This is a genomic window from Leptolyngbya sp. KIOST-1, from assembly GCF_000763385.1.
GTDB lineage: Bacteria > Cyanobacteriota > Cyanobacteriia > Phormidesmidales > Phormidesmidaceae > Nodosilinea.
This window is the reverse complement of sequence record NZ_JQFA01000002.1, coordinates 1,660,977-1,718,647: the sequence shown is the minus strand read 5'-3', so window position 1 is coordinate 1,718,647 and position 57,671 is coordinate 1,660,977. Positions and strand designations below refer to the sequence as shown.

Here is a 57,671-nt window from a genome sequence, read left to right as displayed (position 1 = left end):
TATATGTTAAAGTCCCATCTTTTCTCAAGCCTTCAAATGCTGTCTTATAAACACCTGTCAACTTCTCATCATCACACACAAGTGTAACGTGAAAGCCCTTAAATACCTTAGTAAAGTCCTTATGACTTTCTTCAGCCAAAAAGCTTGTCATCTGCTCTACATATTTATTCAATCTCTCCATTTCAGGATTTTCAAATTTATGTTTTGGGCGTTTTATTTCTATGATTTGAATAACGTTCTCTTCATTTGAAAGCACAAAGTCTGCCCTTTTGTTAGGATCTGTAAAATCCTTAAGTTGAATATCCTCGCCTGTATTTTCTACATAATACTTCTGGAACTCTTGTTTTAATGTTGTAAAAGATTGATTCTGCGTAATTGGAGACCACTGAGGATCTATAAGCCAAGGAGCTTGCTCAATAAGATCTTGAAAGGCGGCTTCAAGCGTTTGCTTATCATCCTTTAGAGTCTCTACTCTATTAATAACTCTGACCCGGTCATCAGCAATTCGACCAAAAGATGAAAGCTCAGCAATTCGAGCAATTTTTAAGATTTCTGCGACGACAGCGATAGGGGTTCCCTCAGTATCATCCGCAGCTTCACGTAGCTTGCGATCCAAAGTTACATGAGGGCCGAAGGTTAAACTAAGTTGAACAATTTCTTCTGTCCTAGCAGGATCAGAAACTTCATCCTCACGCATTTTTTGGCCAATTAGTTGAGCAAAATCCATTGCTTCTTCACGTATTTTATTTTGCTCTTCTCTGGGAAATGCTTGCTGAATTCTCTCTTCAATGTTTGAATTCTCCTTAAATAATTCCCATGTCTTTTTCTTGACTGGGTTACGAGACATATTGCCAACTTTTTTGAGTAATGCCAGCCCCCACTGCTCAAATTCTTGACCTAACTCATGAGACCAAAGAATATCTCTTCGGTCAGTTTGAATTAGATCTTCTTCTTGTTCATCTAGCCAATCTGCATGAATCTCACCTACCAAATAAGAACGAATACTATACTCACCTGAGAAACTTGCGCCTCTATTAAATACAGTGGTTTGTGCTGCGATTTTCCCACGGCAATATATGCGGATACCTGCCATTAAATCATCTTTGTATGGATCCTTAGAATATGCTGCCCAACCAGTAATGGGATAAAACTCTCCGTTAAGCTCAAATCCTGCCTTAAGATCTGAAAAAATATTTCCATCAAACCTATAAGCATTTCTATCTTCACTAAACGTTATCTTTGTATCTGGCATTGTAATGATATCAAACGCTCCTACCTCTCTACAGTAATCGGCATCGTCTTCAGTTTTAGTTGAATCAAAAAGTATAATTTTCCAGTCTTGTGAAGAAATTCCGAATCTTTGAGACAGTTGTCTTTCGAGTATGTTTATGTCAGGAACTTCTCTTTTATAAAATTTACTCAATTTTATTAATGTTCCAGTTTTTAAGCTTACAGTCCCATCTAGTTCACCAACTTCTGGCTCGTAATTGGAATCGGTCTCTTGCAAGATTTCACTTCGATCAAGAATTAGGTGAGCAGTCAAATATCCTTGAACTTCTTGTCCATTCTCATCCTCACCCTTCACCATTTCTCCGCCAGAGGTTAAGATTTCTATTCTTTCACAAATTCCGAAAGGCGCTAATTTCCCTACCCCCTTTCTTCCCATAACTTTTCGCTTAAATTCTCTGGATTCATCTCCTCTTTTGCTGTCAGTTCGTCTATCTGCTCCAACGCAGAGATAAAAGTTATTTACTTCCTCCGGTGTCATCCCGATTCCGTTATCATAGATCTCAATTGTATAGCCTTTATCTATTAACTGATTGTTAGGTTTTGTCGCAAGAAATTCTCCCATTGGTGCAGTGATTTCAACTTCGGTTGCGTCTGCGTCATAGCTATTGGATACTAGCTCAGCAATCACCGCAGAGACTCTATCGTAAAGTTTCACGCCTAACTTATCTACTGTCAGGCGCGAAATCGTCATAGTATATTTCGCTGGTTCGTTAACACTATCTTGCTGTTGCTGAGCCATAAGGATTAGTCTTTAGAGCTTTTACTGTAATAAAATACCCAATATTCTACAAGCTCTTAGCTTTCCAAAATCCAAGAATTGCAGGCTTTTTGACAACTTTACAGGTTCAAGCCATTTCAATGGCTTGACTGATAATCGTTCTAGTGAGACTGAGTATCTATGCTTTGTTAGGCATGTTGTTGGAACGAACATACCTAACAACGAGATTCAATGCTGCCTAAATTGCCTGTCACCAGCGCATTAGAACGCTCATCACCTCCCCCTGCCCTGGGGTAATTAAAACCCCAAACTCTAAAGTCACCACGATTGGTTGGCCCCAATTCGTTCGCTTAACAAGCTCCGACGCAATCGTCTAACCCCTCAATCGCTTCTGCATTGTCTCCAGCTTCCTCAAATCCGCTGCCCGCTTCCGGCGCTGGTAGCGCTCCTTTGCCACCCCATTCACCGCCTGCATCGCCTTTGGGTGCTCCGCCAGGTAGAGGTACGCCGCCTCAAACCACACCTCTTTGGTGATCTTCTCATCCATACAGAGGTGGCGCAGGGCCTTATCAATCTCTTCCTCCAACCGGGTCGTTGTCCGCACTAGCTGCGGTAACTCCGCCTCATCATCTTGGCTAACAGACATACTGACGTCAACACTCGTAGACTCGCTAGAGTCACTATATCCCGACCCATTGCCCTCAACTGTCACCTGTTGAGGAGACTTCACAGGTAACTCTGCCCCCAACCCATCGGCACGGGGCGGTACACTCGGGCGCTGCCGCTGCATCAACCGTTCCAGCGCATCCTCAGCCATTCCCTTGCCCCTGCTCTAACGCCTCAATCACCCTGCATAACGGATATTCCAACTCCCCGTACCCAATCTCTGACAGCCGCTGTCCCTGCCGAATCGCTTGCTTATAGCGCTCACTCTCCACAATTGACGGCAGCACCGGGATTGAGCCTGCCACCTGCTGCATAGCCGCTATGGCCTCTCGACTATCCGTCGCCTGAGATCGACCAAACCATTTGTCGCGAAACGGCAGCACCCCCAGCACCTGGCCCTTAAACGCCCGTATGCGCCCCAATTCCTCCAGCAGTTCCAGGCTACACAGCAGCGAATTTACTCCCTTGGTCGAGGCCTCCGCTGGAATAAGCACCCATTCCGAGGCCCCCACCACCGATAAGCAAATCTGGGTGCGCTGGGGCGGCGAGTCAATGATGCAAACATCAAACAGATCCCCCACTGCTTCCAGGGCATGGCGCAAAGCCATGGCTCCCATCCCGATGGTGGCCAAGTATTCCTGGGCCTTATGCAGCCCCTCATCAGCTGGGATCAAAAACAGATTGGCCGCTGCCAGCGGATAGATCCCATCGGCTGTTTCCACCTGGCCCTTCAGCACCTCCAGCAGGGTGGGTTCATTTGCCTGAACATCATGGCCTAGATAAAAGGTGAGATTCGCTTGCGGGTCAGCATCCACCATCAGCACCTTCTGGCCCCGGTTCGCCAGGAGCCGTCCCAGCAGCAGCGAGACCGACGTTTTCCCTTGCCCCCCAGAGAGCGACAAACAACTTACCGTCTTCATAGCTGTGTTTCACTCCTCGTATAACGCCCAGCTCCTGATCACCTCTACAAGGCTCGCCTTACCCAAACCCCTGCCGCATTTAAGATGGTGAATTTAGAGACATCAAGACGTATTGACGTCAATAAGCTTGTTTTGTGTCTGTAAATCAGTTGTTGTGTCATTTTGTCAGTTAAACCTTAACTATTGAGTTGAAAACATCTGTGGCAAAAGGGAACCTAATAACATGCCGTTGCGTCGCTTTCAAAAATTTTTTATAGATCAATTTCGACTGTAACCATAGAGTTCTTGTGCGCCGTAAATTGCGTTAATAATTGACGGCAGAAATTCCGGCAAATGGGAATTATGTATAACCTAATTATAAAAAATATCTTCTTGCTTAAGTATCAGTAGAGATTGCTCAATAGCTTGATTAACATGACGCAAGATTACAGAATCAGCCACGATATCTACCATCTTGTATAGGCTTTAGGCGTGACTATGGGCTATCTGAGTCTAAGTCCACAATTTAGATTGACATTTCCCCACCACCAGAAAATATTGCTATATTGATCGAAAAATTACGCAATTCAAGTGACATAGGTCACTCATTGGTGAGCACGCGAGTCATGTCATCTGACTGATTTCAGGAGACTTCAATCATCAGTCAGACTCAATTCATTTGAGCCATGAAAACTCTCTACATTTTTCCGTTGGTGGAACGACTGGTAGGTCGAATGAATCCGCTTCCAGACCTGCCGCTACTCGCCGTAGCGTTCCTATGTCTCGCTCTAGATGTCCTCATCCATGGCCCCGCCTTACTCGTGGTGCTGGTAATGGCAGGGTTGACAGGCCTTGCCTGGAGGTGGGACATAATACCCTCCCGTTCCCTATCCAGACGGGCATCTAAGGCCCAGGGCTTTAGGCGAAAGGCTGGGCGGCTCCTGGGTTTAGGGCTGCTCTGGCTGATCACCCTGCTGGCCTATCCCGCCCAAGCCCAATTCTTTGGTGGGGCTGAAACCTGGATGACTACCAACTTTGGCACCGCTGCGGGCGACGCCATTCCCCTGGTCTTCAACGTGCTGCGGGGCCTGTTTCTGCTCTATGTCGGCATCTCGCTGGTGCGGGTGATCAACAGCGCTCGCAACGACGAGGATTGGCAAACTATTGCCCGCACACCGCTAATTATCATCATTGCCGTCACCGCTGGCGATGTTCTAACGACGCTGATCACCGGCTAGTTGTCGCTGTGCGGCCATTCAGATCGAGGGTGCAGCTCTACACCGTCCTTTCAGCACCAGTAGCGGCTTATGGCATCTCAATTTCGTCCCGTTAACACCATCCTGGGAGCGCAACCCCGGTTAGGCCCCATTCCAGCCGACCAGATCATTCCCTGGTTCTGCATCACGGGGGCCTCCTATCTGTTAGGCCGAGGGTTCAGCCTCAGCTGGATTTCGATTGGATTCATTGCCGCCTGGGGCATGTCTACCTGGTGGATTCTCACCGGGGGGCAGAGCTGGAAGTTCACCGCAAAATTTGTGCCGACTCCCACCTGGAGTCGCGGCTATGCCCGATATCTGAGGTTTATTCACGATGAAACAGACCATCGGCAAACACCGACTCAAGCTCGGCAACCAGTTCGTCAGCACGTTGACGCCCTTTGAAGATGCGCTCAACCTCGCCGCTATGCTGCGAATTGAACTGCGGGGGCGGCAGGTTGGAGCCTACGTTCTCACGAAGGGCAAGAACCGGGAGCACCTCTGCTTTGTGTTTGGCTTCGACTGCCGGGGCATCCACAATACATTGACCGACGATCAGGTCAAGACGGTCTTTGACCAGCTGGAATCGGGGCTGAAGGATTTGCCCAACGGCGAGCGGCTGACGATTCATCTGGGGTCGTTTTCGGCAGACTGCGATCGCCAACAGGCCTTAGCCCAACTCACCCAGATCGCCTCCAACCAAGCTCTAAAGTTCCTGCTCACCGCTGAACGCGCCCGAGTCCAACAACTCACTCAGCAGGGCCTGCGCAAACCCAAGTTCCTGCGGCTGTACGTCACCTACACCGTCCAGAGCGGTACCGAAGGAGCCCAGGACATCATCGAGAAGGTGATCAGCAGAGGCGAAACCTTGTGGAAGTCGTTCACAGGTGAGCTGCGCCAGGCCAAAAACCAGCGCCTGCAAACGGTGATCACCAAGGCCTTTACCGACGGCTTTTTGCTCTGGGAGCAGGTGCTCTCAACCAAGATGGGTCTCTCGGTCAAACCTCTTGGCGAATCGGATCTGTGGGCACTGCTGTGGAACCGCTTTAACGCCAGTAACCCCATCAACATTCCCCAACTAATCATCCTGGATTCTGATGGCCTACACGAGCAGGTCAACTCCGACATTCACAGCACCACACTGCTGACGCGAGCCGGGGTGCCCACCGCCGGGAAAACCTGGGTCAAGGTCAAGGGCCAGTATGCAGCCCCGCTAACGTTCCTCGAAAAGCCTGGGGGTTGGGCCAGTGAATCGGCCCAGCTCCGCTACCTGTGGGAGATCCTCTCCCGCGAGACGGTGGCCGATACCGAAATCTTCTGCCAGCTGACGCGGGCCAACGAAACCCTGGTGAAAACCACCGTGCAGCGGATGCTGAAGCAGTCAAACCTGACGGCCACTTTGGCTGAAGACAGTCACTCGGTAGATGTGGCCGCTGAGTTGAAGATGAAGCGCTCGATTGAGGCCCAGGAGGAACTCTTCGAGGGTGCCCTACCCATTCACACGGCTGTTGTATTTCTGGTGCATCGACCGGATCTGGAGCAGCTAGATGAAGCTTGTCGCTATATCCAAAGCTGCTTTCGCCGCCCGGCCTGGGTAGAGCGCGAGCAAGACTACGCCTGGAAAGTGTGGCTTCAGACGCTGCCGATTGTTTGGGAAGCGCTGATGGCGACCCCCTTTGGACGGCGGCAGCTCTACCTGACTGGCGAAGCACCGGGGCTAATGCCGCTGGTGGTGACCCAGCCCTGCGATAGGAGTGGCTTTGAGCTGATTGCTGAAGAAGGGGGGCAACCCATCCATCTGGATTTGTTCAACCAGCACCAGAATCTGGGCCTGTTTGCCACCACCCGAGCCGGGAAATCTGTCCTGGTCTCTGGCATCCTCACCCAGGCGCTGGCCCACCGCTTCCCAGTAGTCGCGCTCGACTTTCCCAAGCCCGATGGCTCCTCGACCTTCACCGATTACACCCAACTGGTGGGGGGGGCCTACTTCGACATCTCCCGCGAGTCTAACAACCTGTTCGAGCTGCCTGACCTGCGTCACCTGCCGGGTGACGAGCGCAAAGAACGCCTCGACGACTTTCAGTCATTCCTGGAGTCGGCGCTGCTGACCATGATTGTGGGTTCGGGAGCGAATAGCTCGGTGATGACCCAGACCATTCGCTCGATTCTAGTGCTGGCCCTCAATGCTTTCTTCGCCGATGCCCCGATTCAGCGGCGCTATCTGGAAGCGATGGAAGGTCGCTTAGGCTCAGCGGCCTGGAGCAGTATGCCGACCCTAGCTGACTTTCTCGACTTCTGCACCCCAGAAAAGCTGGATCTGAACCAGGTGGGCGGCAACATCGCGAAGGCTCTGGACATGATCGATCTACGGCTCAGGTTTTGGCTCTCCAGCCGGGTGGGGCGGGCGATCTCGGCTCCCTCCAGCTTTCCGACCGATGCTCAACTGCTGGTATTTGCCCTGCGCAATCTATCCAACGAAGAAGATGCCGCTGTGCTTGCCCTTTCTGCCTATGCCGCTGCCCTGCGGCGAGCCCTAGAAGCCCCAGCGTCTATCTTCTTCATCGATGAAGCCCCCATCCTGTTTGAGTTTGACGAAATTGGAGCCCTGATTGGCCGACTCTGCGCCAACGGAGCCAAGGCCGGGATTCGGGTGATTATCTCGGCTCAAGATCCCGATACCGTCCATAAATCGCCCGCCAGCGCCAAGATCTTTCAAAACCTGACCACTCGCCTGATTGGTCGCATTCAGCCCATGGCGGTAGACAGCTTTGAGCGCATTCTCAAATATCCCAAGTCTGTCATCAGCCGCAATGCCAGCGAGAGCTTCTTTCCTAAACGGGAGGGCATCTACAGCCAGTGGTTATTGGACAACAACGGCCTCTATACCTACTGCCGCTACTATCCCGCCTTTGCTCAGCTCGCCGCCGTGGCCAATAACCCCGATGAGCAGACGACCCGAGACTTAGTGCTGCGCCATGCCCCCGATACCTTCACCGGCCTGGCAGAATTCGCCCGGCTACTGGTGCTCTCGATTCAATCCGGTGAACCCCTCTCCGTGATTACAGAGCGCTGGTTTGCCGAGCGCAATCCCCATCCTGAAGTTCCCCTGTCTTCTTTCAACTCCCTACCCACTGGAGGTCATTCATGAACCCGCGCCTTCGCGTTGCCCTACTTCCCATCCTGGCCACTACCCTGCTGGTGGCACCCATCAAACCTGCCGCCGCCTCCCAGGTCGATACCGCCTTTACTGATATCTTCAGCATTTTCCGCCAGGCCTTCGAGACCAGCAAAACCTATATCGAGCAAACCCTCTCTGGCCTGCTCACGCCGCTGCCCGGCGATCTGGAGGGTGTGATTCAAAACGTCCTGGGCGATCTGGGCCTGGTTGACCCCAACCGGGTACGTTCCGAAATCTCGACGGAACTGGCGACCATCTTGGAGGGCGATTTAGCCCAGTCCGACAGCATCTATGCGGGGCTTGAAACCGCCAATGAAGTTGACCGGCAGCTCACTCGCGCCCAAGTCGATGCGGTGCTGGGCCAGAGCGGGCAAGCCGCCACCCGCGACAAAATCACCTGGATTGAGGACACCATCGGCCAGGTGCAGCAGCACGCCGACTCGGCTCAGACCGCTGTGTCCACCCAGGCGGCGATCAAGCAGATGGCCCAGCAAAATGCGCGTCAGTCAGAAATTCTCGGGGCCGTGCAGTCAGAACTGCTGCAATCTCGCCAGGATGCCCAGTTGACCAACCTCAACCTGGCCAACATGTCTCAGAACCTGGATCAAGAGGCCCGTGCCCGCCGCCTGCAAGAGCTGGGCAATGCCCTCGACACCCTGCAAATTAGCGCCCAGGCCCGTTTGTTCTAGACGTCTGTTTGTCATGACGTCAATTTAGATGTGAACCCCCATGCTGCTGGATTGGCCCATCTCACCGATCGCCCAATTACCCCGCGATACCGCCGACATCATTGAGGGCGGCGCTGTCGCGTCTGAAGCGGTGGCTGAAAGCTGGAACCAGCTCTGGGAGAGCGTGCTTCAGGGGGGCCTTTACTTTGCCCTGGCTCGGGTCGGGGTCTTGTTCGCTGTCGCGACTTTGCTCCTCTTTATGACCCAGTGGACGCGGCAGATGGTGGAAGGGGAAAGCAGCCGCGCCTACGCCGACTTCATCTGGCCGCTGCTGGTGATTGTGCTGCTCTCTAACAACGGCGATCGCCTGGCGGCCATCACCCTGGACATCCGCAACTACATTAACCAAGTCAACCAGGATGTCTTGTCCTACACGGCTGCTGATATCCGCCTGCAAGAGGCCTATCAGGCGGCGGTTCTAGAAGGCTCGGTGGAGCAGACCATCATTCAGCGCCGCAACCAGTGCTATGAGTTGCAAAACCCCGAAGAACGGGCGAATTGCATTGAGCTGGCGGCGATTGAAGCCCACGAGTTTATCGAAGACTACCGCGCTAGAACCGGCAATCCCAATGCCCTATCCCGTGCATTGGAGGCGGCTCAGGCCGGGGACAATCCCCTCGACTCGGGCCTGCGGTTTGGAGGAGCGCTAATGGGTTCGGGCTTTCAGACCGTGACCCGAGGTCTGTTGATGGCGCTGCATATTGCCTTTCAGTGGCTGATTGAAGCTTCCTTGTTGCTGACCGCCACCCTGGGGCCGCTCGCCGTGGGCGGATCGTTGCTGCCGGTGGGGGCCAAACCACTATTCGCCTGGCTGACGGGGTTCTTCTCTTTGGCGATCGCCAAACTCAGCTTCAACATCCTTTCGGGCCTGGTCTCCCTGGCGGTACTCAATGCCGGGGATTCCCATCCCCTGATTGCCCCCTTCTTTCTCGGTCTGCTGGCTCCCATTCTCTCTCTGGCCCTGGCGTCGGGCGGTGGCATGACGGTTTTTGGAGCCCTCACCAGTACCGCTGGGGTGATCGCAGGGACGGGGGCCATGGGTGGCATTGCCCGTGCCCCTGGCTACTCGGCCCGACGTCGGGCCTACCGCGTCCGTCGCTGACCTCACTCACAAGGACATGTCCCATGGTGCAGTTGATTGAGAAACGCAACACAAACTACCTACCCCTGTTTGTCTTGGGCAGCGTGGGGTTGCAGCTGGTAATGCTGGTGGTTTTGTTTCTTCAGGCCGGTGCCCTGAGCCGCATCAGCCGCCAGGATGCCCCCACCCTGGTGCAAATGCAGGACGGGCAGGCGATTCGAGTCGGCACTATGGGCTCTCGGGAGCGCACTCCAGAAACCATTCGGCGCTTCGTCAATGACACTCTGGTGCTGATGTTCAACTGGAGCGGCAGCCTGCCTGCCACCACGGCAGAAGAGGCCAGCCAGCCCAGGGCCGACCCTGGCCTACCGATTGAGGTGGAACGCGGCAGACGCAATATTGCCACCGCCAGTTGGCAAGCCAGCTTTGCTTTTTCTGAAGACTTCCGCCAGGACTTTTTGAAGCGGGTAGCCGAACTGACCCCACCGGGAGTCTTCACCGGCACGAGTCAGGTGGTGATGGTAATCAACCATGTCGGCAGCCCTGAGGTGGTTGGGGAGGGCCGCTGGAAGGTGGCGGTGGTGGCTCATCTCTATGTCTTTAACGATGCCAATGCCCTGGGCCAGGCGATTCCCTTTAATCGGGAGGTGTTTGTCGAGGCCGTCACCGCGCCAGCCGTGCCCGATGGCGAAACTCCGCTGGAGCAGGCTATCTACAGCATTCGCCAAACTGGCCTGCAAATCTACGCCATCCGTGAACTTGAACGGGAGGACTTGTAGTGACAACACCCAATAATCTGTGGGATGACCAAGAGATGGCCGACCTGGTCGGTCTCCACCTACCAGAACCTGTCGCCACCGAAGCACAGGATGCTTATCCAGTTTCACCCGCCACCCCTCTGGACCCAGAACCCCTTCTGGATGCTGAGGATATTGATGGGCAGGCCTTAAGCGATCCAAAGCCCAAGCTATCCCTGGCGGCTAACCCCTTTACCAAGCTGGGCGTTGTCGCAGCTGGAACCGGTCTGGTGATTGGCGTCTTAGCCGTCTTCACTAGCGGGGTAATGAAGAACGACTCTCCACCGGCTGAAGAGGTGCAAGCCGATTTTCCAGAGCCTATGGTTGAGGAAACTGAGCTGAGTGCTACTGATGACCGGGGCCAGCTGCTCACCGATTTAGCGATGGGGCGTCAGCAGGCTGAACTGGAAGCTCTAGCCGATGAAGAGCCTACGGCTCAACCGGAAGCGCCAACCGCCAGAGAAGGCCCAGAGTTTTCTCCCACACCTCCACCCCCGGCACGGCCTCCCCAACCTGTAGCGGCGCGACCCACGCCAGCACCAACACTGCCTCGACCAGCCCCCGTCTCCCCTGCGGTTTCAGCCCGTCCCGTCGTTTCCCAATCTGCGGATCAACCCGCCGTCGATCCAACGGAACGATGGCTAGCACTGTCCCATTTGGGGAGCTACGGACAGGGCAGTCCCTTACCGCAGGAAACCTCTGCACCGCTAGTCACGGAGGCTCCAGCGCCAGTGGCTCAAGTTAGCACCCTACCCTCACCCCGTGACATTAACCATGCCGAAGAGGCAGCCATTCTCCAGGGCCAGCCGGTGGCCTTGCCCCCGACATCGCCCCTGCTGCTGACCGGCACCCAAGCCCCCGCTGTGTTGGAAACACCTTTGATCTGGTCAGCAGGGGCTGCAGAAACAGACAGCCCTCAGTTCGTGGTGCAGCTGACCGAGCCTCTGCTGAGCGCCAGTGGAGAGATCGGCTTACCAGCAGAAACACCGCTAGTGGTACAGGTGACATCGGTAGCGGACAGCGGCCTGGTGCAGCTCGCGGTGGTCTCGTTCATTCAGGCCGGTCAAGAGATCCCGCTGTCCGCTGGAGCCGTTCAACTGCGAGGGGTAGAGGGCACTCCCCTGATCGCTCAGAAGTACGACGACCCAGGGATGGATATCGCTCGCATGGATGCCACGATGGCGGCCATGGCCGGGTTATCTCGGGCGGCAGGGTTGGTGAATCGACCCAAAACATCCTCGGTTATCACCTCTGTTGGAGGTAGCGCGATCACCCAGGACACCGGAGAGCCCAATCTTCTAGCCGGGATTCTCGAAGGCGCGTTTGAGCAGCTGTCGGGGCAGATGGAGTCGCGAAATCAGGCGGCCCTGGATGAAATTTTGAATCGCCCCATCGTCTGGTATTTGCCACCAGGCACTGAGGTCGACGTGTACGTGAATCAAACGGTGGCGCTATGAAAACACCTTGGACTCCCTGGATTGTGGCCGGGGCACTTTCTCTTGCAAGTATCTCATCCCACCCTGCTCAAGCTCAGTCAGCCTATTCCGTTTCTGCCAGCCATGCCCAAGGGCTAACCGGCAGTCAGGCTCCTGTCATTCACCTTTGGCCCGGCTATGGCACCAACTTGAGCTTTATCCCGACGAACGAAAGCATTGTGCGGGTATGGATCGATGATCCGTCCCGAGTAGTCCTCGATTTTGATCAACCGCTCTGCTCTACCGCTGCGGGCTCAGGCTGTGTCTCGGGTCGTCCCTCGGTGGTTCATCTGAGACGCATTCAGGGGCTGACCTTTGAGAATTTGCCCAGGGCCAACGGCACGCTGCTGACCGTAATTACCGAGACGGCTGGGGGCAATCGCCGCCTCTACAAATTTCGCATCGCCTTCGGTACCGGCGAGCCCGACTATCACACCGTCGTCGTGAACTCTGCTTCTCCCATTCACCCATTGCTGGGGCCAGGGGATGTGCGCCGAGGGCTTCAGGTGGCTGAATCCAGAGGACTGATCGCGCAAAACCAGGATTTGTGGAACCGACTACAAAACTTTCTGCGGTTGGCCCAAGGTGGCCTAGCCGTACCTGCTGCCGCCGAGCAAGCCGGAGTCTCCCCTGAGGTGATTACCCGCCTGGCGGAGTGGGGGGCTAATGCCCGTGACGATCCGCCTTTGAACTTTACCGCTCTCTAGGTTCTCTACTCAGGTTAAAGCCATGACCTCATATTCTTTCAGGCGCAGGCAGCCATGGCGGCCTGTGATCGGAATTCTTGTTCTAATTTTGGCGATCGCGCTCCATAGCTGGCGGGTGCAACCGGCCCACTCCAGCCTCCAACCGGGAACACCTGTGCCCATGATTCAGGATCAAATTCTAGGCACCAAACCTAATTGGGCGCAGATTACCCTACGCACCCTACCTGCGGTGCTAGAGTCGGGCTCCTTCGAGGCTCCGGCAGATCTAATCCGTCTGCTGGGCTACGACCCATCGCGGGTCTGGCAGGCTGGTCAAACAGCTGACCAGTACATGCAGCTGGGTGATTTTCAGGAGAGCTTCCAGCTCCAGCAGTTCTCGCTGTATGAAATCGCCGCCCTGGTGGGGCTGGATTGGCCTGCCCTACGACTGGCAGATTTTGCCCTGGTGGCCTGGCAAACCCTGGGGGACTTGGTGCAAGCTGTGCCGGATTTAGCCAACCTCCCGGTAGAGTCGGTGGCCCCGATCGCTGACCTGCTCAAGGGGGAAGTAGACCCGCAAACTACGATCGCCGAGGTGCTCCAAGATGAAGCCTTGGCTGGGCTCAGCCTGGGAGACCTCGACCTGGAGCAGTACGGACTAGGGGATATTCCAGGGTTGATAGAGGCTCCGCTGGAGAGCTTCCGCGACTGGCAGCAGTCCGTTATCGACCAGGTGCCAGGTCTCGCCGATGTCCCCTTCGCCGACTTCCCCAACCCCATCGTGGAGCAGGGTGTGGTGGTAGGCCAAGTGGATGTGGTGTTTGGCGCGGCGGAAGGCAACCGCACCAACACGATCAGCGGCAGTTATGTGGAGGGGTTCAATGTCCCCTGTGAGGCTGACTGCGCCCACCTGGAAATTGGTCAGCCCACGCTGGTGGAAGGCACCCAGTGGGTCTCTGGCAAGTACCAGCAGGTGCGCGGCGGACGCGGGGCCTTGGCCGCCGCCAACGGTGGGGTTGAACCTACCGGTCGCCATCCCTTTGGCAATGCGTTCAAAGTAGCAGTGTTAGAGACCGATGAGGCCTCCGGCACCGCTGAAACCGGGCTGTACTTTCGCATGTGCGTTCGCAACCTGTTTGTGGACTTGGGCTGCACTCCCTACTTCATCGGCCCCATTCCCTGGCTACCGGTGCAGGAAGAGGGCATGGTCTTCTTGGGACAAATCAAGGAAGGCCTTTCGACCACCGATTCAGCCGACGCCGCTACGGCGAAAGGGATTGACCCGCAGACCGGCGAACCTAAACCCAACCCAGCACCTGTCGTAAGAGCTTCAGGCTCTCCAGGTACTGCTACTGGACGGTTTATTCACCCCGCACCGGGCTATGGCATCACCAGTAGTTTTGGCTATCGCACTCACCCAATTCATGGCGATCGCCGTCTCCACAGCGGCACCGATTTTGGCACTCCCACCGGCACCGTCATTCGAGCGGCTGACGGCGGACAAGTCACCTTCGCTGGCATCAGCGGTTCCCTTACCAGCGGCTACGGCAGGCTCGTTATCGTCAATCACGGCAATGGCTTAGAGAGCTACTACGCCCATCTACAAGGCTTTTTTGTCCAAGCGGGCGACATCATCGCCCAAGGCGATCCGGTCGGTCGTGCCAACAGCACCGGCTGGTCAACAGGGCCGCATTTGCACTTTGAGATGCGCCAGAACGGCCAGCCCCAAAACCCCATGAACTATCTCAGTTAAGGAGTTTAGCGATGAGACTTAACCGCGCTGTATTTGCTGGTCTTGCAGGCCTCTGTCTCCTGCTGGTCGGTCTAATTTCTGTTGTGGGCCTCAATCTGGCTCGGGCATCAGACCCCATTCCCGAAGCGGTCTACGACTGCCTGCCCCCCCAGACTCAGGCCACCAAACTATGGGGCTTAGTTGAAACAGCCTCCGGCAGCTACTTCCTAATCGGGGCCGGTGAAGGCGAGACCTACCAGGAAGTGCTGATTCACCTGGACACCCAAGCTGCCTGCCGGTCGCTGCTGCCGGAGGATGACCCGGTGCTTAGTCACTATATCCCGCTGAACCTTGCTCGCGAGTTAGCCCTTCAGCGCTACACCCAAGTGCTGCAAGAACAGGGCGGACGCGACGCCTACCAGCAGCAGTTGACCGAGTATCTAACGGCGGCACCCGAGGGCACCCGCAGCCAGTTTCCTGAGGAATACCTCTGGGCACTGGAGCAACTGGGCATTGAGCTACCACCCAATAGCTATGAGGTGCTGCGCTGATGCGTTACTACACCGAACACCCCTCAATTCTGGGTCAGGTGGATTCCACCTCTACTCAATCCATTTCTCAGCTGGTGACCTCACTCCAGTCCCGCCAAGGGCTCACCCTGCTCGGCTGTGTCGTTCTGATTGCCGCCTTCTCGCTGATGAGCCAAGGCAAGAAAGGTAAGCTTGCCACCAGCCGCTTTGGTGGCAGCAAAGAAAAATCCGCCGCCCGCAAGCGTGCGGTGCGGCAAATTCAAGAGCGCAAGCGCAACGCGGTTTCCCTCTACATTGGCAAGCCTACCCGCAAGCAAGATGCCCGGTCTCTATACCTGCCCGACCTCCAGCGGGGCATCGCCGTTTGTGGTGGGCCAGGCTCCGGCAAAACCTTCAGCGTCATCGATCCGCTGATCCGCTCCGCCCTTGACCAGGGTCTACCGGTAGCAATGTACGACTTTAAGTACCCGACCCAAAGTGCTCGCCATGCCGCCTACGCCGCCAAACTGGGCTACGACGTGCGAGTGCTAGCCCCTGGCTTTCCTGAATCCGAGGTGTGCAACCCCATCGACTTTCTGCGCAGCGAGTCCGATGCCGAGATGGCGCGGCAAATTGCCACGGTGCTGAACAAAAACTTTCGGCTGATGACCCAGAGCACCGAGGATGGCTTCTTCGCCGCCGCTGGCGATCAGTTGACAGAAGCGCTGTTAATGCTGGCCAAGTCCACCCAGTATCCCGACATCATGACCGCCCAGGCCGTACTGGGCCTGACTAACCTAGGCAACCGAGTGGCGGCGGCCCACGGCATGAATAGCTGGATTCGGGTGTCTTTCAACCAGCTGATTGGGGTCAAGGATGCCGAGAAAACCGCTAGCGGCATTGTGGGTAGCGCCAGTGAGACTTTTACCCGCTTTATGAAAGAAGGAGTGCTGGGAGCCTTCTGCGGTCAAACCTCCATACCCTTAGACCTGACCGGTAGGCAGCTGCTGATTCTAGGGATGGATCGGGAGCGGCGGGACGTGGTGGGGCCGCTGGTAGCCACGGTGCTGCACATGCTAGTTACCCGCAATGTGGCCCAGCGGCGGCAAGATCCGCTGATTGTCGCGATTGACGAATTGCCTACCCTCTACCTGCCCACCCTGGTGCAGTGGCTGAACGAGAACCGAGAGGATGGGCTGGCGGTCATCCTCGGCTTCCAAAACCTGGTTCAGCTGGAGAGAACCTACGGTCGCGAGCTAGCCCGCGCCATCTTGGGAGCCTGCGCCACCAAAGCGGTCTTCAACCCCCAGGAATACGAAGCGGCCCGTATGTTCTCCGACTTCCTGGGGGACGAAGAAATTCAGCACAAGCAAAAGTCGCGTAATCGTGGCGGGGGCAAATCCAGCACCACCATCTCCGACCAGGAGCGCACCCGCAAGCTGTTTGAACCCAGCCAGTTTCTCCGCCTACCACCGGGCAAATGCATCTTGATCAACCCTGGCTTTACCTCCCGAGGGGAAGCTGCGATTCCTATCCAACAGGCGATCAAAATTCCCAAGGCCGATATTCAAGCCAGCGAGGGCAGCGAAGCTCTGTGGACCAAGATCCATGCTCGCCTGGTGCGCCGCAGCCCCCAGCAGATGCCCACTGCCGCTGATTTAGAAAAGCGACGACAGATGGTAGAAGCCATGCTGCCGGAGCCCCAGGCCCCGGTCAACTCGGCCTACCCTGACCCCGCTGGCCTGATCGATAAGTACAGCAGTTTGCTCTAGGAGACCTCTGATGACGACAACAATTCAATCCCCTGATCTCATGCTGGCCCAAACCCTGCGGGCGAGGCTGCCTGTCGATACGGTCACCGCCCTGTTGGCTTACCCCAACATCGCTGCTGATCTGGCGTTGGTATTAGATCAGCCGACCTTGGGTGCGGACTATGTGCCCCGCGAGATTGAGGTGCTGTACGACGATGTGACGGTTTTGCACTGGCGGGATGGCCGGATTCAAGCCCAGTGCGCCGATGTGGAGATCGACTACACGCCAACCCTGGTGGAGTGGTTGATCGATGGCGACACCGCCTACTTTTCGGTTCAAGGGCTGGAGGTGATTAACCGCATCAAAATCATGCCCCTGATGGAGCTAGAAGGACTAGACCCCCTAAAGGAGGAACCATGCAAGCTGTAGTGAACCCCGGAGAAGCCAAGCAAATCGAGCAGGACTATGCTCACACCACCCTGGCCTCTAGCGAAATGGCAGCGGCCACGGCTCAATCAACCGCCGAGGCTGTACAGGCCTTTATTCAGATGCTGCGTGAGCGGCTCCAGGCGGCTCGGCAAAAGGAGCAAGACTTTGAGAGTAATGCCCCAGATGCTCAGCCTGGGGATGCCGTAGCTTTGCCCCAATCCGCCGCTGAGCCCATCGAGATCAAGATGGGCCGCGAGATTGTTTACCGCGAAGGCTATGCCGATAAAGACTCCGTCAACAAGCTCAATGCCAATACGCTGAAGCTGCTCCAGGCGGCGGTAGATGCGCCTCCGCAGGCGGGCGCTGAAGCGACCACTGGAGCCAAAGGGACGATCAATATCAAGGCTGGAGATGAACTGGTTTATCGGATGAGCAAGGGGTCAGTTGAGACCAACCGACTAGAGCCCGATCCAGTTGTTCAGGCGGAAGTGCCTCAGGCGGAAGTGTCTCAGGCGGAAGCCTCCCATGAGGAGTCAATAGCAGCCGTTCCGCCTGGAGCCGGGGATGCTGTGTCTCCCGCTCCTGTGCCCGTGTCTCCGATCAAAGCAGCAGAGCAACCTGAGGTTTCTCTACTACAGGAGGTCAAGCCTGCCCAGTCTTCTCTAGAGCCAGGACCAGGAAACTTACCACCGGCTAGTCAGCCTGCGCCCACCCGAGTCGCAGCTCAGCCTCTGGCTATGGCCTCACCCAGGGTAGTCTCCATCCTCGACGTGATGGAGCGCCAGAACCAGCAGGTGGTCGAAAAAGCTACCCAGAAATGGATGCAGCAGACCACTCGGGTGATGCAGCGCTCATCCCAGCAGCTGACCGAACGGGTGGTAGCCCTGGCAGCGAATATCCGCAGTCGGCAGGTCGCCTCCACGGCGGTGGACTTGCTTCAGAAGTACGGCACCGCCTATAGCCCTGGTCGAGGCTTCTATGTGGCGGAGAACTATGTGATCAGTTCCAAGGGGCGCATGGTCACCGTTTCAGACCGCGAGGGCATTGAACTGATGACGGCCCGCAAAACCCGATGGGGGTTGGACATCCTTAAAAACGACATGGTGGCCTCCCAAGAGGCCGACTTTATGAAAGCCCGCCAGCAAATTCAGATTCAGGGGATTGATGGTCTGTCCCCAGATCCTCCTATGCGGGTACGGCAGTTGGGCAACCTGGCACCAGCGGGCGACATGGGCATCACCCGTGATCTCACGGCCCTGGCGCTAGCGAAAACCGCCCGCAAACTGCTCGATGTCACCGGCAGCCGTCCCAACGTACAGGGCAAGCGGGTCTTCCAAGGGGGCAGCCAGTACCGGATTGAGGAGACCCCCAACAGCCTGAAAATTCAGGCGGGGGAGCGGGGTCAGATTCTCAGCATCGACAACGGCAAAATCAGGTCTAATCTCACGTCCAAGGATGTGGCCTACTTTCGCTTTATCGACCGGGAACTCAGCCAGGATTTGCAGCGGCACCAACCGGCTAAAGTGACGCCCTTAAACAGCCGACAACGCAGCCGCGCCGTGGGCATGGCCATGGGTGAGTAGGAATGGTAGAAGACGCCCAACAGCAGATGGTGAACCACTTCACTACCCACTTTCTGGGGGGTGAAGGGTTTACGACGATTACCGCCGCCCGACAACAGGCGGCGCTGGTGTTGGGCACGCCAGTCAACCCTGGTACAGCCCTGGCGAAGCAGGTGGATGAAGCGGTGGAGGGGGCAGTGGTGCGAGCAGCCCAGGGCATCCTTCAAACCTCGGCCACAACTCACGACACCTATGATCGGCTGATCGAGTTGCACGATCGCCAGCCAGCCCTAAACGTCCGCTCCTCAACCAGTGTGTTGCAGCAAGCTTACAGTACGCCGATTCCTATCGCGTTTTTGGCCTCTACACTGGCGGGCATTACTCCCGAAACCACCGTCTACGAACCCTCGGCTGGGCACGGCGCATTGCTGGTGGGAACTGACCCTGCCCAGGTGAGCGTCAATGAACTTAATCCAGACCGCGCCGCTGACTTGCAGGCTCAGGGGTACCGCGTCACGGAGTGGGATGCAGCGGAGTATCAGCCGGATCGTCTGCATGACGTGGTGATCGCCAACCCACCCTTTGGCGTGGTGCGAGATGCACAAGGGCAGCGTAAACGGTTCAGGTTGCCGGGCAACCTGCGGGGGACGACTCAGATTGATCAGGCGATCTCGTTCCAAGCTCTAGGAGCGATGAAGGACGATGGTCGCGCCGTTCTGATCATGGGCGGCAAGCTAGGTGTAGACGCAGAGCTGCGGTCTGAGCGCTACAACACCCTGGAAAGTCGAGGCTTCTTTTATGCCCTGTACCAGCAGTACGCCGTTACCCAACACATTTCCATTTGGGGTGACCTGTACCGCAAACAGGGCGCGGGTTTTCCGATTGATTTGATTGTGATTGAAGGCCGAGGCCGGTCTGAACGCCCGTTACCTGCCGCTGATGTCCCGGTTATCTACAAGTCGTTTGCTGAACTTAAGGAGTTGATTCCCCATGAACCTATCCACCACGCCCGTATCTCCCTGGACGTATCCGTTCATGATCAGCCAGTACCCCAGCTTTCCCAACCTCTGGACGCTGGAGGGCCTGGGAACGCTATTCATCGTCAAGGTGCCGCCACAGCTGGAACAGCTGAACGAAGCGACTTACCTGCAGCTGATGCAAACCCGGTTGGACAGAATGATCCAGGACTCGGTCTCGGAAACCTCCCAAATCGAGACGCAACAAGGGCTGGCCACGACCCTCAGCGAATTGGACCCGGTTCAGCACACGCCGATACTGGAGCCAGACGACGACCTGGAGTATTGGCGGCAGCAGTGGGCGGAGACCTTGATTCGGAGGAACTGGCGGTTTCAGGAACGATTGCGCCACTACGGGGGGAGCTTTCCGGTAACACCCGTAACCCCCAGCTACCCGGATTACCTGGACTGGATCAGCCTGCACGACGAGACCACGCTAGAGGCATGGCTGGCCGAACTGAGCCTGTAGAACCTCACTCGGAAATCACCATGAATACTCCTCTTTCAACCGGCGAGGCTGTGGCTCCGTCAGCAGACACGTATGATGTCCAGCCCCGGCAAGTGGCCTATGTGCCCAAAAGCAAGGGCTTTTCGACCCAGACCCTGATCCCTTTCAATATGGCCAGTGCAGCGCAGCAGGCACTGGAGCGATTTGAGCAGCAGCAGGGCGATATTGATACATACTTGGTCACCCGCCTGGGCTATGGTTCTGTGGCGGAGCTGCATCAATACTTCAGCGCTGAGCAGGTGGATGCCTCGGCACTGGCGATCAGCAATATCGAGCGGGGAGCCGGGTTCATCACGGGCGACCAGACCGGCATTGGCAAGGGCCGCATCTGTGCCAGCATCATGCGCTATGCCCAGCAGCAGGCGAAGATCGCCCTATTCATAACTAAGGACAAACCCCTCTATGCCGACATGATGCGCGATGTAGGGGATATCGGGATGCGGCGGTTTTCGCCCTTCATCACCGATAGCGGCACCGAGATTCCGCTAGCCAATGGGGCGGCGCTGAAAACTGCCGGGGCCGCCAAGCAGAAGGCGGAAATGCAGGCGATGATTCAGCGGGGGAACCTGGGCCGCTACAGCGCGGTGTTCACCACCTACAGCCAGCTTCAGACCGTAGGAAAGAAGGAACCGTTACGGCGCACGTTCCTCAGACGGATGGCTCCAAATGCCATCTTGATCTTGGACGAGGCCCACCAGGCAGGGGGCAGTAAAGGGGGATGGAAAGAAGCGGGGCCACCGGATCGGGCGGATTTTGTGCGGGAGTTGATCGACCTGTCTTCGGGAGTGTTTTACTCGTCGGCGACCTACGCCAAACGGGCCGATGTGATGGATCTCTATGCTCGGCGCACTGACCTGCGGCTGGGCGTGAGCAGCATGACGGCGCTGGAGAATATCTTGACGCGGGGTGGGGTACCGCTTCAGCAAATTGTGGCCAGCAAGTTTGTCGCCTCCGGGCAGATGCTGCGCCGCGAGCGCTCCTATGAGGGCATTTCGTTTCAAGCCAAAACGGTGCCGGTGGATCGGGAGGTAGCCGATGACTTCTCGGCGGCAATGCGAGCCATTAAGGACTTTGACCGGGCTAAGCAGAAGGCGGTGAAAGCGATTAGTGATCAGGCCAAGGCAGAAGCGAAGGCCCTGGGGCAGGATGGAGCGATTGGCGATCTGGGAGCCAGGAGTACCAACTTCACCTCGTTGATGCACAACTGCATTGAGCAGAGTCTGCTGGCCCAAAAGGCAGATGCGACGGTGGAAGAAGCCATTGCGGCCCTGAACCGAGGTGAAAAGCCCGTGATTACGGTGGCCAACACCATGGGCAGCTTCATCGAGGCCTATGCGGAGTCCCAAGATTTGAGCCCTGGGGACGGGATGAACTTGTCCTTTGGGGACCTGCTGGAACGGTATCTGGAGCGATCTAGAGACGTGGTGGTGACCGACTATCGGGGTCACTCCACCCGGCTGCGCCTTAGCGATGACCAACTCGGAGCTGAGGGGGTTCTGGTCTACGAAGAAGCCCTGGACTGTATTCGCGAGAGTGATTTCACGGGTATTCCCATCAGCCCGATTGACTACATCGAGCAGCAGTTAGAGCGAGCGGGCTACCGGGTTACTGAAGTCACCGGGCGAAAGTCGGGCATTGAATATGGGGCCGATGGATCCATGGCCTACAAAGTGCGGTTGGGGGAGGAGACCACCGCTAAGGGCAAGATTGATGCGGTGGCCCAGTTCAATGCCGGGGATGCCGATGTCATTCTGCTCAACTGTTCGGGCTCCACGGGGATTTCGCTCCATGCTTCGGAGAAGTTTGCTGACCAGCGGCCTCGCCACATGATTGTGGCCCAGGCGGAGCGGGATATCAATGTGTTTATGCAGATGCTGGGCCGGGTGCATCGTACCGGGCAGGTAGCGCTGCCCAACTACACGCTGTTGATGGGCGACCTTCCAGCGGAAAAACGACCGGGGGCGATCCTCTGTCGCAAGATGGCCAATCTCAATGCCAACACTACAGCGGCACGGGAGACCGATATCTCGCTCAACACCGTGGTGGATTTTATGAATCCCTACGGCGAGCAGGTGGTAACGGAGCTGCTGGCCGATGATCCAGAACTCAATGCCAAGCTGGATTTCCCATCTGCCCAGGGGGATAGCGGGGCTTCAGATATTGCCCTGATTAAGAAGGTGACGGGTCGGATTCCGCTACTGCCCATTACTGAACAAGAAGCCGTCTACAGCCTGATTGAGTCGGAGTACTGCGACCTGGTGGATCAGGCCAGAGCAATGGGGGAGAACATTCTGGAGGCGGATCAGCTGGATCTCGATGCTCGGCCTCTGGCGCGGATGGAGGTGATGGCCGATGACAGCGAAACCGCCAGCGAGTTTACGGGGCCGGTATATCTGGAGCTGGTGGAGGCGAAGAGTGAGAGCAAACCACTGACTCAGCTTCAGGCGATCAATGCGGTGCGGGAGTCGGTGGGGTTGGCGGAGGTAGCGTCGGTTGAGGCCCACGATCCGGATGCTCTGGCGGCAAAAGCGCTTCAGCAAGTGACAGCTACGATAACTGATTTGGAAGCAGCGACCAACCGCTACCGACAGGCGGCGATCGCCCAAAAGCAAGACAGTAAGGCGATTGAGAAGCTCAACGACCGAATTGAGCAGCAGTTCATGCATGTCTCCAGCACGCTCGAAACCTTTGTACCGGGGACACCGCTGCGGTTAGTGACCCCAGCCAGCAAGACCATTCTCTATGGCGTGGTTGCGGGGGCTGATGCCAAAAAGCGCTCTGGGAGCCCAGCGGCACCCAATCGCTGGAAGCTGAGGATTTTGGTGGCCGATTCGGCACGGCAAATCACGGTGCCGTTCTCGAAGTTCAACACGGGTCGGAGCGGATCGCTCGATGCCACGGTTCAATCCGAAGACTGGTTTGGCAATAGCGTTTATTCCCTGTTCGACATGCAGCAGGAGGCGGGGCGGGTCAACCGGCAGATCTTCACCGGCAACCTGATCAAGGCGTTTGAGAAGTACTCCAACGGCAAGTTGGTGAACTATACCGACTACCAGGGCGAGGTTTGCCAGGGGCTGATTATGCCCAAGGGCTTTGATATTGAGTCGGAGCTGACGAAAGAGCCGGTGGCGTTTAAGGAGCCGCAGCAGGTGTTTCGGTTCCTGACGGAGCTGACGAATCGGCAGGGGACGGTGAAGACCCTTGATGAGTTGTTGCTGCTAAAGCCCCAGCAGGCGGGGGAGGGGTTTATTCTGCAAGCGCCGAAATCAAAGGAGTCGGGTGGGCGGTACTACCTGGATGAAGACTTGATTGCGGCAGCGGGGTCGGATTTTTATTCGGTAGCCGATCGCATGGAGGTCGTTATCCCGCCAGAACGACTAGAGCGGGTGCTGGGGGTGGTGATGCATCAGCGAAATTACACGCTGGCGGCCTTTGAGTTTAAGGAGGTGGCGCGGCAGTTGATGGGGGTGTCGCTACCAACGCTGGAGAAGGTAGAGGCGGAGGCGATCAAGCCTCCGGTTGTTTCTCAGCCGGTTGTGCCTGCTGCTGCTGCAAGTCAACCCAAGCCAGAACTAGCAGTAGAAAGATCTGTGGCTGAAGCTCCGTTGTCCCCATCTATACCCAATCTGCCCCCGATGGGCCAACTGGAGAAGCGGATTCTACGGTTTTTGAGGAATGCGGGGATTGAGCAGGACGTAATGACATCCCAGGAGTTTCACCTGCGGATTGAGAATGAGCCTTTTATTCCGCTGGTGGTGGAGCGGCAGGGGGATGAGCTATATCTGACCCACTACCTGACCCAAAACGGCGATATGTTCATCGACTCGGAGATGGTGTTTAGGGTGCGGGCTGAGGGCCACATCGAGTTTAAGGAGACGGCGGTGCAGAGTCTGCGGGGTGGGGAGTCGAGGCTGCCGGATCGCGCCTTTGCCCAGATTTTCTCCAAGAACATTGTCCAGCAGGGGTTTGCGGAAGCCGCCCAGATTCAAGCCCAGGCAGAGCCTGAAGGAGAAGTGGTATCCCCACAAGAACCGGAGGATGAGCGATCGCAGATGCCGAGCGATATGCGGCAATACCTGGAGGTGAAAGAGCAGTATCCCGATGCGATCGTGCTGGTGCAGTCGCCAGATCAGCGGTTTTATGAGGCGTTTTTCGACGGGGCTAAGCCCTTGATCGAGCATCTGGAGATGATCGGTACCAGCATGGAGTCTGGGGTGGAGGAACTCGGACGGGTACGAGTGGCAGGGTTTCCGGTGCAGAGTTTGCACAAGTATGTGGATAGGCTGACCCAACAGGGGGAGGTGGTGATTGCGGAGGTAGAAGGGACAATCGCCATCCACCCCCATCATCCCCCCGAACCAACAGCCCTAGAAGAACCAACCCAAGCCCCTGTTGAGCCGATTCCTCCACCCCAGCCCCCCGCACCAGCGTCTAAGGAGCCTGAATTTCAGGTGCAAAATCTGTTTGACCTCGACCAGTTCAACAGGGCGCATCAAAATGGACACAAGGGTCGTCAGACCGCCGATCCAGCCTGGACTGACTCGGCAGGAAAACCTCAGCCAACAGCGCCAGCATCAGAGGTCATTACAGCGCAGCCTACAGGATCATTGCCAGCGCCTACGGTTCCAGCAATAGCCCTTCAGGGACAACAGGTCGATGATGCAGCACTGGAGACTGTGCCCGAACCATTGCCGCGTTCAGCCCTAGACACCTTGCGCGATTGGTACCGCGCCGCCCGCGATTTAGGTCATGACCCGCTACACCTAGAACAGATCAAGCAGTTGGGCCTCTCAACCAAACAAGCCAATGGCAACGGTGTTGGCCTCGCGCCAAACCTACAGCAGGCGATGGCTCAAGATCTGGCCCAATATCAGGCATTGCAGCAACGGGGAAAATATGTGGCCCAAGCCTCCCAGAAAATCTTGTCGGCGATCGGGCAGACCCGAGGCCCCCATACTCAGTTTCGCGGCAAGGTTTATGAATTGAAGCAGACCGCCGACCGGCTGACCGTCCGTAGAATGACGCCTCAACCCCAGACCATTTTGGAAATCGCCCAGGGGAAAATTCAACGCACGGTGGTGACGGCTGAAGACTGCCAGCGGTTTCAGCGATTTGTGCAGCGCCTAGAATCAGACCGTGTTCCCACCCCGACTTCAGCAGGACTTGAACGATGATGACCCTGGCCCCCTTGCCCGCCGACTACCGCCCCCAGTCCATCGTGATTTTGTGTGATGGGCAAAAGGCCGTGTATGTGGAGAGCGACGAAATGCAGCTCGATGTGGAGTGGACGGCGGAGCACGAACCCGATCGCCTGGAGATGTTTTGGGATGGGGTGTTGGTCTATGCCCTGGTGAACCAGCAGCTCACAGTCAACCGTCTGGAACTGGTCACGGGCACTGTTCACCCTATGGAATGGATTTTTCAAACCCCAGCGGGTCAAGCCGATGAACCCAGCCCTTCGCGCCACGTTTGACTGGCTGAGATCGCAGGGGCTGCCACCGCTGTCCGTTGCCCCAGCCCAAGACCCGACTCGCTACCCGGCCCGAAACCGGGATGGCAGCCTAAAGCGCGACAAAGAAGGGGCTCTGGTGCCTGCCTTTACCGGCAAGAATCCTAGCTATGTGGACAGCCGTGGAATTCCCCATCTGATCCGGCACACCCAGTATCAAAATCGGATGCCGACTCAGGCTGAGCTTCAGACCTGGTTTGCTAACCCCGATAACGGCATTGGCACCCTGGGCGGTTGGCACAACATCGTTTGGATTGATGTGGATGTGAAGCAGTTTGACTCGCAGCAGGCCTGTGACCAGCGGATCGCCGATTGGCTGGGCCAATACCCGCTCTTACAGCAAACCTTTACCGAGCGCACCCACAGCGGCGGCTGGCGGCTGGCAGTGCGAGCCTACGAAAAGAGCTTTACCAATTTCTCACTGGATGGGGTGGGTGGACAGCACATGGGAGAGGCTCTAGGGCAGGGACACTTCACGGTGCTCGCGCCGACGATTGGCCCGAGTGGGAATGCCTATGTCAATGTGCAGCGGGTGCCGCCAATTTGGGTGGAGCGGTTGGATGCGGTCGGCTTGTACCCAGTGAGTGGTCGAAGAGAGCAAGGCCTATTCCGCCAGTCTCGACCTCGAATCCAGTCTCAGCCTGCTCAACCGGGAGTCTTACGGCTGGAGGATTTGGCCACAGCGAAGGCCCAGGCGGTGCTGCATGGGGATAGTCCATTAGAATCGCGATCGCACTCGCTAACCTACGCCCTGCGTGAGTTCTATGGCTGGGAGAACTGGGCCGCCCAAAATCGGGTACTGATTAGCGGCAATGCCGAGGAGTTGGTGCGAGCGGCGGGGGCTGCTTTGGGAATTGACGCTGAGCGGGTGGAGCGAATTATGGAGAGCATTACTGATCCGGCCAGTTGCACCCCGGCGGCAGTTTTTACTGGGGGGGAGACCAGCGCTTGGAAGCGTGTGTGGAAGTTAGACCGGCAGGTGTATGAAGAGCTGTGTCCTAGCAATATGAAGCAGTCTATCCAGACTATAGCTAGTGAGAACCATCACGTCCTGACCGGGGGCAAACCTCAAAAGAAACAAAACGCAGGTGTCCAGGCTCCAGCAGTCTATAATCCTGCAATTTCAGCGGATCAGATTCAAGCGTTTGTACGCCAGGCTTGGAGTATCTTGGCCCACGCCTATCAGACAGAGCGAGGAAACGTGTCCGTTAAACGTTCGACAGTAGATCCCAAAGTTTGGGTACAGGGGCAAATTTATCGAATAGCCGCTGAGGGGCCGCAGCTGACTGTAGAGGCCCGTGAACGGGGCGCTATCTTGCAGGCTCAGGGTGATACTGTCACCTTGGAAAACCTGACTATAGTTGATCTGAAGCGGTTTCAGGCTGAAATGTTGCGACTTCAGCAACGCCATCGCCCTTGTGCAACGGCTCCAGCGATTTCTCATCAAGGTCAGGAGCGTTGAGTCTACGTTATTGCTTGGTTAAGTAGACCATGAACGTCTGCCGTAGGTTGGCTTGGATCTTTGAATATTGGGTCATTTGGGCCGAGTTAACTAAAAGCTTTTTATGCGGGGGGTAGGCAGGGCAGTCCAGGGGTTAGGTAAAGCCATGCAGCACGCTAGGATGAGAACAACGTCTGCGGGGAAAAGGCTATGACCCAGGCAAAGGTAAAGCTCGCTTCCTTTGAGGAGTATCTTGCCTACAGTAATGAGACGCCGCTAGAGGGGCGTTTTGAATTAGTGCGTGGGGAGTTAGTCGAATTGCCACCCGAGTCAGAACCGAATAATTGGCTGGCTAATTACCTGCAATTTCTGCTGGTCGCGGCCAACGTCGCTCCCCTGCGGTTAATCAAAATCCATGCGTTAGAACTGCAAGTGCCGGTCTTGCAACCGAACGATGCGGCCAACCGCTACCCCGACCTGGTGGTGCTTTGCCCTGAGCATCTGGAACTGACCCAGAGGCGGTTAACGATCACCCGTGATATGCCACCCCCTCGGTTGGTGGTTGAGATTGTCAGCCCTGGCAAAACCAATCGAGACCGCGATTATGTCTCCAAACGGGCTCAGTACGCAGCCCTTGGGGTGCCGGAGTACTGGCTAGTTGACCCCGTAGCCCAAACCGTCATGGTGCTGTCGCTAGCTGGTGAGACCTATCAAGAGGTTGGAGTATTTGGTTTGCAGAGGGCTATTGCCTCAGTCGAGTTTCCAGATCTCACTCTGAAAGCAAGCCAGATTTTTGAGGCTGACCGATAGCTTCGGCCAATCCCCTATCGTTCCAAGCTTCCATCTTGTTTGTTGGAACTGTTGTTATGCATTGTGTGGGCCAGGTTTGCCTGTTGGCTGGCCATAGCAACTAAATTGTTCAAATTGGTCGGTAGCGGCAAATCAGTGGGCTGAGAGCGGCCACTACTGATACCCGTAACCTCCCCAGGGTTTTCCTTTGCCCTAGATCGCTCCACCCGCTCGATCAGCCGATCCAAATCTTCCGAGGCATATAGCCGCAGCTCTCGCTTCACCCGGCTCACCGCCACATAAAAGCTCGCGCGCGCCACATGGCGATCCAACGCCCCAATCACCCGCTCCGCCGATTTGCCCTGGGCCGCATAGGTGGTGCTGACCAGCGCGTAGTCCAGATGCGCTAGCTCCGAACCCTCAAAGGATCCCAACTCCCCTTGCCCCCAACGCATCAGTACCTGCCCTTCCTCAAGCCCCACCACCTCAAACTCCTGGCCATTGCGACGCCCCAGGGCATGGTCATTGCACGTCCACCGCAGGCGATCGCCCACCGCAATCTCCATCTCCTCCACTTCATAGACCGACTTCCGCCGGATCTGGGCTGGATCCACCTGCAACGCTCCCTCGGATTGCCCCCGCAGCGTCAGCCCATTACTGTGACTATCCGTCGTCAGCACCTCGTAGCGCTGCCCCTTCTCTAACCCCAGCCGCTTGTAGCTGGCCTGGGGAATCAGCATATTCCCCGGCTGAAAATGGTGGGCATAGCTGGCCTGGGTCTCCGTTAAATCCCTCGCCTTCAGCCGCTTTACCGTCAGACCTTGGCCTAGGGTGCCTTCTGCCTTCATGCCCTCTCGCACCAGCTGGGTAATCGCCAATCGCTCCTGGTTGGTGCCTGCCAAGAGCAAGGTCTTCTTTCGCTCATCTGGAGCCAGGGCGAGATAGTCGCGGGCGATCGCCGCTGCCCTCGCCTCCTGACTACTCACCTGGTGGATGTACGGCTTCAACTGCCGCACCCCCGCTGCAATTTCCCCAGCGGCAATCAGGTCAACCCCCGCCTTGATCTGCTGGTTCTTCTGCCGCAACGACTGGGTGAGGTAGGCCGTCGCCATCCCCGCCTGCTGCAAACTCTTGAACGGGTTCCCCGCCTCCACCGCCGACAGCTGCCGGGTATCTCCCACCAAAACCACTCGGGCCTGCTGCGCCTGGGCTTTGGTCACCAGGGCCAAAGCATCCTTGGCACTCAAGAGCCCCGCCTCGTCTACCACCCATACCTCAGGCTGAGCCGGGTTCGGTTCCACTGGTTGAGCACACAGCAATGCTGCCACTGTTTCCACCGGCTGAATCTGAGCCGAGTCGCCCAAGGCCTTCGCCGCCTCCGCACTAGGAGCAAAGCCCCGAACGGTGTAGCCCTGGGCCTCCGCAATCTGGCGAAACTGATTCAGGGCATAGCTCTTCCCCGCCCCAGCCACCCCCTGCCAGGCGATGACGCGATCGCGGGTGGTGGCCGCCAACATCACCCCCTGCACCTGGCCCTCGGTCAGGCCCTGATTGCGCAGATTTGCTTCCACCAAGTCTGGCGAGGCGATCGCCCCCACATCTCCTCGGCCATCCAATACCGTGCGAATGGTCTCCAACTCCCGCAGCACCGCCGTCTGGGTAGTCAGCCGCTGGTCATGGGTGTGAATCACTTCCGGATCGGTGTCCACTGTCTGTTGCACGTCATCAAAGAGCTGCTGCCCCAGATGGTTTTCCAGGGCAAACCGCTCCACTTGCTCGCGATGGAACACTGCCTCCCGCTCAGCGCAGTGGGTCAGCCCGGCTTGAGTGGCCCGCTTCGGCTGGCTCTGCCAGTCCATCAACTGGGGTTGAGGGTGCTCCAGCTTCAGCGCCTGGGCCTGCTGCTGCCAGTAGGTGCGCAGTTCTTCTCTGGGGATTTCCTTGCCCTTAGGTGCTCGGGTCATCAGCGTCGCCAGCTCTCGCGCCTGGGCCGTCGCATTCTCCTCTACTGCTGCCAGAATCTGCTCCCGCCGCTTGGAGAAAGTTTGGAGGTCTTCGGCTTGATACCCCCGGAGTTCAAACTGACCGTTGGCCCTGGGCTCAATGCCGTAACCCAGGCGCTGCACCTCCACCGCCAGCTCGTTTTGGTAAATCATCCCCAACAGCTTTTGCTGCTTGAAGAGGGTGTCGTTGTGGAGCGACTGCCAGCGACCATCATTCAGCTGCGTGGCATTGATCACCACGCAATGGGTGTGCAGCTGCGGATCCTTCTCGCGGGAGGTGTCGTGGTGGAACTGGGCGACGATCAGGTTGCCGGTGCCAACTACCTGACGTCCCTCCGGTGTCCGCACCCGTGTTTGGGCATAGCGCTCCTCGATGATAGCCAGGGTACGAGTAACAGCAGTGCGATGGGCCTGCTCGATCGCTTCATTCCCCCCGACCAGGGCCGCCAGGCTGATACTCTTGGGCGCACTAAAAGTTAAATCCAGCCCGGCTCGATGACGATCTGGGTCAATCTTTCGACCCGATAGAGTTTGGTGCCCCTGAGGATGGGAGCCATGGAGCAGGTTCTTGAAGTCGGCCCCCTGCACCTGGCCTGATAGCCCCAGGCTCTTGGCCCCCTGGCCCCACCAACCCGAGTGGGCCTGGTTCTCTTCATTGGTGTAGTAATTCTCGGCGGTGTAGTATGTTTCGCCCTGGTTGGCGCTGATCACCGTCAGGCTGAGCATGGCTGACCTCCTAGCCCTCTACTAAACCCTGGCGCTTGCGGATTTCCTGAATCAGCGCCTTGCGATTTTCCAGCGCCTGCGGCCCCCGAGCATTGGCCTGTTCCAGGGCGATGGTCTCCAGCAAAATCTGGAGCCCCTGAAACTGCACTTGCAGCAGCTCCATCCGAGCCTTCAGATCATCCACCTGTCGTTCCAGTTCGCGGCGCTGCTGCCCGTCGCGCATCATCAGGCGAATGATGCTGGCGGCGGGTAGGCCCAGCCGATTGGCCTCTTTTTCGACGATTGCCGCCTCTTCGAGGGGCAGCGAGACGCTAAATCCTTTACCCATGAGCTTTTCCGTGAATTCGTTAGTAATTCGTAAACGACCGGCCATTGGCTCCCATACCTGGAACCCTTGATATTGCTGGGTTTCTGCAACCCCCTGGCCCAGGGCTGGGCGTGGTGTGTGAAACGCGGAGCGACGAAACGCAGTGGAGTGGCGTAGCCCCCAGGGCAGCCCATCAGGCTTTTGCCGGGGCATTTGTGCTAAGGGAGGGGGAGCAATAGTCTCTGTTGTAGCCCACAGATATTGCCAGTTCTGATCAATCCAACAAGCAGCAAAATTTGTTTTTATTCATCACTTAGGTGATTGGTTTTCGTCTCTTATAGAAAGACCCCAACCAGCAAGTCGTGATTAAGTCGTTATCAAGTCGTGAATGATTCAGTGATTCTAGAGTTCTGCCAGAATCTAGCTAGACAAGTCGTTATCAAGTCGTTATCAAGTCGTGAATAAGTCGTGAATGAAATTCTTCAGTCATCAAAACGATGATGGATTTTGCTGAAGATAACAATTCAGTCGTTATTAAGTCGTGAATAAAACCGGCGATTCAGAATACAGATATTCATCAACAGAATTGAAGGCCCTCTTTGCTCTTCAGGATGTTGATTAAACGCTGTCATTGGCATTCAAACTATGACCCAGATCATCCAGACCTATATCGACATGGGCAGCTCTGCCACCAAGTGTCTCTACTGGCAGGGCCAGCCCTACCTGCTGCACCTCGACCCCCAGGTGGCTCGGTTGAACCCAGCGCGGCTTGATCGACTAATGCTGGGCGGGTTGACCAGCCAGGAACCCGAGGACAGTGCCTATGTGATGGTGGGCAATAGTGCCTATGCCATTGGGGCGTTGGCGATCGCCCAAAAAGGTGACTCGGGTCTGGCTCTGCCGAAGCGCGATCGCGCTGTCTACAAAATCCTGGCTACCCTCGGCGTCATCGCTGAGAAAACCTTGGTCACCCAGGACTTCGACACCTCGGGTTGTGAGTTCACCGCTCAGCTGGGTCTGCTGCTGCCGCTGGAAGAATATTGGCAAGACCGCAAGGAGTTGAAGGCTCAGATTCTGGGAGCTATTTCAGACTTCAGCTTTCGGGGCCGGTCTCTGTTTGGGCAACTAGAGCGCGTTGAGATGCAGCCAGAAGGAGCTGGGCTCTACTTGGCGAAGGGATTACAGCTAGCGAGGGCTGGGGTGGGAATTCGCGATTCTACCGTCGTCGTCCTCATGTTCGGCCACCGCAATCTCTCTATCCTCACCTTCGAGAAGGGCAGCACACCCCAGGAAACCAACAGCACCTCCCAGGGGCCAGGGTTCGTGGAATACCTAAAGCAGTGTGCCACCGAACTGCCGGGTGTCGCTCCTGATGATCCGGCTCTGCTGGAAGCAATCCTTCAAGACCATCCTACCTTCCACGTCCCAGGCCGTAAGGAAGCTCTCGATCTGACCAGGGCCTGTAGTTATGCTCGGGAGTTCTATCTAGATCGGGTGAATCAGTTTCTGGTGGAGTGGCTGCCCTCGGCTGAAGTAGAGGTAATTGTCGGCGGGGGTGCCGCCTACTTTATTAGGCCAGAGCTGGAGCAGTTTTTTGACCAGCGCGGGCTTACTCAGCAGATCACCTGGGCCGAGGCCCTGCGACAGGAGATGACCGACGTGCTGCGAGGCCAGGAGGGTACGGCAGAACCCGACTTGATCACCAGCGTCCGCTGGGCCGATGTCTATGGGTTGTTCAAAACGTTCATGTACAGCGCCAATCCAACCCAGACCCGCTAGCGCCAAACTCTACCCAATCGCAGCAACGATAAGGACTCAAAGGAATGACCCAAACCTCCAAAACAAAGGCCCGGATTCAGTACTCCAGCCGAGATGAGCTGGATGTGGCGGTGATTGGTTATTGCCGGGGAAAGTCTCGCCACGACCTCCATGCCCGTATGCGATCGGCGCTGAATGGCTGCTATGGCCCTTTTGCCATGGCAGCCATTCAATCTCCCCAGGATGAAATTCGGCGGCAGGCTGTGCGATCAATTCAGCAGTTGACGACTCAGATTCTAGAGATCAAGGAACGGTTTCTGCCGGAGTGGGAAGCCTTCGATGATTCGATAACTCCACCCAAGACAGCTCTCCCACTGGGTAAGCCATACCCACGACATCTACCATCGGCTAATGGCTCTATGGCATCCGCCCCAGCAGCACCCATCAAAACGGTGACCGCCGCAGGGCCGGTGGATCAGCCCCTGCGGGAGTTCTTGGGCGACGATGCCGCCATCATGGCGGGGCTCAACCCTTTCATCAATGACTTGACTTGACCTCACCGCGCCCCAGAACACCGACCGTTGTTGACCGCCAGACTCAGGAGCAGATTGCGGGGACGGCGGTGCTGCTCCTGGAGCGGTTTTGCCAGGGGCAGCACCGGGGGCAGCGAGTGTTTGAGGGCAAGCAGTTCTACACAATTGTGGAGCGGGGGCGCGATCTGAATATCGAGTTCAGGGGCGATGCCCACCACCTGCCGGAGACGATTCTCACGTTGCGGACTCAGCGACAGGGTGGGCAAACGTTCTACGAAATTGAGTCCTGGCTAACCCAGGCAGATGTGCAGCGGTTCGCCCTGATTCGGCAGGAGCTACACAAAGATCTAGGGAATAGCCAAATATCCTCAAGGCAAACTACCGGATCAGTTCTAAATTGACGTACTATAACCTGAATGTTGTCACCCGTGCATGCTCACGTTCTTGCCATGATAGCCGCTAAAACCCCAACCAGACGACACTGGGAACTGTTCAAGGCTTACAAGGCTAGGATTTCGAGACAAATGGAGCCGGAAGAGTTCCTAGAGTACTGGGTTGTCACCTACGACGAATTAGCGGAATTATGCGGGCGCTCTAAGAGCACCGTGGCCCACTGGTTCTCGCAGGGAGAGCATCGCCGCGAGCCATCCGAAGCGGATAAGCGTCGGCTGGCCGAAGTTCATGCTCTCTGGAGTCAGTTTGAGAATGAGCCCTCCCACCTCCGAGAGATTTGGGAACGAAAGCGGAAGCGAAAACGAGACTAAATCTTGTCACTCGTGCATTATTTTGTTGCCCTAACAGCAACCTTGTAGTTATTGTGGTCTTGAAGCGACAAAGGTCGTTGAGCATCCTGGAGCGCTTAGTTCTCTCAACGCCCTCCATAACTCCTCATTTGGTGAACCACAATGACTCGACCTCCGGCAAACTACCCGCAGAATCCTCACTCTGCTCTTTTACCAATTGCGGTTGAAGATGCTCCGTCTGGTCGAGAACCGTTACGGCATCTGCTGATTGGCTCCCCGAGGGGTGTTACGAGCACCATCCATAATCTCTATGGGCTCGGCTATGCCGAAGTGGGAATATGGAGCCCGCTCCTACCTACCCCCAATCCTGGCGAGGTCATGTCTATTCTGACTCGGTATATTCTTCTTTGAGAAAGCACATAAATAATGGAAGCACCCTCGCTAAATGTCGTTCAATACGGCGTTAAGGCGTGATTAGATTAGTCCGCCAAATGCCGGGCTAGAAACGGCAGCAGAATGGCCAGTGCTTCTTCCGAATATTCTTCTCCCAAACCCAAAGAGCCTGGTGCCATGGCAGACTTCACTCCGGCCATAGCGCTCAGCATCTCCATCTCGGCTTTAGACTTGGGTGGGCTTTGTTGCCCAACAATGACCAGCTTAGGTACCGTCACCACCTGCATCAAATCTAGCCAGTCAGTGCGCTGCTGCACTGGGTCGAGACCCCCTGTTACAAAGGCTGCGGAGGCAAATCTGGCTCCCTTAGTTTGGGTTGTTTGGTGCTTAGCCTGCATCAGCTCTGGGGTAATGTGGGCGGCATCGCTGTAGACATGGCGACTCATCATCCATCGTAAAAAAGTTGGGTGAGCATTCAAGGCATACAGGGCTTGCCCCACCACCGGGCACCATACTAACCAACGCAGCAGGCTATAGGCCCAGCGATGATTGCCCATCGCTGTGGGCAGTGGCCCACGCCAGGTTGGTGCCATCAGCGCGATCGCTCGTAACTGGGGTATGGTACTTCCGTCGGTAGCCAGGGCCAGGGCGTACCCCGTACTATGGCCAGCCGCTACCAACCCGGCCAACCCTGGCACGATATCCTGAACAAAATCCTTCAGCAGGGCGTGGTAAATCGCTGGGCGAGTTCGCCAGGCTGGGCGATCAGACTCCCCAAACCCTGGCCAATCTAGGGTAACCACCTCATAGTGCTGAGCCAACGTTGCCGCTACAGTATTGAGCTCGACACGGGTAGAGATGCTGCTGAGGGCAGGTAGCAAGAGTATAGGCGGCCCTTCCCCGCGCAGGTCGTAGGCTATAGTGGCTGACTGGTGATGCCAATGCCAGGCGTAGTATCGCGTTTCGACAGGTGCCTGTGCCTGATCTAAAAGCTTGACTTCAGCCACGCCAGTGTCCTTGTCCTTCTGACAACATCATTTCCTATATTAACGCCCAGAATGTGCGGATTGCTTATTCGTAGTTGAGCTTAAGAACCAGCATTTCATCTCGTTTTCATCGCACAACTGACAAAATGAAAAGCTGATTCTCATCCTGACAACTAGATTCACCTGTATGATTCTGACCTCCCGCAATAGTAAAACCTCTAAGGGTTACACAATCCCTTCCTTTGAACGCCGCAGGGTTGGTAGTCATCCTCGATCACTGCTTATCATTTTGATTCTCTCTGTAGTTTTTTGGGGCGTGATTGGTGGCCGTTTGTTTTATTTGCAGTTGGTTGAAGGCAGCCGCTACCACCAACTTGCTATTAATAATCGAATTCGCCTGATTTCTAATCAGCCTACTCGGGGCAGAATTCTAGACCGTGATGGACGGGAACTAGCAGGAAGTCGCCTATCTTACGCAGTATATGTATGGGCATTTGCAGTTCGTGAGCCGAGCTGGGAAAATACTCGCAAACAGGTTGCTCGGCTGCTTAGTATTTCTGAAATTGAAATTCAAAAACGGTTAGAACAAGTCGATCAAGAATCTCCATTCTTGTTTCGTATTGCTCAGGATATTAGCCCTGCCCAAGTAACAGCATTTCAAGAACGTATGACAGATCTTCCTGGTGTGGTGGTAAACACTGAAACAGTACGCTACTACCCCAATAATGAATTGGCTGCGCATGCGTTGGGATATCTCGGCGAAATCTCTGGAGAAGAACTGCAACAACGTACCAATGAGGGGTATCGCCTGGGTGATGTTGTAGGGCAGATGGGTGTAGAAGCCGCCTTTGAACAACAGTTGCGTGGCGATCGCGGCGGGCAGCAGATTGAAATTGATGGGACGGGGCAGGTCGTCCGCGTTTTAGGCGAAAAATTGGCTCGGCCAGGGCAAGACGTACAGCTTACTTTAGATTTGGATTTGCAAAAAGCAGCGGAATCTGCCTTAGGAAATAGAGAAGGAGCGATCGTTGCGCTTGCCTCCGAAACAGGCGAAGTTTTAGCTATGGTTAGTCATCCTGCGTTTAATCCTAATTTGTTTACAAGCCAGATTAACGCAACCCAGTGGCAGCAGCTTCAAAGCAAAAAATTTCCCTTTGTCAATCGTGCTTTGCAAGGCTATCCGCCTGCTAGTACGTTCAAAATTGTCACTACTACAGCAGCTTTAGAGTCGGGTCGCTATTCTCGAAGTACTGTATTGCAAACTTCACCCTACCTTAATTTAGGTGGCATCAAGTTTTGGGAGTGGAATAGATCGGGATTTGGTCAACTAGATTTTGTTGGCGCGATGGCAAACAGTAGCAATACCTTTTTTGGCAGCGTAGGTATGGGTGTGGGTGAAACGACCCTCATTCGATGGGCACGAAAGTTTGGTTTAGGGCAAAAGACAGGCATTGAGCTGGGCGGAGAGGCGCACGGATTGGTGCCAGATGCGGCGTGGAAGCAGAAAATTTTTAACGAAGATTGGTACCCAGGTGACACGGTCAATTTCTCCCTAGGGCAGGGGGCGATTCAGGCGACACCACTCCAGGTGGCAGTCATGTTCGCTGCTATTGCCAATGGTGGTGCTCGGGTTACGCCACATCTGAAAAAGGGTTCAGAGGCATCGACTCAGCGCCAGTCTGTCGATCTTAGTACCGAGACGTTACAGGTAATTCAGGAGGGACTGAGGGCAGTTGTTGTGCGGGGCACGGGTCAAGCGTTAAACAGTTCTTCTCTGCCACCCATTGCGGGCAAAAGCGGTACTGCCGAAGACCCGCCGCGTCAGTCTCATGCCTGGTTTGGGGCCTATGCTCCGGCTGACAACCCTGAAATTGTTGTCGTAGCCTTTGCTGAAAATTCTGGTGGTGGCGGTGGCTCGATCGCGGGGCCAATGGTAAAACAAGTCTTGGCAGCCTACTTTGAACCTGAACTGGCACTACAGCCTTAACCAATTGCTGTCTATCAGTACTTCGGAACTTCTGCTAGTGAGAAATAGGGGCTAATCGCAAGGTGAAGACACTGCCCTCTCTGGGTTGGCTTGCAACGGTTAACTGCCCCCCATGGCTCTTGGCGATCGCCTTGGCAATCGCCAACCCCAACCCAGTGCCGCCAGTCTTGCGAGAGCGATCGCTATCGACCCGATAAAAGCGTTCAAAAATACGGTTTTGTTCAGCTAGGGGAATACCAACCCCGGTATCTTTGACGGCAACAATAGCAGTGCGATCGCGAGTCTCTAAGCTCACCAGCACCGACCCGCCTGGGGTGGTGTACTGAATGGCGTTGGCAATTAAGTTAGAGACGAGTCGATAGAGTTGAGATTCATGTCCTAAAACGTAAATTTCGACATCGGGAATTTGATTGGTCAAGTGGATATCTGAGACGGTGGCCAGTTCCGAGAATTCTTCGGTTAAATCAGCGACCAAATCATTGAGACAGCAGGGTTTAAACGATTTGGGTGAGGCGTCCTGTTCCAGGCTGGTCAGCAACAATAAGTCGCCGACCAAGTGGCTGAGGCGACGGCCCTGGCGCTCTACGGTTTGGAGCATGGGTGTAACCTCCTGCTGGAGGGTTGGTGGCAGTCGCAGAATCGCTTCTACCGTGGCTAGCAAACTGGCCAGAGGCGACCTGAGCTCGTGGGCGGCATCGGCGGTAAACTGCTGCTGCCGTTGATAAGACTGGTAAATCGGCTGCATGGCCAGACCCGCCAGCCACCAGCTAGAGGCTGCTACTAGGGCCAAAGCCAGGGGCAACCCTATGGCTAACACCCACTGAATACGCTTCACCTCAGCATCAAAGGGGGCCAGGGTGCGCCCAATTTGCATGTGCCCCCAGGAGGGATGATCATGGCCATCAGTATTGGTGGGATGGGCATCGGCACTGTGCAAAATGGTGGTGAACTGGCGGTAGCGAGTGCCATTGTCGCTTTGTAGAGTTTGCCACAGGGCAGGGTTCACAGTTTGGGGCAGGGGCAAGGGCTGATTGGGCGAAAAGGCCAAAAGTTCGCCATGGTGATTGAACAGGCGAATGTAGTAGCTGCTGCGATCGCTAATGCCAATGGTATGGCGCTGAATCACGGTAGGCTGGGGCACACAGACCTGCCCTGCCACACACAGATCCGGAAAAATTTGCTGCAAAACAACGGTCGGGTCTGCCGACGGGGGCAGCATGGGTTCTAGGCTGTCGTGGAGCGTCCCGGCGATCGATTCAATTTCTCGCTCTAGGGCAGCCCAGTTTGACTGAATCAGCGCCCGGTAGATCCCCAGCCCCGATAGACTCAAAATCATCGCCATGACCCCGGCATACCAGAGGGCCAAGCGGGTGCGACTGCGACGAAAGAGTTGTTGGCTATTCATGGGTAGCTACAGGGATGAGTTGAAACGATAGCCTTGGCCAGGAATGGTCTCGATTGGGCAGGCACAGCCATGCTTGGCCAGCTTGCGGCGCAACAGGCGAATTTGGGCGGCCACCACATTGCTCACTGGCTCGTCGTCAAGATCCCACAGCTGGTAGCGAATTTTGCTGCCGGGAATGATGCGATCGCAGTTTTGCATCAGGTAGGTCAGCACCTGAAACTCTTTTAGAGTGAGAGGAATGGTCTGGGCAGGTTGACCGGGTAGCTCAACCTGTAGTTGGGTGTTGGCATCGTCTAGGGTAAAAGCGCCCACAGTCAACTGCTGAGGCTGGAGCTGGGGCGATCGCCGCTGAATTGCCCGCAGCCGCGCCAGCAGTTCCTCCATCACAAAGGGTTTAACCAAATAGTCATCGGCTCCGGCGTCTAGCCCAGTGACGCGATTTTCGGGCTGGCCCAGGGCAGTCAGCATCAGCACCGGCAAAGGGTTTTGGTATGCCCTGAGCCGCTGGCATAGCTCCAGCCCAGACAGCTCGGGCAACAGCCAATCAACAATGGCCAAGGTGTAGTCCGTCCACTGGTTTTCGAGGCAGTACCAGGCCTGGGCACCATCGGTCACCCAGTCCACCACATACTTCTCACCCATCAAAACCTGCTTAATCGCCAGTCCCAAATCCTCCTCATCTTCCACCAGCAAAATTCGCATAGCGTCGGGGTACAACAGTTCACGACGTTGATCTTACAGAACGACCCGCCGTTTCACCTCGATTTCATCTGGTCTCTGGCAGACTACGACCGACCGTACCCAAATTTCGGAGTGAGGAACCATGCGTTACACCCAAAAGCCTTTTCTAGAAGCCGTTCTAATTACCGTTCTGTTTCTAGCTGTACCCAAAGCCGCAATCTCCCACGTGGGCCACGGCGATGAATTCCAGGCCGAAGGCGGCGTCAACCGGGTCGAGGTCAAGGCCGAGACCGACTCCCTCTTGGGGATCGAGGTTAACTCCATTAAGTCTGCTGCCGATGGCAGCGCCGCCGTACTGATTCCGGTGACGGCCCTGGTGGACGATGCCGGTCAACAGCTTGTCTTTGTGCAGTACGAGAATTTTTATGAGCCAGTGCCGGTAACGACTGGTGCGACCCAGGGCGACCTAATTGAAATTACCGATGGACTATCGGTAGGGGAGCAGCTTGTCACCCAGGGCAGCCTCTCGCTCTATGCCGAATCACGCAAAACCCAAACTGCTGATGCAGCTACCAGCCCCGAGGCACTCGTTACCCCTCAAAACCATGCCCAGGCCGATGCCCAAGGCATTCCCCACAGCCACGATGCCACTGGCAATCTCGCTCAGTCCAGTGAAACGGCCCCCCCAGATGGTGATCTAGCTCAAGCGAGTGAAACCGTTGCACCCTCCAGAGGCTTTCCGTGGGCGCTTGTAGTCGGAGTCACATCAGCGGCTGCCGTAGTAACTGGGGCAATGACCTTTTTAAGTAGCGGTCGCAAAAAGAAGAGCCGCTTTTCTGATGGCACCTACTCCGGCAAAAGAGGGGACTACTAGCGCAGGTTGCTGCTCCAAATCAATGCCCCAGCAGGAGGTTGTCGCCTCGCCATCGGGGTTGCCATGCAACAGATGCGCTGGTGCGACGGACGGTATCTTTTTCTCAGATATTACTTAGATGTTTAACTCACTTCTGAACCAGACCCTCAAAAATTCCATTGCCCAGCGGTGGTTTATCGTGGCCGCTGCCATTGCGGTCACAATCTGGGGCATTTTCAGCCTCACCCAAATGCCGCTGGATGTGTTTCCCGAGTTTGCGCCGCCCCAGGTCGATATCCATACCGAGGCCCCTGGCCTGGCCCCCGAAGAAGTGGAAACCCAAATTACCGTGCCCATCGAAAGCGCAGTGAACGGCCTGCCCGGTGTAACCACCGTGCGCTCCTCGTCAAAAGTGGGCCTATCGATGGTGCAGGTGGTGTTTGACCAAGAGGCCGATATTGCCCAGGCGCGGCAGTTGGTCACCGAACGCCTGCAACAGGTGAGCAGCCAGCTGCCAGCGGGTGCTCACACCCCCGAGCTATCGCCCCTGGCCTCGCCCCTGGGCACGATTTTGATGTATTCCTTTACGCTCAATGGCCAGGGCCAGACCTCAATGCTGGATCTGCGCCGCCTGGTAGACGGTGCCCTCAGCCAGCAGATTTTGTCGGTGCCGGGGGTGACGCAGGTGACCGTCTACGGCGGTGACGAACGGCAGGAGCAGGTTTTGGTGAATCCGGAGCAGCTGCGCGATCGCAATGTGGCCCTCAATGAGGTCACCGACGCGGCCCGTGGCGCGAACTCCAACGCCCCTGGCGGCTTTTTGATCGGCGGTGGCCAAGAGCTGCTGGTGCGCGGCCTGGGCCAGGTGCAGTCAATTGACGACCTTCAGCAGTCGGTGGTCAAGGTCGAAAATGGCGAACCCATTCTGCTGCAAGACGTGGCCGAGGTGCAGACCGGGGCCGCTCTGAAGCGAGGCGATGCCAGCTTTAATGGTGCTCCCGCCATCGTGCTGATGATCAACAAGCAGCCGGACGTGGATACACCCACGGTGACTCAGGCGGTGGAAGCGGTGATTGCCGATTTGCAGCGCACCTTCCCGACCGACGTGCAGATGGCCCGCACCTTTCGCCAGTCAAACTTTATCGACTCTGCTATTGGCAACGTCAGCGGTTCGCTGATTGAGGGCATCATCATTGTGTCAGTCATCATGCTGCTGTTTTTGATGAACTGGCGCACGGCGATCATCACCCTCAGTGCCATTCCCCTGTCGCTGCTGATTGGCCTGATGTTCATGAAAGCCTTTGGTTTGGGCATCAACACTATGACCCTGGGCGGTCTGGTGGTGGCCATTGGCTCGGTGGTCGATGACTCGATTGTGGATATGGAGAACTGCTATCGCGGTCTGCGCACTAACCAGGCCCAGGGCAACCCCAAGCACCCCTTCCAGGTTGTGTACGACACCTCGGTAGAGGTACGGCTGGCAGTAATTTTTTCCACGGTGATTATCGTGGTGGTGTTTGCGCCGATCTTTAGTTTGACCGGGGTAGAAGGGCGAATTTTTGCGCCGATGGGCTTGGCTTATCTGCTTTCCATTGCTGCCTCTACCCTGGTGGCGATGACCCTGTCGCCCGCCCTCTGTGCCATTTTGCTGGCTAACCAAACCCTGCCCCAGGAGGGGACGTTTGTATCGCGCTGGGCGGAGCGGCTCTACCGTCCGCTGCTAAACCTGTCGATGCGGGCACCCCAGCTCATTCTGGCGCTGGCGCTGGCGGCGCTGGTGGCAGCTATGGCAATTGTGCCGTCCTTAGGGCGGGTGTTTTTGCCGGAATTTCAGGAAAAATCCCTGGTTAACTCCATGGTGCTGTTCCCTGGTGTGTCGCTGGATATCACCCATCGGGCGGGGATAGCGCTGGCCACAACGCTGCAAGATAACCCCCTCTACGAATGGGTGCAGGTGCGGGCGGGGCGCGCCCCTGGTGATGCCGATGGAGCGGGGGTGAATATGGCCCACGTCGATATTGAACTCAGCGACCTGGCCCTGGAAGACCGGGAGGCCAGTGTGCAACAACTGCGGGAGGCGTTTTTGGCGCTGCCGGGGGTAGCCCCAAACATTGGCGGGTTTATCTCCCACCGCATGGATGAGGTGCTGTCGGGGGTGAGAAGTGCGATCGCCATCAAAATCTTTGGCCCCGACCTGGCAGAACTGCGCCGCATTGGGGAGCAAGTACGCGACACTATTGAACCGATTGAAGGGGTCGTTGACCTCCAGCTAGAGCCGCAGTTGCCCATTCGCCAGGTGCAGATCCAGTACGATCGCACCGCAGCCGCGAGCTATGGTCTCAGCATGGCGGCGATCTCCGATGTGGTAGAAACGGCGCTGAACGGTCGGGTGGTCTCCCAGGTGCCGGAAGACCAGCAGTTGGTCAATATTGCCGTCGGTCTCCAAGAGTCGGCCCGCAACAACCTGGATGCGATTCGCGCTATCCCCATTGCTACTCCCACGGGCGAGACGATTTCTCTGGGGGATGTGGCCGCCGTTGACTACGGCATGGGGGCGAATGTGGTGAATCGGGAAGATGTGTCGCGGCTGATTGTGGTCTCGGCCAACGTGGCCGAGCGCGACCTGGGCAGCGTGGTGGGCGATATTCAAGCCCAGATTCAGCAGAATGTGCAATTGCCCAACGGTTACTTCATCCAGTACGGGGGCCAGTTTGAGTCAGAGCAGCGGGCCACCAGCAGCTTGCTGATTTACAGCATTCTGGCGGCGATCGCGATCGCCGTGCTGATGTTCTTCTCGGTTAAGTCGTTGCCCGCTACGGTTGCCATCATGATCAACCTGCCCCTGGCGCTGGTGGGGGGCATTATCTCCATCCTGCTGACCGGCGGCGTGATGTCCATCGCCTCGCTGATTGGCTTCATTACCCTGTTCGGTGTGGCCGTGCGCAATGGCCTGCTGTTGGTCGATAACTACAACAGCAAATTCGCCCAGGGATTACCGCTCAAGGAGGTGATAGTTGGTGGATCGCTTGACCGGGTCAACGCCATTTTGATGACGGCGCTGACCTCGGCGTTGGGGATGCTGCCCCTGGCGATCGCCAGCGGGGCTGGGAATGAGATTCTGCAACCGCTGGCGATCGTGGTGCTGGGTGGCCTCTTCACCTCCACCGCTCTGACGCTGCTGGTGATCCCGGCGATCTACGCCAAGTTTGGTAAGTGGCTGATGCCAAAACGAAAGCAAACTGCCTTGGAGGTTGCGATCGCTGTCAATGCGGCGGCGGGTTCTACCATAGGGGCAAGGCAGTAGTTAGTGAAGATGAGCTAGATGCGCGATCTCGTCACCTTGTCGAAAAATGAGATCGCGCATTTTTTACTCATCACTTCAAACTGTTTGAGCCAAAAATTTATGACACAAGACAGCTCTTTACCTACAACAAAATCATCGCCTCTTAAAAAGAGAGGATTTCGATTTCAATCCTCTAGCCTTAAAAAATATTGGCCCCTTTTCCCTATTTTGGGATTATTCCTCATTATCGGTCTTGTTCTGGAACAGCCGGGGAGTCATCTTCGGTTTCAATCACCTTTACTCGGGCAGCTACCTGATTTAGCTATGTCAGACGGTGATCCGTACATTCGAGCACTGATGTTAACTATCTCGGCCAGTGAGTCAAATAGCAAAAATTCTTATTTTCTTTTGTATGGCAGTAAACATGTCCATGATTTAGGACAACACCCCAACCAATGTAGGCCAATTAAAACTGGCCCAAACCAAGGTCAGTGCTCAACGGCGGCTGGGCGATATCAATTCCTGACTTCTACCTGGATAGAGAAAGCCGTCAAGTATCACCCACATCCCCACCAGACTAATCATGGAATGACCTACAGCTTCGAGCCACAGTATCAGGATATTGTGGTATATCGCTGGCTCAGTGATCATCATCAATGGAATATTGATATTTTAGCTTTGCTTAAAGAAGATCGAGTTGAAGAAGTCTTGACTGAACTATCTAATGTTTGGACAAGTCTGGGCAACGGCATTGAGGATAACTCGATGACACCTTATTTGCCTAGTCTCTATCGACAGCTACTCAGTGAAGAGCTGCGGAATTGAATTTCAGATCTAAAGCGGATGACTTCGCTTGGACTTTTAAATTGCTTTTCCAGGCGATGAAAGAATGATGAAATGCTCGCCATCATGAATGTATCTTTCAACTCCTAAAAAATGCCCCCAGGGGGGATATCCTAGAATTGTAATCCAAGTTTTGCCGTAAGCTTTATGAGCTTGTTTAAGCCCCATGATTCCAACTCCTCGGTTATTACAGTGTCTTAGAAATCCTACCTTTGCTCGCCTCTACGCGGCCCAGACCATTAACCTGGTTGGTGATGCCCTGACTTGGCTGGGGTTAGCGCTACTTGCCTTTGAGTTGGCAAACGAAAACGCTGGGCTGATTTTGTCAGGAGCGCTGACCCTGCGAGTTGTGGCCTACGTGGTGCTGTCGCCGCTAGCGGGGGCGATCGCTGATCGCATTGACCGCAAACGCATTATGGTCATCACCCATTTGGCGCGGATGGTAATTGTGTGTCTGCTGCCCTTTGTCACCCAGATCTGGCAAATTTACGCGATCGTGTTGGCCCTGAACATGTTCTCTGCCTTTTTTACGCCCACGTACACCGCCACTATTCCCTTGATCGCGACATCTGAGGAGTACCCCAGGGCGATCGCCCTTTCCAGTGCTACCTATCAGCTTTTAGGCGTACTTGGCCCCGGTTTAGCCGGTAGCGTTGCCGCCTTTGTGGGTACCCGGCAGGTATTTTTTCTAGATGGCATCACGTTTCTGACCGCTGCCATTTTGATCGTTACTCTGCCAGGGCAACTGATGGTCACGCAGCAACCGCAGGAGGCTAGAACAGTTCGCAGGACGCTCCAGGATATTCGCCTGGGCACCACCTGTCTACTCAATGATCCAATGATTAGATATGCCTTAGTCATGCAGTTGGTGGCGGCGATCGCCGGGGCTGCCATCTTGGTCAACACCGTCGGGTATGTCCAGGGCACTCTTCAAATGGGCAAGCTGGAGTATGGCTGGGTTATGGCCGCCTTTGGTATAGGGGCAACCTTGGCATCCATTGGTCTAGGCACCGTCAACCCTGGGCCGAAACAGACGGTACTCACTGGCCTGGGGGCGGCTCTGATTACCCTGGCTCTTTTACCCGCAAATTGGGTTAGCCTGAGCGGGCTACTGCTGCTGTGGGCTGTCGCCGGGGCAGGGCAAACCCTGGTGAATGTGCCGACCCAAACCTTAATTGCCGATCGGGTAGCTGTCGATATTCAAGGTCGAGTCTACGGTGCCCACTTTGCCTGGAGCCATCTGTGGTGGGCGTTCTCTTATCCCCTGGCAGGATGGATGGGGAGCCATTTTTCTACGGCTACTTTTTTGGGGAGCAGTCTAATTGGTGTAGCGGTTTGGAGTATTGCTCAACTCGTTTTCCGACCCATTGCACAGCCCGAGTGGCCCAGTGGGCTGTGGCACGACCATCAACACTTCCACGATGAAGAGCATTGGCATCGCCACAGGCGCAATCAAAAGGTTAGAGATGCTCACAGCCATCTTCACTTTCATCACAATCTCCAATCAGAGCTTTATGAGATTGGCTAAATGAGCCGCCGGGGTGACAGGCTCTTTGGCATAGTAATTTCATCCTGGTTTCATAGTCAGATGTTACGGTCTTAGATTGGAGAGGATAACCACTGGCTGCCACCCTTTTTTCGGTAGCTTGAGCACTATCAATGCGTATTTTGCTGGTCGAAGATGAGCCCGACTTGGGGCGAGCGATTAAGCGCACGCTAACTCAAGAAGCCTACGTGGTGGACTGGGTGCAGTCTGGGGATGAAGCGCTGACCTATCTGGAGAGCAGCACTGTCACCTACGTGCTTGGAGTACTTGACTGGATGCTGCCAGGGCTAACGGGGCTAGAGATCTGTCGCTGGCTACGGGCACGGCAGAATGCGCTGCCGATTCTCATGCTGACCGCCAACGATCGCATCGAAGACCGGATTGCCGGGCTCGATGCCGGGGCCGATGACTATCTGGTCAAACCCTTCAGCATGGATGAGCTGCTGGCCCGGTTGCGGGCCTTGAGACGCCGCCCCGCTGACTTCAAGCCAGCTCAGATTCACGTTGGGCCGCTGACGCTGGACTGCGATCGCAGAATTGCCCTGCTGCACAGTGATACCGCCTCCGAGCAGGCGATTGAACTGACCCAAAAAGAGTTTCAGCTCTTGCAATATTTGATGGAGCACCCCGACCAAATTCTCACCCAAGAGCAGGTGCTCAACCAGCTGTGGGAATTTGGCGCAGAGCCCATCAGCAACGTGGTGGCGGCCCAGGTGCGGCTGCTGCGCCGTAAGCTGGGGCAGTATGGCTATGACGATATGATTGAAACCGTCTATGGCATGGGATACCGGTTCAAAGCTGAATAGACTGTTTCGCCGCAGCCGCTGGCAGCTCACGGGTTGGTATACCGGCGTCATGGCCGTCGTGCTGGCGATCAGTGCTTTGGGCATGTACGAGGCGATCGCCCACGCCCATCGGGTAGCCGCCGATCGCGAGCTAAAATCGGTCGCTGAAGCCGTTCACGACAACCTAGAGAAATCTCTCACCTCTGGCGATCAGATTGAGAGCGGTTCCTCTGAACTGCTGCCGAGCCTTTGTCTAACTGGGGATCCCTGCCTGGCCCCCTTTGAGCACAGCCAGAACCACTATCACCCCGGCGACCTATACTCCGGCAATTACTATATCCGAGTGCTAGGCACTAATGGGGCATTAGTTGCGACCGCTGGTGACTACCCCCCAGGACTACCCAGCCCTGATGTTTCTGCCCTTTGGCAAAGCCTGCGCGATGGGTCGGGTCAGCCCTACCGCCAGATTATTCTGCCCCTGTATGCCCTCGATGATCAACAACTGGTGGGCCGGGTCGTGGTGGGCCGTTCGCTCAATGACTTTGCCGCCTACCTCGCCACGGTTCGCTGGAATATGGCGTTAGGTCTACCCATTGTTCTAGCGCTCACGGCGATCGCTGGGTGGTGGCTGGCGGGGGTGGCGCTAAAGCCAGTGCGAATGTCGTACCGCAACATTCAGCAGTTTACGGCAGATGCCGCCCACGAGCTGAGAACCCCGCTGGCGGCGGTTCAAGCCACCACCGAGTCGGTGATTCGGCTGCCAGACATCTCCGATGCGGAGGCGCGAGATACACTCCAGGTGGTTGCTCGCCAAAACCATCGCCTAACCCTCTTAGTCAGCGATCTGCTGCTCTTGTCGCGGCTCGATATCCAAACTGCTACCCCTGGCTTTGCCTGCTGCTTACAAGACGTGCTGAGCGATATTGAGGAAGAGATGGCGGCGCTATCTATGGCCAAGGGCATTGGCCTAGTGCTCGATCAGCCTGCAACCCCGCCCCTGGTGGTGATTGGTCACGAAGAGCAGCTCTACCGTCTGGTGCTGAATGTGGTCAGCAATGCCCTACAGCACACCCCTGCCAACGGGAAAGTCATTCTTTGCCTTAGAGCCGTAGATAAGCACGCTCTGATTACGGTAGAAGATACCGGAGTGGGCATTCACCCCGACGATCAACCCCGAATTTTTGATCGCTTTTACCGCATCGAAAAAGATCGGTCTCGCCAGAGCGGCGGAGCGGGTCTGGGTCTGTCGATCGCGCTGGCGATCGCCCAGGCCCACGGCGGCAGCATTCACGTCAAAAGCGCCGTCTCAAAGGGCAGCACCTTTAGTATTAAGCTACCGCTCGCGGCACCGGTTCGTTAAGAGAAGATGCATCGAAACCCTCTGATACAGAGGATATGCTGACTTTCTGGGTGAATAAGGGGTGAGAGCAAAGGCCTATCGCTATCGTCGGAGTTACCCGCTTCCCTAATCCTTATTGTTGCCTCAGCCAATTATGGATGTTCCGCTGGACATCCAACATATGCTATGAGCCCGCCTGAGTCTTGCCATAGAAATTCGACGCCGATGATACATACTGCACCATCGTCTCAGAGCCGCATTTTTAGATCCCCTCTTATAAGTCTCACGCCCACATTATGATTTGCATAACCTTTTTATCATGTGTTTTATGGCGTTAAACAGATATTGTTCTGACGGTTTTATAAATAGGTTCTTAACGTCTTGTTAATCCGTTAATTCAGCCTTTACTAGACACTCAGCTATTTTCCAAGTGGCTCTCATTTTACCGCCGCAGATTTCCTATATGTTTCTGGTATAGCTGTGGCCAGTCTAGTTAAGGCATGACCTCTCTAGAGGTTGAAACGTTTTAATGGTGGAACGTTTTCTGATTGTCCTAATCTCGGTGACCACAGCTATACGTCGAAATTGAGAGGCTCTATGCCACCCACCGACGCTATCCAGTTTTATCCAGTGTGAGGAGATATTCCCGAATGACTAAACTAATGTGGCGATTTTTGCTAGCGGTACCCGCTGCCTGGGGTGTTGCTGTGGCTGTTTCTAGTACAGCTGTCGCTGCTGAGTCGGCCACCGTTCAAGTGGACAGCTTCAACCAAGACTCGATTCAACTGGCTCAGATCACCAGCGTGTCGGATCTGACCGATGTGCTGCCCTCCGACTGGGCCTTCCAGGCGCTGCAAAGCCTGGTGGAGAATTACGGTTGTATTCAGGGTTACCCTGACCGCACCTTCCGTGGTCAACGCAGCCTCACGCGCTTCGAGTTCGCTGCTGGTCTGAACTCCTGCTTGGATGTCATTGCCACCTTAATCGCTCAGTCGGGCATCAACCCCGACGATCTAGCTACCATCCGTCGCCTGCAAGAAGAGTTCCAGGCTGAACTGGCTACCCTGCGTGGTCGCGTCGATGCTCTCGAAGCTGAAACCGCTGCCCTGCGCGCTCAGCAATTCTCCACCACCACCAAGCTGCGGGGGCAAGCTGACTTTCATTTGGTTACCCCTTTTGACGGCATTACCGGTGAAGCAAACACCAGCGTTGCCAACCGCGCTCGCTTAAACTTCGACTCCAGCTTCACTGGCGACGATCGCTTGCGTATTCGCCTGCAGGCTGGTGATGGTAACGCCATTTCCCCAGGTGTGCTCGGTGGCTTGGCCAACGCTCGGGGTAGCGACTACAACGTAACCGTTGACGACTTCTACTACCGATTCCCCGTTGGTAACCGCATCACTCTAACTGCTTCTGCCCGTGGTCTTCAGGGCGACGACTGGGTCACCGACACCATCGTTCCTTTTGATGGCCCCTCTGTCGCCCAATATGGAGAACCAGCTTTTTATACCAGCGGCGGCAGTAGCTCCAACGGTGCTGGTGTTGGTATCAGCATCGCCCTGACTGACAGCATCGTTTTTGATGCTGGTTACACGGCTGGCAACGGATCAGCCACTAATCCCCAGGCTACCAGTCCTGCGGTTGGTATCTTTGCTGCTGCCAACCAGAGCTACATTGCTCAGCTTAGCTTCCTGAGCGATGGTTTTCTAGATGCTGGTATTGCCTACCTACACAACGACCGGTCTATCACCTTCCAAGGTGGTCTACCCGGTGGTACTGACACCTATGCTGGTCTGTTGAACCTTGACTTTGGTAGATTCTTCATCGCTGGCCATGGTGCGTATCAAACCTACAACGGCGGCAACGACTTTAGCTGGACCGCTGGTCTTGGCATCAACGATTTCCTGGCTGAGGGTGCTCAGCTAGGCGTTTACGGTGGTCAGCTACCCCAGGTGCGTGGTACCACCAACAACCCCACTCTTATTGAAGGTTACTACGAGGTGCCCTTTAACGAATTCCTAACTATCACTCCTGCCCTCATCTATGGGGATACCAACCTGGGTGGTACCGATGAAACTGGTTTCTGGGGTGTCCTGCGCGCCACCTTCCGGTTCTAAGTTGAGAGGCTAGCGATTTTCGCTACCTAGGTTTGCCAAGTCAAAAAAGTAGCTTTTTTTGTTGAAATTAGACCTCTCCCTAAGCTCCGCTCCAGATGCCCTCCAGCAGCCATTGCTTGTCTAAATCCATCGCTCGATCACTCAACGACCTAAGCCGTGCCCAGCGCTCACCCATGGGTGCCGTAGACAGCATGGAGATTCATTATGACTTCTCAAATTACAGTCGCTTCACCAGCATTGAGTGGGCCGATCACCGAGAGTGAACTAACGACCATGGCCACCACCCCAATTACCGGATGCAGCAGACCTAAAGCCGCTATGGGAATCGTTAACAGACTGTAAATAGATGCTCAAAACGGGTTCTGCACGGTATTCACCTTGGAGAGTTCCTCCTGCACCAGGGTGACATCGGCGGCCTGAATGGCCACATCAGCCCCAGCCCCGATGGCAATGCCCACAGCTGCCTGAGTTAGTGCCGGGGCGTAGTTAATGTTGTCACCATAATGGCCACCTTGCCGTGTTTGCGTTGTAGGTGCCTGATGGCGTCCACTTTGTCGCCCGCGACCATCATTGGCTGAGTGCCTTGGGCTTTGAGGGTAGCAATGGCTGCTTTAGAATCGGCCTTGACAGTATCCGAAATGGCGATCACCCTAGCGGCTTGGTTGCCAATGGCCACGGCGGTTTTGCCCTAGGCATTCAGTTCCGCTAGGGCTGCTTCCAGGGATTGAGAAGAGATCCCGGCCTCCTGCAGTAGGCGGCGACTGCCGACACGTGCCGGTTCACCCTTTACCTGTCCCTGCACCCCTCGGGCGGTGAGCGCCTGAACTAAATGACGGTGAAAATCTCTATCCCTTCGGCTCGGGCTCCTTAGACGATGGATGGCCCGGCCCAGGGATGGCCTTAGGGTTACCCTGGCTCTGGCCCTGATTGCGGCGGTGGGGTCGTGGCTGGTGAGGGTGGCGCTGGAGCCGGTGCAAATACCGTACCGCATCGAGAAAGATCGATTACTCCAGAGCGGTGGAGCGGGTCTGGGGCTGTCGATCGCGCTGGCGATCGCCCAGGCCCATGGCGGCAGCATTCACGTCAAAAGTGCCGTCTCCAAGGGCAGCACCTTTACCATTAAGCTCCCCCTCGCCAGTTCAGGCACACCCCTAGGCCAGCTTCGCCCGTCGCAGCAGCACCGCGTTAATCGCCACAATCACAGTCGAAAGGCTCATCAGTAGGGCACCCACCGCTGGGGACAGCAAAATTCCCCAGGTTGCCAGTACCCCCGCCGCTAGGGGAATGGCAAAGATGTTGTAGCCCGTAGCCCAGAACAAGTTTTGGATCATCTTGCGGTAGGTCTTTTTGGCCAAGACCAGCGCCTTGACGGCATCGAGCGGATCGTCTTCGATCAGTACTAGGTCAGCCGACTCGATCGCCACGTTTGTTCCGGCCCCAATGGCTAGCCCCATCGTGGCCTCCAGTAACGCTGCGGCATCGTTGACGCCGTCGCCAACGAAGGCGGTGGGGGCTTCTTTTTTCAGTTCCTTAATGCGGTTGACTTTGTCTTCTGGCAGTACGCGGGCGTAGTAGCGATCGATGCCCAAATCCTCAGCCACCGCACGGGCTACCGCCTCGGCGTCGCCGGTAATCATCACCGCCTGAATGCCCATCTGGTGCAGGCGATCGATAGTAGTGCGGGCGCTGTCGCGCACCCGGTCAGCCATCGAAATCACCGCGATCGCCCGATCGAGCGCCATCAGCACCACCGCACTTTCGCCCCGCTCATCAGCCCGATCGAGCGCTGCTTGCAGGGGCTCTGGCCAAGCCAGGTTTTGCTCCTGTACCCATTCTGGCCGACCCACTCGGTAGGTCTGCCCATTGACCTGACCTTCCACGCCGCGTCCGGTGATGGTTTGGAAGTCGTTCATGGGGGGCACGTCAAGCTGACGCTGGTGGGCCGAGTCAACAATGGCCTTGGCCAGGGGATGTTCAGAGGGATTTTCGAGGGCAGCGGCGATCGCTAGGGCCTCATCTTCTAACATGCCGTCTACCGCGATCTGCTGCACGCCAAACTTACCCTGGGTCAGGGTTCCGGTCTTGTCAAAGGCCATGATTTTGATATCTTTGGCCCGCTCCATCGAGTCGCGGTTGCGCACCAAAATTCCATTGCGGGCGGCTAGCCCGGTCGAGTTGGCAATCACCAGAGGAATGGCCAGGCCCAGGGCGTGGGGGCAGGTAATGACCAGCACCGTTACCGCTCGGTTAATGGCAAACACCAGGTCGCTCAGGGTGAGCCAGACAATAAAGGTCAGGGTGCCCGCTGCGATCGCAATCAGGGTGAGCCAGTAGGCCACCTTGTCAGCCAACACCTGATAGCGGCTGCGCGACGACTGCGCTTCTTCCACTAGCCGCATAATCTGGCTAATCGCCGTGTCTTCACCCACCCGTGTGACCTTGACCTGCACAGAGCCATCAGTGTTGATGGAGCCTGCTACCACCTCATCGCCCACCTGTTTGTGTACCGGCTTAGACTCGCCGGTCAAAAACGACTCATTGACGCTGGTGCTGCCCTCAATGATTTCCCCATCGTTGGGAATCTGCTCGCCAGGGCGAATCAGAATGATGTCGCCTACCTGAATGTCGCTGGCGGGAACGTCATCGATCTGGCCGTTGCGCATGCGGTGGGCTGCACTGGGTACTAAGGTCGAGAGTTCTTCTAGAGCCTTACTGGCCCCCTGCACTGAGGCCATTTCAATCCAGTGGCCCAGCAGCATAATCACAATCAGCGTGGCCAGTTCCCAATAAAAGGGCATACCGTCTAGCCCCAGGGAAACCGCCAGGCTGTAGACAAAGGCCACCGTAATCGCCAGGGCAATCAGCGTCATCATGCCAATTTGGCTTGTCAGTTCGTGCCATGCCCCCAGCAAAAAGGGCCAGCCCCCATAGAAGTAGAGGGCAATGCCAAGGACTGGGTTAATCCAGGTTGAGCCGGGAAAGGCGATCGCCTCGTAGCCTAGCCAGCCCTGCAATTGCGGCGAGAAGTAGAGAATTGGCAGGGTTAGCAGCAGGGAGACCCAAAACCTCTTTTTGAACATCCCAGGGCTGTGCCCCGCATGTTTGTCGTGGCTAGAAACAGCACCATGCTCTGAAGTGCCATGATGCATTCCAGAGTGATCATGCTGTGTCGCGTGGTCGTGGTTCATGGTTGCGCCCTTATTGACTGACGTGAGTACCAGGGGATCTGTCTGTAGGTCTTTTTCCTGAGTGACCAGGAGAACCCAACGCCAAGATACTTACGAACAGATTTACGAGAGAAGTATGAAATCAGGATGAAATCACTCCCGAGCAGCAACACATCTTATTTTCATCCAGCCTAGAGGTTATTTCTATGCAACTAAGATTGAAGTCTAAATTTTGGCTGTAGAAAAATTCAGATACTGAACTGAGCTTGGTATGTGATTATCTATTCTCAAGCTCCTCAATTAGTGCCTTCATCTCATCAATCTCTCTAACCTGGGACTCAATAATCTCTCCGGCAAGCTCTTGAACACGCGGATCTGAGAGATTAGCCCGCTCACTCGTTAAAATTGCAATTGAGTGGTGCGGAATCATCGCCTTCATCCAGGCGATATCCCCAACAGTGGTCTGGCTACGAACAAGCCATAGCGACAGGGCAAATACTATAATGCTGCCCACAAAGATACTTGTGTTTACTTTTCGGTTGCCATACATATTTAGCATAAAGCCAAGCATGATACCAGCCATGACTGCTCCCATGATTAGAGCCATATAGACTCGCGTCTCACTGAAGTAAATGTGATCTAGCCGGTAAACATTCAAGTACATCAGAAAGAACATTGCAACGGTCGATGTTGCCACCATTGCGGCAAATCTTCCATACTTTCCCATAAACATTGTTTCGTTTTTCATCGCTTTTTGAGTAGACATGTCGTTTAATACTCCTTATTAGATGCGCCTAATGAGCCTTATGATTGGGGTTTGAAGTGTTGATGAGATAGGCTTAATTGCTTGTCCTAAACTCTAATCTTGGCTATCAACTCCAGCAAGCTCAACGGAGCATTCTATCTGTGCGATAGCCATCAAAGCCAGTAAAAATTACTGGCGATAGTCAGGATTTCAATACTTAGAATGCAGCAAAAACTGTGGTTATTTCGTTGCTACGGCTGTATTGGCAATCCGACGGTAAGTATTAGCTGCGGTACGACAAGCCTGAGCGCACTTTTGACAGTGCTCCATGTCGTGTTTCTCACACTCAGTTGCACAAGCTTCACAAATCTCGGCACAGGCATTCGCTAAGGGGGCAATGAAGTAGGAACCCCGTACCATAAAGGTTGCTAGCGTGCGACAGCTATCACCAGTATCCAGGCACATCCGAGCACACTTCACCATTTCTGCCTGTCCCATACAGGCTTCAGCACAGTGCTCACATTCCACTACACAAGCCATGGCTTCATCGAAGCTAGATTGATATTTTTCGTGATTGAGAAGCATGATCATTCTCCATTAATTTCTATTTGACAATAGAAATTTAGATTAGAATTCCTTCATTTACACCTCTCCAGGGTATGAAGATCAATTTCTTACTGATTGAATAGGGTGATTTCATCCTGATTTCATAAGTTGATGGTACTGTGCTCTGCCTCTAAATCGGTTGAAATACTATGACAAGCACTTATTTCACATGAATGATGTCTCTCATGTTAAACCAGTTATATCGATGAATGCCATACGGAAAGCCAATCAAAAAAGTCAGAAACAAAACAGAAAGAACAATCCCAAACGGTAGACTAACTGCAAAAGTTGAGCCCATAAAAGTTAGAAAAAAGGTTGATGGAATCATGCCAAGTAGAGTTGCAGTGGCATAAATTGGCAGCGAAAGCCCTGTGATACCGGCCCCATAGCTAATTAGGTCAAATGACAAGATAGGAAGCAGGCGCGTGATGAAGATTACCCAACCTAGATAAACTTCTCCTCGATTTTTAGAAAAGTAGATGAGTTTGCCCGTCAATGCACGAACAGCCGATCGCCCTAAGGTGTATCCAATAAAGTACGCCAGCAAACCACCTAAGAAGCCACCAATGATACTATAGATTCCTGCCCAAACTGGCCCCCAAACCATACCAGCCGCTACCGCCAGAGGAGCGCTTGGAATGGGACTAAGGACAACAGACAAAATTAGAATACCAATGTAGGCTAGTACTCCTAACCATCCCCAGCTTTGAATAGCTTGCTCCAAACCTTGTGCAGAGAATAAATCAAAGTCTGGTTGAACCCAAATCCAGCTGCAAATTAGTAGGCACAGCAACAGAATGCTGAGGGCGATCGCATTCTGCCGATTGAGAAATCGCTGCTTCCCTAGTCGCTTACGCTTCATAAAAAGACTAACCAGGGGATTGCCTGTTGTAACATTCTGGTGTACGGGCAGTGTTAGCATTATGGAGCGCCTTCACAGCGGATAGATCGCAGCTGTCTAGCTTTTTTAGATATCTCCAAGCAGTGAGAGCGATCGCATTATTTGACTCACGGTTACGAATCCAGCTCATTCCATGTTTTGCCACCGTCTTGTGATTGAAAGACAACATTGTTCTCATTGACAGCATAGAGAACTTGGGCGTTAGTAGGAGCAGCAGCCATATATAAAATTGTGCCCTCTAATTCATCGCTCCAGGGTCCCCAGGATTGTCCGCCATCCACGCTACGGTACAATCCAGCATCCGTAGAAGAGATACGGTATCCCAACATCGTCGTTTGATCGCCCTCTGCTTGTAGTGCTAATCCGGCGATTGGAGCAGTGGCTGTACTGGGAATCAGTGACCATGTTTTGCCTGCATCCTGACTTTCATATAGCCCCGCTTGTGTTGTTGCTAACACTCGTTCTGGATTAAGAGGATCAACATTAAGGCTAAAGGGTACTGCCTCTAAACCACTGGCAGGCTGTTTTGTCCAGGTTTGACCCGCATCGTTTGATACAAAAAAGCCTTGTTGCCCAGATGTAGCTAAGCCGTAAATGGTATCAGGGTTGCTAGGTGCGATCGCCATGGCATGAAAATCAACCCCTCGCATGGAAACTTCTTGCCAATCTAACCCTTGATTTTGGCTCACTTGAAAACCTAAGTTACCACCCTCTGGCGGATGTCCACTGGCATAGAAGCGGTTTGCATCAGTGGGGTGCGAGATAAACCCCATGTAATCGTACTGCTCTTTTACCCAAAACCACTGACCCGTCTCAGATCGTTTCAAAAGCCCACTATGACTAGCAATATAAATAATTTGAGGATCGTCAGGACTGACGGTTAATCCGTGAATGTGATTATTTGTTTGCCAGTTTTCGGCTGGTTTTAGAGATGCTTCTAAAGTAGTGGGTGCTGGTGCGCTATCTGCTTGGTTCGATGGCGATTGAGATACAGCACTGGACAAATTGCCGCCGGTAGGCTGGCTGGTACGGCTAAACAACCAGGCTGTGCCTCCCAAGATTAGGAGAAATATTGTTGCAGGAACAACATAAGCTAACCATTTTGTAGCTTTTCCCTCGTTTGAATTTGGCTGACTCATAATGTCCTTATCGTAGTTTTTGGGTTACTGCCTCATACCATCATGCTGCCAAGGGGTCGCTATGCGGCTGATCAAAGCTTGGGGTTGGAACTGATTGAGGTTCCAAACGCTCAGTAGGGCGATCGCCATTTCTGCACTAACGAAAGAGTCTCTGAGCTGTTATTTTCGTCTCTCCATTTGGACTTGGTTCAACCGAATCTCTTGCACCGCTTGTTCTATGTATTGGGGTAGAATGTTAGCGGCGGCTCCGGCTTGAATTAATTCCTCTAACGAGCACCGATATGTCAAGGATTCTCATCTCATCCGACACAGTTCACTCCTTGAGATGACGATCTGCCTTAAGTGAAGAGCTGCTGGATGATCGCTGTTCAGATTGTTCTAATGTATTAATCTGGTGAGCGATCGCTTCGTGCTGCGTCTGCAATTGCTGAAGATGTTCTCGCAATTGAGCCAGTTGCACATCTCGGTTAAGGAGTGTACTGGCGGGTAAATGGCTCGCTGATCGGTGTGATGGAGCAGGAGTTGAGTCCTTGTCCATTCGATTCATCATCACCATCATCAAAAACATTGAAAGCGGACAGGCTGCTAGCAACAGTAATGGTAATGCACTCAGCGTTAGTTGCGGTGCCAATATCGCAATAGCAATGCCAATGGCTACTAGCCCCACCAATACTCTCCAGTCAAAACACATGCCAAAGGCATTGAATTTTGTTTTCATCGTGTTGCTCTTGTTTAAGACGGGAACGATTTTGTGACTATTGCCATACTAGAGTCTCTAGTCGGCTATAGAGTCAAGTCATCAAT

The 57,671-nt window shown here is 55.2% G+C and carries 44 protein-coding genes (1 of these 44 only partly in view); 29 read left to right on the top strand and 15 right to left on the bottom strand.

Features of this window, described 5'->3' with window-relative positions; genetic code table 11:
• The 3 genes from NF78_RS07495 to NF78_RS07485 all read right to left on the bottom strand — a co-directional run.
• On the bottom strand, positions 1-2,029 hold the 5' portion of the coding sequence (locus tag NF78_RS07495; RefSeq protein ID WP_052049957.1) for an ATP-binding protein. It extends 98 nt beyond the left edge of the window; only the first 2,029 of its 2,127 coding nucleotides appear in the window; its start codon is at positions 2,027-2,029; the stop codon falls past the left edge of the window.
• Between the two features lie 352 nt (positions 2,030-2,381).
• Positions 2,382-2,654 carry a hypothetical protein gene (locus tag NF78_RS30965; RefSeq protein WP_156119694.1) on the bottom strand — a complete coding sequence of 91 codons (273 nt, stop codon included), beginning with the start codon at positions 2,652-2,654 and terminating at the stop codon, positions 2,382-2,384.
• Between the two features lie 163 nt (positions 2,655-2,817).
• The gene (locus NF78_RS07485) at positions 2,818-3,594 is read right to left on the bottom strand and encodes a ParA family protein (protein WP_035985572.1); all 777 of its coding nucleotides are present in this window, start codon (positions 3,592-3,594) and stop codon (positions 2,818-2,820) included.
• Between the two features lie 1,001 nt (positions 3,595-4,595).
• Here NF78_RS07485 and NF78_RS28110 point away from each other — a divergent pair.
• The 17 genes from NF78_RS28110 (at position 4,596) to NF78_RS07400 (ending at position 28,042) form a co-directional block, all read left to right on the top strand.
• Entirely contained in the window at positions 4,596-4,811 is a 216-nt protein-coding gene (locus NF78_RS28110; RefSeq protein ID WP_052049956.1) for a hypothetical protein, read from the top strand.
• 352 nt (positions 4,812-5,163) lie between these two features.
• The gene (locus tag NF78_RS07475) at positions 5,164-7,977 is read left to right on the top strand and encodes a hypothetical protein (RefSeq protein WP_197064787.1); all 2,814 of its coding nucleotides are present in this window, start codon (positions 5,164-5,166) and stop codon (positions 7,975-7,977) included.
• Positions 7,974-8,696: a hypothetical protein gene (locus NF78_RS07470; protein WP_035985571.1), complete on the top strand. Its 723-nt coding sequence runs from the start codon at positions 7,974-7,976 to the stop codon at positions 8,694-8,696. Before NF78_RS07475 ends, NF78_RS07470 begins: the two co-directional genes overlap by 4 nt.
• Positions 8,697-8,736: 40 nt before the next feature.
• Complete coding sequence (locus NF78_RS07465) at positions 8,737-9,837, top strand: hypothetical protein (RefSeq protein ID WP_052049954.1); 1,101 nt, start codon at positions 8,737-8,739, stop codon at positions 9,835-9,837.
• A gap of 23 nt (positions 9,838-9,860) precedes the next feature.
• Complete coding sequence (locus NF78_RS07460) at positions 9,861-10,595, top strand: hypothetical protein (RefSeq protein ID WP_035985570.1); 735 nt, start codon at positions 9,861-9,863, stop codon at positions 10,593-10,595.
• On the top strand, positions 10,595-12,070 hold the full coding sequence (locus NF78_RS30345; protein WP_081972545.1) for a TrbI/VirB10 family protein: 1,476 nt from the start codon (positions 10,595-10,597) through the stop codon (positions 12,068-12,070). Before NF78_RS07460 ends, NF78_RS30345 begins: the two co-directional genes overlap by 1 nt.
• Positions 12,067-12,795: a hypothetical protein gene (locus NF78_RS30960; RefSeq protein ID WP_156119693.1), complete on the top strand. Its 729-nt coding sequence runs from the start codon at positions 12,067-12,069 to the stop codon at positions 12,793-12,795. The genes NF78_RS30345 and NF78_RS30960 overlap by 4 nt, the downstream gene beginning before the upstream one ends.
• A 64-nt stretch (positions 12,796-12,859) precedes the next feature.
• Positions 12,860-14,527 carry a M23 family metallopeptidase gene (locus NF78_RS07440; protein ID WP_197064786.1) on the top strand — a complete coding sequence of 556 codons (1,668 nt, stop codon included), beginning with the start codon at positions 12,860-12,862 and terminating at the stop codon, positions 14,525-14,527.
• A gap of 11 nt (positions 14,528-14,538) precedes the next feature.
• Complete coding sequence (locus tag NF78_RS07435; protein ID WP_106919981.1) at positions 14,539-15,057, top strand: hypothetical protein; 519 nt, start codon at positions 14,539-14,541, stop codon at positions 15,055-15,057.
• Positions 15,057-16,787, top strand: a complete 1,731-nt coding sequence (locus NF78_RS07430; protein ID WP_081972543.1) for a type IV secretory system conjugative DNA transfer family protein — start codon at positions 15,057-15,059, stop codon at positions 16,785-16,787. The genes NF78_RS07435 and NF78_RS07430 overlap by 1 nt, the downstream gene beginning before the upstream one ends.
• Positions 16,788-16,797: 10 nt before the next feature.
• Positions 16,798-17,196: a hypothetical protein gene (locus NF78_RS07425; protein ID WP_156119692.1), complete on the top strand. Its 399-nt coding sequence runs from the start codon at positions 16,798-16,800 to the stop codon at positions 17,194-17,196.
• The gene (locus tag NF78_RS07420; protein WP_156119691.1) at positions 17,184-18,779 is read left to right on the top strand and encodes a hypothetical protein; all 1,596 of its coding nucleotides are present in this window, start codon (positions 17,184-17,186) and stop codon (positions 18,777-18,779) included. Before NF78_RS07425 ends, NF78_RS07420 begins: the two co-directional genes overlap by 13 nt.
• 969 nt (positions 18,780-19,748) lie before the next feature.
• Positions 19,749-20,243, top strand: coding sequence for a hypothetical protein (locus NF78_RS28105; RefSeq protein ID WP_156119690.1), 495 nt, complete (start codon positions 19,749-19,751; stop codon positions 20,241-20,243).
• A gap of 20 nt (positions 20,244-20,263) precedes the next feature.
• A complete protein-coding gene (locus NF78_RS07415) occupies positions 20,264-25,456 on the top strand; it encodes a strawberry notch C-terminal domain-containing protein (protein ID WP_081972542.1) in 5,193 nt (1,730 codons plus the stop codon).
• Positions 25,453-25,755 (top strand): hypothetical protein, encoded by a 303-nt coding sequence (locus tag NF78_RS07410; protein ID WP_035985560.1) that lies wholly within the window; start codon positions 25,453-25,455, stop codon positions 25,753-25,755. Before NF78_RS07415 ends, NF78_RS07410 begins: the two co-directional genes overlap by 4 nt.
• Entirely contained in the window at positions 25,727-27,253 is a 1,527-nt protein-coding gene (locus NF78_RS07405) for a bifunctional DNA primase/polymerase (RefSeq protein WP_035985558.1), read from the top strand. The genes NF78_RS07410 and NF78_RS07405 overlap by 29 nt, the downstream gene beginning before the upstream one ends.
• 189 nt (positions 27,254-27,442) lie before the next feature.
• The gene (locus tag NF78_RS07400) at positions 27,443-28,042 is read left to right on the top strand and encodes a Uma2 family endonuclease (RefSeq protein ID WP_035985556.1); all 600 of its coding nucleotides are present in this window, start codon (positions 27,443-27,445) and stop codon (positions 28,040-28,042) included.
• A gap of 14 nt (positions 28,043-28,056) precedes the next feature.
• Here the strand turns inward: NF78_RS07400 and mobF are convergent, their stop codons facing one another.
• Both mobF and NF78_RS07390 read right to left on the bottom strand, forming a co-directional pair.
• Positions 28,057-30,750, bottom strand: a complete 2,694-nt coding sequence (gene mobF, locus NF78_RS07395) for a MobF family relaxase (RefSeq protein WP_052049948.1) — start codon at positions 30,748-30,750, stop codon at positions 28,057-28,059.
• Positions 30,751-30,760: 10 nt separating this feature from the next.
• On the bottom strand, positions 30,761-31,078 hold the full coding sequence (locus tag NF78_RS07390; protein ID WP_035985554.1) for a hypothetical protein: 318 nt from the start codon (positions 31,076-31,078) through the stop codon (positions 30,761-30,763).
• A gap of 624 nt (positions 31,079-31,702) precedes the next feature.
• Here NF78_RS07390 and NF78_RS07385 point away from each other — a divergent pair.
• From NF78_RS07385 to NF78_RS07375, 3 genes are read left to right on the top strand one after another with little or no spacing between them, the layout of a single operon-like run.
• The gene (locus NF78_RS07385; RefSeq protein WP_035985553.1) at positions 31,703-32,836 is read left to right on the top strand and encodes a ParM/StbA family protein; all 1,134 of its coding nucleotides are present in this window, start codon (positions 31,703-31,705) and stop codon (positions 32,834-32,836) included.
• Between the two features lie 44 nt (positions 32,837-32,880).
• Positions 32,881-33,369 (top strand): hypothetical protein, encoded by a 489-nt coding sequence (locus tag NF78_RS07380; protein WP_035985552.1) that lies wholly within the window; start codon positions 32,881-32,883, stop codon positions 33,367-33,369.
• Entirely contained in the window at positions 33,366-33,749 is a 384-nt protein-coding gene (locus NF78_RS07375; RefSeq protein WP_106920034.1) for a hypothetical protein, read from the top strand. Before NF78_RS07380 ends, NF78_RS07375 begins: the two co-directional genes overlap by 4 nt.
• A gap of 821 nt (positions 33,750-34,570) precedes the next feature.
• Here the strand turns inward: NF78_RS07375 and NF78_RS07365 are convergent.
• The gene (locus tag NF78_RS07365; RefSeq protein ID WP_035985550.1) at positions 34,571-35,491 is read right to left on the bottom strand and encodes an alpha/beta fold hydrolase; all 921 of its coding nucleotides are present in this window, start codon (positions 35,489-35,491) and stop codon (positions 34,571-34,573) included.
• Between the two features lie 166 nt (positions 35,492-35,657).
• On the opposite strand from NF78_RS07365, the gene mrdA reads away from it, so the two are divergent.
• A complete protein-coding gene (mrdA, locus tag NF78_RS07360; protein ID WP_052049946.1) occupies positions 35,658-37,457 on the top strand; it encodes a penicillin-binding protein 2 in 1,800 nt (599 codons plus the stop codon).
• A gap of 34 nt (positions 37,458-37,491) precedes the next feature.
• Here the strand turns inward: mrdA and rppB (NF78_RS07355) are convergent, their stop codons facing one another.
• Both rppB (NF78_RS07355) and rppA (NF78_RS07350) read right to left on the bottom strand, forming a co-directional pair.
• Positions 37,492-38,862: a two-component system sensor histidine kinase RppB gene (rppB, locus tag NF78_RS07355; protein WP_035985549.1), complete on the bottom strand. Its 1,371-nt coding sequence runs from the start codon at positions 38,860-38,862 to the stop codon at positions 37,492-37,494.
• A 6-nt stretch (positions 38,863-38,868) separates the two neighbouring features.
• Entirely contained in the window at positions 38,869-39,564 is a 696-nt protein-coding gene (rppA, locus tag NF78_RS07350; protein WP_035985548.1) for a two-component system response regulator RppA, read from the bottom strand.
• 121 nt (positions 39,565-39,685) lie between these two features.
• On the opposite strand from rppA (NF78_RS07350), the gene NF78_RS07345 reads away from it, so the two are divergent.
• The 3 genes from NF78_RS07345 to NF78_RS29225 all read left to right on the top strand — a co-directional run bounded on the left by NF78_RS07345 (position 39,686) and on the right by NF78_RS29225 (position 44,504).
• The gene (locus NF78_RS07345; RefSeq protein WP_035985547.1) at positions 39,686-40,417 is read left to right on the top strand and encodes a cobalt transporter; all 732 of its coding nucleotides are present in this window, start codon (positions 39,686-39,688) and stop codon (positions 40,415-40,417) included.
• Between the two features lie 118 nt (positions 40,418-40,535).
• Entirely contained in the window at positions 40,536-43,700 is a 3,165-nt protein-coding gene (locus tag NF78_RS07340; protein WP_035985546.1) for a CusA/CzcA family heavy metal efflux RND transporter, read from the top strand.
• Positions 43,701-43,718: 18 nt separating this feature from the next.
• Entirely contained in the window at positions 43,719-44,504 is a 786-nt protein-coding gene (locus NF78_RS29225) for a glycoside hydrolase family protein (protein WP_225885246.1), read from the top strand.
• Positions 44,505-44,540: 36 nt separating this feature from the next.
• Here the strand turns inward: NF78_RS29225 and NF78_RS30955 are convergent, their stop codons facing one another.
• Positions 44,541-44,690: a hypothetical protein gene (locus NF78_RS30955; protein WP_156119689.1), complete on the bottom strand. Its 150-nt coding sequence runs from the start codon at positions 44,688-44,690 to the stop codon at positions 44,541-44,543.
• Between NF78_RS30955 and NF78_RS07335 the strand changes: the two genes are divergently transcribed.
• From NF78_RS07335 to NF78_RS07320, 4 genes are all read left to right on the top strand, one after another.
• Entirely contained in the window at positions 44,689-46,050 is a 1,362-nt protein-coding gene (locus NF78_RS07335) for an MFS transporter (RefSeq protein ID WP_035985545.1), read from the top strand. The genes NF78_RS30955 and NF78_RS07335 overlap by 2 nt on opposite strands.
• A gap of 131 nt (positions 46,051-46,181) precedes the next feature.
• On the top strand, positions 46,182-46,874 hold the full coding sequence (rppA, locus tag NF78_RS07330; protein ID WP_035985544.1) for a two-component system response regulator RppA: 693 nt from the start codon (positions 46,182-46,184) through the stop codon (positions 46,872-46,874).
• Entirely contained in the window at positions 46,843-48,213 is a 1,371-nt protein-coding gene (gene rppB, locus NF78_RS07325) for a two-component system sensor histidine kinase RppB (RefSeq protein WP_035985542.1), read from the top strand. The genes rppA (NF78_RS07330) and rppB (NF78_RS07325) overlap by 32 nt, the downstream gene beginning before the upstream one ends.
• A 629-nt stretch (positions 48,214-48,842) precedes the next feature.
• Positions 48,843-50,309, top strand: coding sequence for an iron uptake porin (locus tag NF78_RS07320; RefSeq protein ID WP_035985541.1), 1,467 nt, complete (start codon positions 48,843-48,845; stop codon positions 50,307-50,309).
• A gap of 469 nt (positions 50,310-50,778) precedes the next feature.
• Here NF78_RS07320 and NF78_RS31800 read toward each other — a convergent pair whose 3' ends face one another.
• Complete coding sequence (locus NF78_RS31800) at positions 50,779-50,985, bottom strand: hypothetical protein (RefSeq protein ID WP_035985540.1); 207 nt, start codon at positions 50,983-50,985, stop codon at positions 50,779-50,781.
• Positions 50,986-51,187: 202 nt separating this feature from the next.
• On the opposite strand from NF78_RS31800, the gene NF78_RS33225 reads away from it, so the two are divergent.
• Positions 51,188-51,532 (top strand): ATP-binding protein, encoded by a 345-nt coding sequence (locus NF78_RS33225; RefSeq protein ID WP_072016012.1) that lies wholly within the window; start codon positions 51,188-51,190, stop codon positions 51,530-51,532.
• Here NF78_RS33225 and NF78_RS07310 read toward each other — a convergent pair.
• The 5 genes from NF78_RS07310 to NF78_RS29205 all read right to left on the bottom strand — a co-directional run bounded on the left by NF78_RS07310 (position 51,461) and on the right by NF78_RS29205 (position 57,585).
• Entirely contained in the window at positions 51,461-53,389 is a 1,929-nt protein-coding gene (locus NF78_RS07310) for a copper-translocating P-type ATPase (RefSeq protein WP_263970563.1), read from the bottom strand. The two genes, NF78_RS33225 and NF78_RS07310, sit on opposite strands and share 72 nt — an antisense overlap.
• A 364-nt stretch (positions 53,390-53,753) precedes the next feature.
• Positions 53,754-54,242 carry a DUF305 domain-containing protein gene (locus NF78_RS07305; RefSeq protein ID WP_263970562.1) on the bottom strand — a complete coding sequence of 163 codons (489 nt, stop codon included), beginning with the start codon at positions 54,240-54,242 and terminating at the stop codon, positions 53,754-53,756.
• Positions 54,243-54,987: 745 nt separating this feature from the next.
• Entirely contained in the window at positions 54,988-55,689 is a 702-nt protein-coding gene (locus NF78_RS07300) for a TVP38/TMEM64 family protein (RefSeq protein WP_035985537.1), read from the bottom strand.
• A 152-nt stretch (positions 55,690-55,841) separates the two neighbouring features.
• Positions 55,842-56,867 carry a F510_1955 family glycosylhydrolase gene (locus NF78_RS29210; protein ID WP_072016011.1) on the bottom strand — a complete coding sequence of 342 codons (1,026 nt, stop codon included), beginning with the start codon at positions 56,865-56,867 and terminating at the stop codon, positions 55,842-55,844.
• Between the two features lie 313 nt (positions 56,868-57,180).
• Positions 57,181-57,585, bottom strand: coding sequence for a DUF2933 domain-containing protein (locus NF78_RS29205; protein WP_072016010.1), 405 nt, complete (start codon positions 57,583-57,585; stop codon positions 57,181-57,183).
• Positions 57,586-57,671: the final 86 nt, after the last annotated feature.

What these genes read in the sequence shown, in the direction of transcription:
- NF78_RS30960 (WP_156119693.1), top strand. Translation starts at nt 12,067, where the DNA reads ATGAAAACACCTTGGACTCCCTGGATTGTGGCCGGGGCACTTTCTCTT.
- NF78_RS07385 (WP_035985553.1), top strand. Translation starts at nt 31,703, where the DNA reads ATGACCCAGATCATCCAGACCTATATCGACATGGGCAGCTCTGCCACC.
- NF78_RS07485 (WP_035985572.1), bottom strand. Translation starts at nt 3,594, where the DNA reads ATGAAGACGGTAAGTTGTTTGTCGCTCTCTGGGGGGCAAGGGAAAACG.
- NF78_RS07415 (WP_081972542.1), top strand. Translation starts at nt 20,264, where the DNA reads ATGAATACTCCTCTTTCAACCGGCGAGGCTGTGGCTCCGTCAGCAGAC.
- rppA (WP_035985544.1), top strand. Translation starts at nt 46,182, where the DNA reads ATGCGTATTTTGCTGGTCGAAGATGAGCCCGACTTGGGGCGAGCGATT.
- NF78_RS07400 (WP_035985556.1), top strand. Translation starts at nt 27,443, where the DNA reads ATGACCCAGGCAAAGGTAAAGCTCGCTTCCTTTGAGGAGTATCTTGCC.
- NF78_RS07390 (WP_035985554.1), bottom strand. Translation starts at nt 31,078, where the DNA reads ATGGGTAAAGGATTTAGCGTCTCGCTGCCCCTCGAAGAGGCGGCAATC.
- NF78_RS30955 (WP_156119689.1), bottom strand. Translation starts at nt 44,690, where the DNA reads ATGGGGCTTAAACAAGCTCATAAAGCTTACGGCAAAACTTGGATTACA.
- NF78_RS07470 (WP_035985571.1), top strand. Translation starts at nt 7,974, where the DNA reads ATGAACCCGCGCCTTCGCGTTGCCCTACTTCCCATCCTGGCCACTACC.
- mobF (WP_052049948.1), bottom strand. Translation starts at nt 30,750, where the DNA reads ATGCTCAGCCTGACGGTGATCAGCGCCAACCAGGGCGAAACATACTAC.
- NF78_RS07310 (WP_263970563.1), bottom strand. Translation starts at nt 53,389, where the DNA reads ATGTTCAAAAAGAGGTTTTGGGTCTCCCTGCTGCTAACCCTGCCAATT.
- NF78_RS07300 (WP_035985537.1), bottom strand. Translation starts at nt 55,689, where the DNA reads ATGAAGCGTAAGCGACTAGGGAAGCAGCGATTTCTCAATCGGCAGAAT.
- NF78_RS07410 (WP_035985560.1), top strand. Translation starts at nt 25,453, where the DNA reads ATGATGACCCTGGCCCCCTTGCCCGCCGACTACCGCCCCCAGTCCATC.
- NF78_RS07425 (WP_156119692.1), top strand. Translation starts at nt 16,798, where the DNA reads ATGACGACAACAATTCAATCCCCTGATCTCATGCTGGCCCAAACCCTG.
- NF78_RS07320 (WP_035985541.1), top strand. Translation starts at nt 48,843, where the DNA reads ATGACTAAACTAATGTGGCGATTTTTGCTAGCGGTACCCGCTGCCTGG.
- NF78_RS07460 (WP_035985570.1), top strand. Translation starts at nt 9,861, where the DNA reads ATGGTGCAGTTGATTGAGAAACGCAACACAAACTACCTACCCCTGTTT.
- NF78_RS07430 (WP_081972543.1), top strand. Translation starts at nt 15,057, where the DNA reads ATGCGTTACTACACCGAACACCCCTCAATTCTGGGTCAGGTGGATTCC.
- NF78_RS07405 (WP_035985558.1), top strand. Translation starts at nt 25,727, where the DNA reads ATGAACCCAGCCCTTCGCGCCACGTTTGACTGGCTGAGATCGCAGGGG.
- rppB (WP_035985549.1), bottom strand. Translation starts at nt 38,862, where the DNA reads ATGAATAGCCAACAACTCTTTCGTCGCAGTCGCACCCGCTTGGCCCTC.
- NF78_RS28105 (WP_156119690.1), top strand. Translation starts at nt 19,749, where the DNA reads ATGAACCTATCCACCACGCCCGTATCTCCCTGGACGTATCCGTTCATG.
- NF78_RS07380 (WP_035985552.1), top strand. Translation starts at nt 32,881, where the DNA reads ATGACCCAAACCTCCAAAACAAAGGCCCGGATTCAGTACTCCAGCCGA.
- NF78_RS07305 (WP_263970562.1), bottom strand. Translation starts at nt 54,242, where the DNA reads ATGTCTACTCAAAAAGCGATGAAAAACGAAACAATGTTTATGGGAAAG.
- rppB (WP_035985542.1), top strand. Translation starts at nt 46,843, where the DNA reads ATGGCATGGGATACCGGTTCAAAGCTGAATAGACTGTTTCGCCGCAGC.
- rppA (WP_035985548.1), bottom strand. Translation starts at nt 39,564, where the DNA reads ATGCGAATTTTGCTGGTGGAAGATGAGGAGGATTTGGGACTGGCGATT.
- NF78_RS07435 (WP_106919981.1), top strand. Translation starts at nt 14,539, where the DNA reads ATGAGACTTAACCGCGCTGTATTTGCTGGTCTTGCAGGCCTCTGTCTC.
- NF78_RS33225 (WP_072016012.1), top strand. Translation starts at nt 51,188, where the DNA reads ATGGCCCGGCCCAGGGATGGCCTTAGGGTTACCCTGGCTCTGGCCCTG.
- NF78_RS29210 (WP_072016011.1), bottom strand. Translation starts at nt 56,867, where the DNA reads ATGAGTCAGCCAAATTCAAACGAGGGAAAAGCTACAAAATGGTTAGCT.
- NF78_RS30965 (WP_156119694.1), bottom strand. Translation starts at nt 2,654, where the DNA reads ATGTCTGTTAGCCAAGATGATGAGGCGGAGTTACCGCAGCTAGTGCGG.
- NF78_RS07345 (WP_035985547.1), top strand. Translation starts at nt 39,686, where the DNA reads ATGCGTTACACCCAAAAGCCTTTTCTAGAAGCCGTTCTAATTACCGTT.
- NF78_RS28110 (WP_052049956.1), top strand. Translation starts at nt 4,596, where the DNA reads ATGACTACCAACTTTGGCACCGCTGCGGGCGACGCCATTCCCCTGGTC.
- NF78_RS29205 (WP_072016010.1), bottom strand. Translation starts at nt 57,585, where the DNA reads ATGAAAACAAAATTCAATGCCTTTGGCATGTGTTTTGACTGGAGAGTA.
- NF78_RS07340 (WP_035985546.1), top strand. Translation starts at nt 40,536, where the DNA reads ATGTTTAACTCACTTCTGAACCAGACCCTCAAAAATTCCATTGCCCAG.
- NF78_RS07475 (WP_197064787.1), top strand. Translation starts at nt 5,164, where the DNA reads ATGAAACAGACCATCGGCAAACACCGACTCAAGCTCGGCAACCAGTTC.
- NF78_RS29225 (WP_225885246.1), top strand. Translation starts at nt 43,719, where the DNA reads ATGCGCGATCTCGTCACCTTGTCGAAAAATGAGATCGCGCATTTTTTA.
- NF78_RS07420 (WP_156119691.1), top strand. Translation starts at nt 17,184, where the DNA reads ATGCAAGCTGTAGTGAACCCCGGAGAAGCCAAGCAAATCGAGCAGGAC.
- mrdA (WP_052049946.1), top strand. Translation starts at nt 35,658, where the DNA reads ATGATTCTGACCTCCCGCAATAGTAAAACCTCTAAGGGTTACACAATC.
- NF78_RS07335 (WP_035985545.1), top strand. Translation starts at nt 44,689, where the DNA reads ATGATTCCAACTCCTCGGTTATTACAGTGTCTTAGAAATCCTACCTTT.
- NF78_RS07465 (WP_052049954.1), top strand. Translation starts at nt 8,737, where the DNA reads ATGCTGCTGGATTGGCCCATCTCACCGATCGCCCAATTACCCCGCGAT.